A 55232-nucleotide genomic window follows, 5' to 3' on the forward strand; every position below is an offset into this window, starting at 1 on the left:
CGGAGACGCCGGGGACGGTATCCGCCGCGCCCATCAGAAATCCCTTCAGGTAGACCGAGAGTGCCTCACGCATCGCTCTGTGGTAACCGTGGCGTCCGGAAAACGATTCCCCTTCGATGATAGGGTGTGGAGCGGTTCGAGGTGCCGGCGTATCCGCGAAGAGCGGAGAGTGTCGTTCCGTCGACTACCCCGCTCGTGCGTACAGTTCCGTCATCGATGCGCTCTCACTCGTCGTGGTCGCGGTCGTCGTCGAGTCCGACGTGCTCGATGTGGTCGTCGTGGCCGTCGTGTTCGAGGAATCCGAGGAGTTCGTCGTGTCAGAGCCGTCGGACGTGTTGGAGCCGTCCGGTGACTCGGTCGAGTTCTGCGAGTCGTCTCCGGCGGTGAACTCCACGGTGATGGGCTCACCGTCTTCGGTCATGATCGCGGACTCGGAAACAGCCGCCGTCGCGGTCTGGTTCGATCCTTCGACGGTAATGGTGTACTCACCAGTGGCCGTGACGGCCGAGTTGGTCCCACCCTGCTCGACAGAGACGGAGTCGTCGGTCGCGTACGGGACGGTTATCTCGAAGTTACCGGACGCGTCGGTCTGGACCGTCTGCGTGTAGTTGAACGAGCGTCCGAGCGTCGACGAGTTGAGCGGGACGGTCGCCGTCACGTTCGTCGGCTCCGAGACGTCGACTTGGCCCGTGATGGTCGCGCCGGGCACGCGCTCGTACGTCTTGACCGTCGACTCGACGGACAGGTCGTAGACGTGCGTCTGGTTACTGATCTGGTACTGGAAGTACTGCTGGACGCTCATCGGCCGGTTGACGAAGTTCGTCGCCTGAATCTGCCCTTGCCGCTGGACTGCGACGGAGGCGATGGCGACCTGCTGGGGTGCCTCGTGAACGAGCCGGTAGTGCTCGAGGCCCTCCGCGTCACCGTAGTAGAGCTTCGACAGCATCGTCTGGTCGTACTTGTCGGTGGTCGACGGTAGCACGACCGACTGATTGTTGATCTGCTTTTGCTCCTGACCGAAGTAGGCCTGCGGTCCGGGACCGGTCCAGGTGGCGATGGCACCGAACTTCGAACTCGCCATCTGGTAGTCGATCATCACGTACCGGGTGTCCTCGCCGGCCTGTTGCTCGTTCTGCTGGTCGACGAACTGCTGGAGTTCGTCGTTCGAAAGCTGGTCGATGGGCTTCTCGCGCTGATCGATAGTCGGGAGCGCTTCGAGCAGCAGTTCGCCGCGCGTCTCGTTCTCCGCGAGGAGATACTGCGATGCGAACTTCGCGTTGTGCTGGAACGGGTTTGCGACCGGCACGCGCTCACCCTTTACCGTAATCCAGTGGCCGTAGTCCCACCACGAGATGACGCCGTACGCGCCCTCGGGGTAGGCGAAGTCCTCCTGGTTGTCGTATCGGCCGTAATACGGGAGCTCGTTGTTCGCGCCCCCGTACTTGCCCGGCTCGGGTGTGTTCTCCTGCAGCCACTCGGTACTGGAGTTCCAGTTGAGAACCCCACCGGGGCTCATCCCTTCCGCCTGCCTGTCCACCGTCGTCGAAGTCATCGCGAGCACCGGGGTGAGCGGCATCACGATGAGCATCAGGACTGCGATGACCGACATGACCTGATAGGGCTCGACGTCGATGTCGTCGGTCGAGATGTTGGCGAGTCCGATGAACCGGACGATACGACCGACGAACCAGCCGTTGAGGACCGCGACGGTCACGGCGAGGTAGTAGTTGAACCGGATCTGCGTCAGTGCCATCAGCAGGATGAACACCGACCAGACGACGACGAACAGGTATTCGACGCGGTAGTCGTTCTTGAAGTAGAGATACCCGACCATCCAGACGAGTGCGGCGGCAGCGACCACGTAGGTCATCCCGTACTGCGCACCGAAGAACTGCGTCGCCGTCGAGAAGAACGGTTCACCGGCGCCGACGACCGCCTGCGCCTCTCCGATGGTGAGCGTCGTGTCGCTCTGGGAGAGTGCGATGGTCCGTTCGATGTTCCGGACGATAACGCCGAACGCCCTCGGCGAGACGAGCTTGAGGAGGAGTAGCCCGGCCGTGAGCAGAGACGTCACCGCGAGCGCGTAGGACGCGCCCCTGTCTCGGAGGCCCTCTCGGGCGTAGACCAACGCCGCGACGAGTCCGCCGAAGACGAGGATGAGTGCGAACGGGAGGTCGAGGAACGGGTAGCCGACGACGGGCGCGAAGAGGATGCCGACGAGGAGAACCGCGAACAGTGCGCCGGAGCCTTTGAGCAGGTCAGCTGCATCGTACTCGTTCCACTTACGGGCGAGCCCAGCGAGGAACGCACAGCCCGCAGCGAGACCGAACGCGAGTCCGACCTGTAGCGGTGAGATCGAGGTGACGCCGAGACTGAGCTGGTCTATCTGGACCAGCGTGACCAGCCCGGCGACGGCGCCGATCACGACACCACTGTATGCGACGTGCTCCGGGCTCCGGCCGGCGACGTACTCGAAGATGAGGGCTATCGTGTAGAAGACGCCGAGCAGACCGACGATGACGACCGCCGGCGGCCAGACCCACATGTAGAGGCCGACGGCCAGACCGGCGAGTGCGGCCCACTTCGTCGGTTCGCGCAGGCCGTCGAAGTCGCGGTCGACGACGAGTTCGTAGATGGGCTTCTCACGTTCAGCGGAACGGAGCGCCACCATGACGCCGAGCACTGCGAGTGCCTGGAACAGGACTTCTGCGACGTGGTGGTCGGAGAAGCCCGCCGTACTACGACGGAGGAAGACTCCCGGAAGGAGAGCGAGGACGAGGGCTGCGGTGAGGCCGCCGGCCCGTCCCGCGAGTCGCTTCCCGATGAAGTACGTGGGGATGGCGACGAGCATTCCGAACACGGCCGGGGCGACCAGCAGGGTCATCCCGATGGTCTGTTGGTCTGGGCTGCCGAGGCCGACGACGAGCGCCGCCGTCGCGACCAGCTGATCGAACAGCGTCCCGAACTGATCGGCCCTCACTCCGGTCGGGAACTCCGAGTAGACGTCGTACGGCATCGTCCACGGCCAGTTCCGGACCGTCCACGACACCTGTCTGTAGTGGTACCAGGCGTCGTTACCGGCGAAGAAGATCTCACCACCCCGCGTGAACTTATCGAGGGGCTTCAGCCGAATCCACAGCATGAACGCCAGTATCAGACTCAGAACTGGGACGTGATACCAGCGTTTGAACAGCGCCAGCACGGAGTCCGAACTCACCGATTCGGACTCCGACTGCTCGCTAGTCGACGTACTCATTGTACGGGAAAAGCCCGAACCCACGAATAAGCCTTGTGTAATCGGTCCACACGCGGACAGCTTCTCTCTCCTCGCTTTCAAAACCCTTATTCGACGTACCACGGTTGTAGCGAGCAATGAAAGTCTCCGTCGTCATCTGTACGTACCCGACGGACCGGTACGAATACTTCTCCGAAGCGGTCGAAAGTGTTCTGAACCAGACATACGGCGACCTCGAGGTCGTCCTCGTCATCGACGGCAACGAGAAGGTCCACGAGTGGGCCGTCGAAGAGTTCGGCGACGTCGAGAACATCAGGATCCACTGCAACGAGGAGAATCGCGGTATCTCGTATTCGCGTACGAAGGGCGCAGAGCTGGCGGAGGGCGACATCGTCGCGATGATCGACGACGACGCCGTCGCCGAGGAGGACTGGATCGAGACGCTGGTCGAGACGTACGAGAACACCGACGCGTTAGCTGTTGGGGGTGACGTCCGCCCGGATTGGCAGGTGGAGAAACCGGATTTCTTCCCCGACGAGTTCTACTGGCTCGTCGGCTGCGTCGAGCCAGGGTTTGCGGAAGACGGGGAAGAGGTCCGGAACACCTACGGGTCGAACATCTCCTACCGTCGTGACGTCTTCTTAAACGTCGGCGGGTACGACCCGAACACGGGTCGGAAGGGCGAGAAACACCTTCAGGCGCACGAAGCCCCCGCCGGAATACGGATGTTAGAGGAGTACGGGAGAGGGATGGTGTTCGTGGAGGACGCCGTCGTCCACCACAAACTCTTCGACTACAGGGGTGACTACCGGTGGCTGGTCAGCCGGTCGTTCTGGCAAGGATACTCGAAGCGAGTCATGGATCTGCTGTACCCGAACGCACCCGACGACAAGAGCGCGTACCTGAACCGGCTTCTGACGCACTTCGTGCCAAAGCGTTTGGTCGAACTCGTTCGGTCCCCGTCGATGCCGAAGGTGAAACAGCTTGTCACGATCTTCGTCTTCACTGCTGTCGTCGGACTCGGCTACCTGTACGCAATGCTGACGCCGAACGTCGTCGAGAAGGCGAATGCGTGACGGCGAGGAGTACGCTCGATACGCGAATATGACGCTGAACCTGTTGGAGAATTCCGCGTCGTCTTGTCGTCTTAGTTCTGCGCCTGCGCCCCTACTTCCTCCTCAAGCCGTCGTTCGGCTTCGTCTCTATCTTCGGGGTACCCGACGTCGACGCGCCAGCCATCGAGGGCAATCGCGTCGATGGTCCGACCGCTCTCGATGAGCAGGTCGATGGCCTCGGAAATCTCGTACTCCCCCCTGTTCGACGGTTGGACCAGTTTACACGCGTGGAAGATGGCGGGTGAGAAGGTGTAGAACCCTGTCATCACCAGATTCGACGGTGGCTCCTCTGGTTTCTCCACGACATCGATTATCTCTCCGTAGTCGTTCGTCACACAGACACCGTAGCGGCTCGCTTCCTCGTACGGAACCTCCTCGACGAGGAAAGCTGCGTCAGCACGGTCTTCGCGCTGTCGACGAACGACGTCGGCTAGGTTCGCACGGAACACGTTGTCTCCCAGCATCAACATGAAGTCGTCGTCGACGTGTTCCTCGGTAGAGAGCAGAGCATGCGCGAGGCCGTTCTGTTCTCGCTGGTGGCAGTACGTGATTGGCACTCCCTGGAACTCGTCTCCGTAGTGGCTGATGATGTCCTGTTTTCGGTAGCCGACGACAACGACGAGCTTCTCGGCCCCCAGCTCGACGAGCTGTTCGAAACAGTGCGTGAGAATCGGCTTTCCGGCGACCTCGACCATCCCCTTCGGTTTGTTCTCGGTGAGGGGCCTGAGTCGGGTTCCCTCGCCCGCTGCGAGAACTACTGCATCCATGACCCACCGTTACTCCCACGGTGGTAAATATCTTCAGACAGACTCGCTCGACGAGTCGAGTCGCTACGAGAGATAGAACTCGACTGTCCGCTCGAGGCCAGTTTCGAAGTCGTACCGCGGTTCCCAGCCGAGCGCCTCCACTTTCGCCGTGTCGAGTGCGTAACGTTGATCGTGTCCTGGTCGGTCGTCGACGAACTCGATGAGGTCGGCATCGGCACCGATGGCGTCGAGGATGTTCTCGGTCACCTCGAGATTGGAGAGCTCGATACCGCTCCCGACGTTGTACACCTCCCCGATGTCTCCATCTTCGAGGACACGAAGCAGTGCGCGACAGTTGTCCTCGACGTAAATCCACTCTCTGACATTGGACCCGTCGCCGTACACGGGGAGCGTTTCGCCGGCCGCCGCCCGTGTGAGGAACTTCGGAATGAGTTTCTCCTCGTGCTGACGGGGACCGAAGTTGTTGGACGATCGGGTTATAAGAACTGGAAGATCGTGAGTCGTGTAGTAACTTTGTGCGAGAAGGTCGGCACCGGCTTTCGTTGCGGAGTATGGGTTGCGTGGGTTCACCGGATCGTCCTCCGAGAACGTCCCATCGAGTATCTGGCCGTACACCTCGTCAGTCGATATCTGGAGGAAGCGGTCCACCTCCTCTGAGAGCGCGGCATCGAGTAGGGCGCGTGTACCCTGGACGTTCGTGGACACGAACGGCTCGGAGCCGGCCACGGACCGATCGACGTGGGATTCTGCGGCGAAGTTCACCACTGCGTCGACGCCCGACACGAGTTCCCCGACGAGTTCATCGTTGCAGATGTCGCCTTCGACGAACTCGTGTCGTGGGTCGTCGAGAACGCCCTCGAGGTTCGACTTCGACCCTGCGTACGTCAGCGCGTCCAGCGTTGTCACCTCGTGGTCGGTCTCGTCGAGGACCAGATGAACGAAGTTCGAACCGATGAACCCGGCGCCGCCTGTGACCAGCAATCGCATATGGGCAGAATCGACCCCGGACGGTCAATTAGCTTTCGCCCTACGACCGGTACTGCTCGGCGTTTTCGAGGAAGAACTCGCGTTCTTCTTCATCGAGATCTTGGAACCGGAGGACAGTCTCGCACGTGACACCGGGACATTTCATCACCCGGTGACGCTCGAGCTCGTTTGCTGCCACGACGGTCCCACAGTTCGAACAGATGTGCGTGATGATTCTCATTATCAGAGCTTCAGGTTGGAGTTCTCACCGACGACCAGGCGCCGTCCTTCTGGGAGAAGATCGTCCGCGCTACCGACCGTGACACCCCTTCCGAGCAGACTGTCCACTATCTTACCCGACGTCGAGATGGTCGAGTCACCGATGACGACGCTGTTCTCGATGTGCGTCCCGGACACCGTGGTGTTCGGCCCGATAGACGTATACGGACCGACGTAGGTTCCGTCTTCGACGACGGAACCCGATGCAATAGAGACCGGTCCGCGGACGACTGCGCCGTCTTCGATGGTGGCGGACTCGTGGAGGTCGACGTGCCCACGAACCTCTGCGCCGGACTCGACGGTGCCCGCCAGCGAACCAGGACCGCTCTCGAGGACAAGTCGGTTCGCGTCGAGGATGTCGTCCGGCTTCCCGGTGTCCTTCCACCAGCCTTCGACCACGTGCGAATCTATCGGCCGTCCACGGTCGAGTAGGCCCTGGATGGCGTCCGTGATCTCCAGTTCACCCCGCCACGATGGTTCGAGATCGTCGATCACCTCGAACACTTCGCTCGAGAAGACGTAGATGCCGACCAGTGCGAGGTCGCTGGGTGGGTCGTCCGGCTTCTCTACCAGTTCCTGAACGTTGCCCTCATCGTCGACGACTGCGACACCGAACGCGCGCGGGTCGCCGACGCGCTGGAGCGCGATTCCGGCACCGTACTCACCAGATTCGAAGCTCTCGAGCAGGTCCGAGACCCCGTGCTTCAACATGTTGTCTCCCAGATACATGGCGAAGTCGTCGTCGCCGACGAAGTCCTTCGCACAGCCTGCCGCATGTGCGAGACCTAGCGGGTTCCCCTGGACGATGTAGGTGATCTCTACCCCGAATTCCGAGCCATCTCCCAGGAACTCCTGTATCTCTTCACGGCCTACGTTTCCGAGAACGACACCGATCTCGGTCACACCAGCCTCTCTGAGATCTTCGATGGCGTACTGTAATACCGGCTTGTTCGCGACCGGTATCAACTGCTTCGGTCCGGTGTGCGTGATCGGTCGAAGGCGAGTTCCTTTCCCGCCTGAGAGAATTATTCCTTTCATCTCGCACCCCGACAATTCCTGTCGTCGTTGGTCTGCCACGGCACCGGCGACGCCGGACCGTGCGAGCGACACAGCATATCCGCAGGTGTGGTGGGACTGGTAATCGGTCTTTCGGTCACTAGAGTAGTGTGTCGTACGTCGATTCGAGCTGTGGCGCGAGCACGGAGATGTCGTGGCGTCGTTCCATGTTCGTCCGGCCACGTTCGCCGAACTCCGCGAGTACGCCTGGGTCCGACCTGAACTCGTTCAGTTTTCGGACCAGCCCATCCACGTCTCGCTCCGGTGCCAGCTTGCCGGAGACGCCATCTTCGACCACGTACGGGATGTCTGCATGCGTGGTCGCGACGACCGGTTTCCCCGCAGCCTGGGCCTCTAGCAGGACGGTCGGAGCCCCACCTTCGGAGTCACCGGATTTCCCAGTGCGACTCGGTGCGAGCAGCAGGTCGCACGAATGGATCTCTTTCACGTACTCATCGTAATCGAGGTAGCCCGTGAACGTGACCTTCTCACGCACACCTTCGGCCCCTGCAATCGCTTCCAGGTCCTCCTGCTTCACCTCCCGTGCGTCTCCACCAACGATTCTGAGTTCCGCATCCGGTTCGTCTCCGAACGCCCTGGCGAACGCGCGGATACCGTCCGGCATCCCCTTCTTGTCCACGAACCGTCCGACCATCAGAACTCGCCAATCGGGATCGCTGTCCGGGTATGAAGGCTTGATCCGATCTACGTCTATCGCTATCCGCTGTATGCCTATCTTCCGGGGGGGACAGCCGAGGTTGACCAATTTCTCCTTCATCGCTGGCCCCTCGACGAGGAAGCGGTCGCCTTCCGCGAACAATGTCCGGTACTTCTTCCGGTAGTCCCCAGTGTAGAGCCGCTTCGCCCGCTCTTTCAGGGTCGTATCCGGGCTCACCAGCTCGGATGTATCGTACCCGTAGAACGTGGTGACGAGCGGCCGGTCCTCGACGACGTGCTGCAGGTGCCAGCCCATCGGTCCGAAGTGTGCATGGACGACGTCCGGGTCTTCCCGGTCGAGCACCCGTTCGAAGTACGGATAGCCGAGTTTTGCCACGTGTCCGAACGCGTCGACCGCCAGTGAGGGGTTCGTCCGTATCTCCTCCTGTAACACGTGTCGTGACTCGAAGGGGAACTTCTCGAGGTTCTGTTCGAGGAACGCACAGACGAACGGGTCGTATCGCTCGTGATTGGTCAGATACTGATAGATGAACGTCTCTGTGAGGGGAAGGTAGTACGTACGAAAGTGACCGACTCGGCCATCCATACCGGCGCCTTCAGGGTCGGAGTGCTTCAATGATTTCGTTCTGGGTGTCTGCAGCCATGTCGGGGAACATCGGTATCGAGAGGATGCGCTCGAAGAGAGCTTCAGCGTTCGATACGTCGCCAGCGACGCCTTCGTAGTAGCCGAGGCGCGAGATCGGTGGATAGTGAACGCCGGAGAGGATGTTCTGGTTGGCGAGATGGTCGTAGAGTTCGTTTCTGGTCAGATGGTACTCGTCCTGAATCTGGACCACGAACAGGTGGAACACGTGCTCCTTGCGGTCGTCCCCGCCTCGCCACGTGAGTCCATCGATGTCCTCGATCGCCTCGATGTACTCCTCGGCGACTTCCCTCCGGCTCTCGTTCATCGCCGGGAGTTTCTGAAGCTGGTTGACCCCCATCGCTGCCGAGATCTCACTCATCCGGAAGTTGAACCCGAGCCCGTCCACGTCGTAGCCCCAGTTCTCTTCCTTCTCCTCGGGGGTCTTCGTCTGGTGGTGGTTCCGGAGCTTGAAGATCTTCGCTGCGAGCTCGTCGTCGCTCGTGATGGCCATGCCACCTTCTCCGGTAGTCATGTTCTTGGTTGCGTAGAAACTGAAACAACCGACATCACCGAACGAGCCGACGGGCTGGCCGTCGAGGGTCGCCCCCGGTGCGTGAGCACAGTCTTCGACGACGTCGACGTCGTGTTCGTCGGCGATCGAGAGTATCTCGTACATATCGCACGGGAGACCGTACAGGTGAACCGGAATCACAGTTGTGACGTCGTCACGTTCGTCGAGCACGGACTTGAGTGCCACAGGGTCCATGTTCCCGTTGTCTTTTACGTCGCACAGGACGACGTCACCACCGAGCAAGCGGACGACGTTCGCAGTCGCAGAGAAGGTCATCGCTGGTACGACGACCCTGTCACCGTCCCCGACACCGAGTGCACGGAGTGCGGCGTAGAGTGCCGACGTACAGGAGTTAACTGCGATACCGTGTTCTGCGCCGTGTGCCGAGGCGAACTTCGACTCGAACGTCTCCGTCTGTTGGCCGAGCGTGAGCCAGCCCGAGTCGATGACGCTCCTTATGTCGTCGACGACTTCGTCCCCTGTTATCACTTTGTTCACGTCGTAGAGGGGAATCTGGTCGGTCATGCACGCAGGTGCGGAACTGGCGAAGTTAGTTCTTTCTTTGCCGAATCCGTGCCGACCCCACCAACCAACATACTCATTTGGGATGGGGGGTAATCCGCCCGTAGATGCAGATACTCAGAGACGTCGACGAGGACGTGTGGTGGGACGTCGCCCGCGAGTGTCCCCATGCAACGTTCTTCCACACACCGCTCTGGGCCGACATCGCCACGGCTAGCACACATGCGGAGACCGACCGGACGGTCGGAGCTGAACTCTCGAACGGTACGACCGTCGTGCTGCCGCTCGTCCAACCCTCACCGAGTGGCGATCGAGCCCTCCGAAGACTTCACTCGACGTTCGTGGGCTGTTACGGTGGACTGATTGCCGATGGACCGGTCACCGACGAGGTCGCCGACCTGTTCAGGGAACTTGTGACGTGGCAAACCGGTGAACTCTCACTCGTCGAGAATCCACTCGCCGACGACCCCGTCGGTCTCGACGTCCTCCACTCAGACGAGGTCCTTCTCGAACGTGACTTCACGCAGATACTCGAACTCGACGCCCCCTACGAGGTGCTCTACGATAATTTCTCCAAGGACCGTCGGTACGGCTGCCGGAAGGCCGACGACGCTGGCGTCGTCGTTCGAGAGGCGACGAAGAAACAGGAGTTCTGGGCGTACTACGGCGCGTACCGCGAATCCATCCAGCGGTGGGACGACGTCTCCATCGAGTACGACTGGTCACTGTTCGAGCGAATATACGACCTCACACAGGAGTATCCAGAGAACGTCAAGCTCTGGGTAACTGACATCGACGGCGACATCGGTTCCGGCGCTCTCATGTTCTACTGGAATGACCACGTCGTCAACTGGCACGCAGCCTCGTACGCGGACTACTTCGAGTACTACATCAACGACGTGATTCACTCGACCATCATCGAGGACGCCGTCGACCGCGGATTCCAGTACTACGACTTCAATCCGAGTGGCGGCAACGAGGGCGTCGTGAAGTTCAAGAGCGAGTTCGGCCCCGAGAAGTGGCCGCTACGTCGCTGGAGTTACGAGAGCCGACCGTTCCGTGCGGCGAAAGGAGTATTCGAATCGTTCCAATCGCACCGGGACGACCTATTCTAAGTACCCGAGGTCCTGCAGGCGATCCTGCATCTCGTCGCTGGTAGTATGGTCCGTTGCCTGCTCGCCGAAGTCGACACTCTGCTGAGTCTCGATGGGACGAGTCGCTGCATCCGACCCAGGTGCGAACAGCGACTCGACGACGGACCCGTCCATATCGTCGGGCACCGGCTGACCGAGCAGGTGCATGACGGTCGGAGCGATGTCCACTAAGTTCGGCAGGTCGAGTGCATCGTCGTCGGTCATGTTCGGACCGTATCCGAGGAGAATACCCTCGCGGTGGTTGTCGGCGCGGAACTTCTGGCGAGATCCGAACACGCGGGATTCATCGTCGCCACTGATGTCCTTGACCTCGAATCCGTCGGCGTACCGGATATACAGGTCGGGAGCATCTTCTGGAATCGGCTCCTCGAAGACATCTTCGGCGGCGACGACATCGTCAGCCAGCGTTCGTCCGGTTTCCGGATCGGTGATACCCTCGAGGTTCGCCTGGAGTTCATCACGGACCGATTGGTCGTCGTCGAGAACGTAGACGACACCGTGGGGGAGACCGACTGCACTCGACGCAGAGAAGTCGATTCGTGTCTCGAAGCTCGTTGAGTCGAGGATTCGGTCGCTCCGGACCGACTGTAGTCGTTCGGAGACCGACCCCGGTAGCAAGTTCACGATCGCGTCTTTCACACCGAGACTGTCCGCGATGTCGTATCCAGTATCGACGAGCCGTTTGGCAGTACTCGTCCCCTCGTCGTCATCGGCGACGGTCAGATAGCCGTTCCGCTGCAACCACGCATTGACGTAGAACACCCGTTGTATCTCGTGAAGACCGTGGTCGGAGTGAATGACGAGGTCGAGTTCGTTCGTTTCGAGTATCCGACCGAGCCGTTCGTCGATGACCTCCCAGAGGTGTTTAACACCGTCGGAGCGCCACGCCATGTGCTGGAGGTGGTTGATGTAGAACAGCGAGAGGTTGAGCAGCTCGGGATCCTCGGTCTCAAGGAACCACTCGACCGCGTCGAACCGCTGGTGGATCATCCGCTCGAGGTCGTCGACGATGGCCTGGTTCTCGGGGTCGTCGGTCGATGCCGGGTCCGTTCGTGGGTGGAGTTGGTAGTCGAACTTCGCCTCGAGTCGATCGGAGAGATCCGTAGGATAGGTGTAGTTCTCTGGGTCTGCGTACGGCCCACCGGAGACGAGGAAGCCGTTCAGTTCACGCGGCGGGACGTTGAGCGGGACGCCGATGACGACAGCAGAGTCGTCGTCGAGGTACTCCCAGTAGCACCGGCTCTTGAGCGGAACACGGTCGACGCCGACGAACTCCTGTTCGTCTCGGTCGAGCTGGCGCCACCAGTACGCACCGATGCTCGATGGGTTCTTTCCCGTCGCGTAGCATCGCCAGGCTGGACTCGTCACCGGCGGAGTGACGCTCTCCATCCGCCCACCGGTCCCCTCATCGAGGATTCGAGAGAAGGTCGGGAGATCGTCCAGCCAGTCATCGAAGAGGTCGAACGTCGCACCGTCTATGCCGAGAACAAAGGTCGTGATGGTACCACCAGTACTAGGGAAAGGAGCGGGATGTGGACTAAAAGAGTTGCCATCACCGGCAAGAAGGACCAGGCCGATGGAAATCAGGCATAACCAAGATCTTCCAACCGACGCATCACGTCGCTGTCGACCTCGGAAGTGACAGTCTCTCTCACTCCAGCGTCGGTGATCTCTTCGAATCGCTCCCCAATCCTTGTTTCGTCAGCCAGTGAAACCGCAGTGGTCTCGATAGTCTGGGCGTCAGTGCAGATGTACTTGCGTATCTCGGAACCCCACTGAAGCACCTTAACTATCTTTTCACCGTCGTCACGATAAAGAACACGCGTGGGAGTTTTGAACGACTCGAACGAATCGAGATACTCGCTTGCCCGTTCCTCTGCGAGTGTACGCATCGGTGTGACCGTCGACAACACTTCCTTATCGGTGAACGCCTCGGCAGACTGATCGCCGTCGAGTGCCGCGTCGACCGCCCTTGGGAAATGACGTGTAGTCGCCAATCTAGACACTCGACCACCCTTGGTCTGGCCGGGGTACTTTGCGATTAATGGCACGTGAAGAATCCCCTCCTCCGGACCACCGGAAGGCCCATGCGCACTCGACCGCACGTCCCGAATCTCACTTCTTTCGCCGAACCCTTCCCCATGGTCGGCCATGATAACCAACATGGTATTATCGAACTCATCGCGACGTTCCAGTGCGCTTACGAGCTGTTCGATTGCCGCATCGACCTGTCTTATACAGCCATCGTAAAGGTCCTCGAGGGCCTCCTTCTGCCCCCAGTCCCGGTCTCCACTGTAGAATGACCAGACACCTTGCCCAATCTCCTCCATCAACTCTCGAGTCTCTTCGTCACCCCACTTGTCGAAATCGGCGTCAGGTTCGTACGGTAGATGTGCGTCCATGAAATTGATACACGCAGCCCAGGGACCGTCCTGACTCTGTTCCCAGTTCAAGAATTGCTGGAGATAGAGAGCGGCGGACCGAGGACGTGGACGAATCGGTGCCGGGAGCCATACCCCCTCAGTATCAAGTTTGACACTCAGCCCGTTCAGCAAAGACCGAATCGGACGACGATTCATAACTGCATCTGCGAGGAACGAAGACAGATCGGCACCTCCGAACGAATCGGCATAGTCGAATGGGTTGAGTGCATCCCGGAATGGTATCAGTTCCCGTTCTCCGGTGACGACCGTTCCGAACGTATCTTTCAAACCGACATCAGCCTCCGTAAGGAAGGCATTGCTCGAAAAGACAGCAGTCTCGTACCCAGCTTCACCGAGGGATTCCCAGATGGAGTGACCTGGGCTAAGCTTATCCGAAACGTCGTCGATGTTGTGCTCTTCGACGTGGAGTCCGGTGAAGATGCTCGCGTGTGAATTGTGGCTTTCACTCCCCGGGGATCGCGCTTGCTCGTATACGTAGGCTCTATCCGAGAACTGAGAGAGAAATGGTGTCGTCTCACGGCTATGCCCATAGATGGACATATTCTTTGCCCGAACACTATCTAGTATCACGAGAAGAACGTTCGGTTTCATCCGTTGACCGCATAGTATCCGTGCTCACATTATATTCTCTCGGGTTCCACTCCTGGAACGCAATCTCGTTTCACAACAAACTTACTCCGTCCAATAAAACGAACTGTAGATGAGCCAGCGCAACGGGTCGTCATTGCGAGACCTGTTCAAAGGAAGCGCCCTCGTCTTTCTGGGACGGGTTCTCGAGCTCGGTATCTCGTTTCTAGTTGCGCTCCTCCTTGCTCGTGAGCTAGGGACAGCGGGATTCGGCAGTATTTCTCTCGGGGCAACCGTCCTCTCTTTCGTCTCGACGCTCGTCGTCCTCGGTACGCACGCCGGTATCGGACGCTATCTCCCACGATACGACGACCCTGCAAAGCGTCGGGGGGTTCTCGTCTCTGCGTTCCAACTGACGGTCCCGCTGGCGATCCTGGCAGGTGCCGCGGTCGTGGTCTTTGCAGATTTCATCGCGACCGACATCTGGGGCGACCCCTCACTGACTCCTGTTCTCCAGATATTCGGTGCTGCGATTCCCTTCGGCGCACTCGTCCGACTGGTCGAGGGGAGCATGCAGGGTGTCAAACAGTCACGCCCGAAGGTCCTCATCCAGGGATTCACCATTCCGGGAACGCGGTTCGTACTCGCCGTCTCGGCTGTGTTGCTCGGCTACGGTGTGCTGGTCGTCGCCGGGGCGTATGCAATCGCCTACGTAGTGGCAGGGTTCCTCGGAATCTACTATCTTTACAAGCTGACACCGCTGTTCTCGCGAGAGCCCTACGAACGGATGCACGGTGAGTTGCTACGGTTCTCGGTGCCACTCATCATCACCATCCTCATGGCGAAGATACTGGGAGACCTCGACACGTTCATCCTCGCGAGCGAGGCGACCACGGACGTCGTCGGCATCTACAACGTCGTCTATCCGATATCGAACCTCATCCTGGTCGTCCTCACCTCCGTCGCGTTCCTCACCGTCCCCATCATCTCTGAGCTACACGCGGAGGAGGCGTACGAGGACATGCAACGGATGTATCAGGTCGTCACGAAGTGGGTGTTCAGCGCTACGCTTCCGGCCTTCTTCGTCTTCGGTCTGTTCCCGCAGACGGCCATCCGCTACACGTTCGGCCCAGAGTACGTGGGCGGCGACGTCGCACTCGCCATCCTCGCAGCCGGCTTCTTCTTCCACGCCATCATGGGACCGAACCGCGACACGCTCACGGCGATCGGCGATACGCGGACTATCATGTACGACAACATCTTCGTCGCCGGTCTCAACGTCGTCCTCAACCTGCTACTCATCCCACCGTACGGGATGGTCGGTGCGGCCGTTGCGACCGCCATCGCCTACGTGGTCCTCAACGTCCTCTACTCGGTGCAACTGTACCGTTCGGTCGGTATCCAGCCGTTCTCCAGTGCGATGGTCAAACCAGCCGCCGTGACGACCCTCGTCGTCGGAACCTCGTACTGGGCTGTCGTCTCGTACGTCACCGTGACGCTTCCAGTGGTCGTCGTCACCACGATCACGTTCGTCGTCGTTCACGCGGTGGCCGTCATCACGTTCGGGGGTATCGAGCGCGAGGAGATCGAGCTGGTCCTCGATTTCGAACATAAATACGACGTCGACCTCGGCCCGCTGAAATCTGTCGTGAAGCGGTTGATGTGAGGCCGAAAGCTAACGCTTTTGCCCAACGGCTTTCGATTGCAGTGCAATGGCGGACAACGTGTGCGTACTCGTCCCGACATACAACGAGGCGGCGACCATCGGCGAGGTGGTCGGTGGCCTCAGAGCCGAAGGATTCGAGAACGTGCTCGTCATCGACGGCCACTCTTCGGACGACACCCAGCGGATCGCCGAGGAACACGGCGCTCGGGTCGTTACGCAATCCGGTACCGGCCGCGGCGGTGGAAAAGGTGAGGCAGTTCGGGAAGCGGTGCTCCACTACATCGACGCCGAGTACGTCCTGATGCTCGACGGCGACGGGACCTACCGCGAAGAGGACGCGCACGCGATGCTGGAGCCGCTCTTCGACGGCCGGGCAGAACACGTCGTCGGCGACCGCTTCGCCGACATGGAGTCAGGGGCGATGACGACGCTGAATCGGTACGGCAACCGGATGATCAACGCCGGCTTCCAGGTCATCCACAAGAAGAACTTCGGCGACATCCTGAGCGGGTACCGGGCGTTCACCCGGGAGTCGTTCGAACGGATGACGCTCAACGCGGAAGGGTTCGGTATCGAGACCGAGCTGGCCGTCGAGTGCGCACGGCACGACATCCCTACGGAGGTCGTCGACATCACGTATCTGGCGCGACCGGACGGCTCGGAGACGAACCTCCGGCCGTTCCGTGACGGTGGACTCATCCTCCTGACCCTCTATCTGCGTGCGAAGACGCACAACCCGCTGTTCTATTTCGGGAGCGTCGGCGGCGTGCTCGGTGTGACGAGCGTCATACTGGCGGCCTACGTCGCGTACGAGTTCGTCGAGAAGGGCATCAGCCACGAGGTGCTGGCGGTGCTGTCCGGCGTGCTGTTGCTTCTGGGTGTCCAGCTAATCATGTTCGGTGTACTCGCGGATACGGTCGTCGCACTCCACCGGGAGCAACGAACCCGCCTCGAACGCATCGCGGCACGGACGGGGAACGAAGACGTCCTCGATGGGCCAGCCGACGGCCAGGCCGAAGGGGTCGATGGAATCCAGACGGAACTGCCGGACCAGAATTAGACGGTCCTGCGGGAGGCGGATCCCGTTTCAGAAGGGCAGGAGTGACCGGACCCGACCGACGACACCACCCTCTCTTCCAGAGCGCAACTCATCGAACACGGGATAGAGTGCGTTGAGCAGGTCCTGTTCGTCTTCGAACCGGTGCTTCTCGGTTCGCTCGATGGCCTCACCGAGGCTGATCGTCCGTCCCCGGGTATCGTACGCGATCTCCAGCTGGCCGAACCGGCTCCGTAACTCTTCGGCCGAGATCGGATAGTCCACCTCGTCGGCGTCGAGCCGTGCATCAACCGCCGCGATGCCGAACTCGATGACCGACGCATCGCTCGTGTCGTTCGACGGCGGTCGCATCGCCATATTCACCGGAGCATTACTGCTCCGGTCACAAAACGCTTCGGTCGAAACGTCCATTTGCGCCGAGCGTCGAGAGACGACCATGACCGATTACACGACCGTCTCCATCCCGAAGGACCTCGCCGACCGTGTCGAAGAGACCATCGAGGGGACCAGCTTCTCGTCGACCTCCGACCTCGTCCGCTTCCTGCTTCGAAGTATCGTCATCCAGCACCAGCGCTCTGGTGGACTCTCGGAGAAGGAGTTCGAGGAGATAACCGAACAGTTGCGGGATCTGGGCTACCTGGAGTAGGTCCTGCGGTCACCATCGGCTCGTCTCACGACCACTGTTCCTGCGGCGGCTCGGCGTCGACGACGACCAGCTCCTGCATCGTCCCTGCCCGGTCGAACACCCTGACGCTGTCGGCCTCCCAGGGGGGGACGGCCACGAATACGACAGCGTGGAGGTCGTCCTCTCGGGTGACCTCTCGTTTGCCCATCGGGTGCGAGACGAACCGGCCGTGGGTCTGTCCCGGGGGCGTTCCCAGGTCGACACCGAAGACCGCGTTGACGGACCCACCCGCATCTGGCAAGTAGAAGTCCGTGAATACGGGCGTCTCGGGCGGTAAGTCGTCCGCGCCGTCGAGGTCACCTGCGGCGGTCGCTGCGAGCGAAAGTGTGACGCGTTCGGGGTCTGCGGAACCGGCGATGTCGACGAGCACTTCCAGCAATCCACGAGTGACGTAGACCACGGAACCAGTAGGACGGCTGACTGCTAAAGGGCCACGGTCGTCCGGGGAGGTGTCACCGGTCGAGCCGCCGCAGAGGTGGCTGGAGCACGGACCTACCTACTCCCAGAGCTCCGGGGCTCGTTTGGAGCCACGGTTCATCAGGTCCTCGAGGAACGCAGGGTCGCGATCCAGCTTGGAATGGACGTCGAGGTCCCGCTGTAGGAACACTTCCTTCACGTCGATGTGTTTGTACTCCGGATCCTCCCCTTGCAGTTTGTTGACCGTCCGTATCGTGTCCTTCTCCTGTTCCAGCGAGAGGTTCCCCGAGAGCTCGTTCCGTCGGTCCATGATCTCGGCCATCGACCGTGGTGGGACCGTCCGTCGTTTTCTGTCCATTCGCTTCGGGTTGATACGGACGATCCAGATCTCGTCGGGTTTCTCCTCGACGTCGGCACTCGCCATGAAGTGCCGGATCGGCGGGTTCTGCGAGAACAGTCCGTCCCAGTAGTACCGGTCACCGATGGAGACCGCTTCGAACAGGGTCGGGACGGCAGCGGACGCGAGTGCGGCCGTCGCGGCTTCGTCGGGCGTCCCGACCGTCCTGAACGTTTCCGGGTCCTCTGCCGCCCGGGATTCGTCGTTCGTGAACACGCCGAACTCGCCCGACTCCACGTCGACGGCTCCGATGAACAGCGCAGGTGGATCGGGGTTCTCGTAGGCCCCGTCGACGGCACAGTGGTCGAGGATGGTCCGTCGGAACTGGCGCTGGGAGGGTCTTGCGACCGGATTCCGGTACGGGCTGACACCGAAGGAGCCGAATTCGCTCCACAACCGGGTGTTGGTGAGCGTGAAGTCGTTCAACCACGACTCGACCGGCCAGTCGGCCGCGACGTCCATCCAGAACTGCTCGAGGTTGTCCCTGGCCGCCTCGGGCTCGCCAGCTGCGAGGCCAGCCCAGGCGACGAGTGCGCAGATTCCGCCACCGGACGTGCCGCTCAGGGCACCGATCTCGTACTCGTCCGGGCTGTCTGCGATGATGCGTCGTAATGCGCCGGCGGTGAACGCGGTGTGGCTCCCGCCCCCTTGGCAGGCGATGGCGATGTTGGTCGACATGGTGTTTCGAGCTTCCAACGGCAATTGCCAAAAGACGGTGGCATTGTATCGATGTAAGATGAGTCGTGACGGCCGCACCAGTCACGGGGGATGCGTCTGTCACTCCCTGGTAGACTCCCCTGTCGTCGGTGGCCCGACAGGTCCGACGAACCATCACCGTCAAGAACGCCGGTCGAGTATCCCGCCCCAATGGACGTCAGCATCATCGGCAGTGGGTACGTGGGGACGACGGCTGCAGCCTGTTTCGCCGACTACGGCCACGACGTGGTGAACGTCGACATCGACGAGGACATCGTCGCCTCGATAAACGCGGGGGAGTCGCCGGTTCACGAACCAGGGCTCGACGAGCTCATCGCCGAGCACGCTGGAGACCGGCTTCGGGCGACCACCGACTACGCAGCAGTACGGGAAACCGACGTGACGTTCCTCGCGGTCGGGACACCGTCGCGTGAGGACGGAAGCATCGACACCTCCATCGTCGAGGCGGCGACCGAATCACTGGGGGCGGCACTCGACTCGAAGGAAGGGAAGCACCTCGTCGTCGTCAAGAGCACGGTCGTCCCGGGGACGACGGACGAACTCGTCGCGCCCACACTGGCGGAGGCGGGCGACCTGACCATCGGTGAAGACGTCCACGTCGCAGTGAATCCCGAGTTCCTCCAGATGGGGACGGCCGTCGAGAACTTCCGGAACCCGCACAAGGTCGTCTTCGGCACCCAGAACGGCGACGAATGGGCGCTCGACACGCTCAGAGAGCTGTTCGAACCTATCGTCGACAGCGCGGACCCAGCCGTCGTCGAAACCGGCCTGCGCGAGGGCGAGATGATCAAGTACGCGAACAACGCGTACCTCGCGAGCAAGGTCAGTCTCATCAACGACATCGGGAACGTCTGCAAGGAGTTCGACGTGGACGCCTACGAGGTCGCCGACGCCATCGGCCTCGACCCCCGAATCGGCTCGCGGTTCCTCCGTTCCGGCCTCGGCTGGGGTGGTTCTTGCTTCCCGAAGGACGTCGCCGCCATCATCGCCGCCGCGAAGTCACAGGGGTACGAGCCGCCCCTGCTCGAGGCCGCCGTCGAGGTGAACGACCTCCAGCCTCGTCGCCTGCTCGAGCTGCTCGCGGCACGGGTCGACCTCGAGGGTGTGAGAATCGCCGTGCTCGGCCTGTCGTTCAAACCCGGAACGGACGACGTCCGGGGGACCCGCTCGCTCCCCGTCGTCGAAGGCCTCCTCGCGCGTGGCGCACACGTGGTGGCCTACGACCCCGTCGCGACCGAGAAGTTTCGCGAGACACATCCTTCCCTCGACGTCGAGTACGTCGACTCCGCGGCGGCGGCCCTCGAGGACGCGGACGGCTGCGCGGTCGTCACCGACTGGGACGAGTTCGCCGCGCTCGACGCCGAATTCGATGCGATGGCACGACCAGTCGTCGTCGACGGACGACACGTCGTCGAGCGTCGTGAGGGACTCGAGTACGAAGGCCTGACCTGGTGAGAAGAGAGACGTCGTTGGGCGAGACGTGAGAACCCCGGTCAGTTCGGTAGAAAGGCCCGAAGGTTCTTCGCGTAGAGGCCGAGCATCTTCTTTCTCGAGTTCGCGAGCGCCGTCCGGAGCGCGTCGGTCGCGTCCGCCTCGACGCCTGCGCCGTGGCCGACCGCGAGGACCTCGGGGTCGAGACCATCGAGCGCCCGTCGCGGCGGAAACGCCCGGAGCATCGGGTGGACGCCGAGCCGTTCGCCGCTGCCGCAGTAGTAGCTGATCGTCCCGACCGACTCGGGTACCCAGAGCACCTTCGTCTCCGGGTTCCACAGGCCGACCTCCTGCCAGAACCGGTTGTCCCGCAGGCGGAGCACGCGGAACCCGGTTTCGGCCAGCCGGTTCCCGAACCGCTCAACCGGCGCGTTCAGGTCCTCGGCGACGCCGTCGAACCAGTTCGGGACGTAGACCGGGACGTCGTGTCGGTTCGCAACGGCCGCCGAGTCGCGCTTGTGGCGGTCGAGGGTGACGACCACGCCAACGACCTCGCCTCGCTCGTCGAGCAGCTCGTCGAGGTCGGGCACGTCGACCGGGTCGACGACCCAGACGTCACCGTCGTCGACGAGGGCGTGGCTCGCACGCTGCATCGTCTCGTCCGGGTAGGCGATCCAGCCGAAGCCGCCATCGTGTTCGGTGACGACGCGGAAGTCGGTCGCCGCTCCGGAGCCTTTCATTCCCATACCGTCCCTGAGGCGCGCTGACACAATAAGAGACAGCCTTACCGCAGCGTGTTGACCGACCTGCAGCGAGTCGTCGACGGTGGGGTCGGCAGACTAACCGAGTGTCGGCGACGGTGTGGCCGGCCGACCGACGGAGCCCCGGCCTACCCTTAACCCCCCTGCGCGCCAAGAGGAATCTATGCTCACCGCGCTTCGCTGGCTGGCGCTCGAAGTGAAGTACCTCGACCCGGCGGTCCGGTTCTATGGGGAGACGCTGGGGATGACCGAGCGGCGAAGAACAGCGGACGAGGTGGTGTTCGCGGCGGGGGAGACCGACCTCGTCCTGCGGCGCCCGAACGCGGTCCCACGGGGTGGTATCCACACCCACTACGCGTTCTCCATCCCGGCCGAGGAGTACGACGAGTGGTGGGACCGCCTCTCTGCGTCGTTCGACCTCGAGGAACACGTCTTCGGCTCCTCTAAGTCGCTGTACCTCTACGACCCGGACGGGAACTGCGTGGAACTGGGTCAGACCGACGTCGAGGGTCCCGGTATCGACGGCGTGTTCGAGGTCGTCCTCGAGGTGGCAGATCTCGACCGGGCGGCGGCGTTCTACACCGACCTGGGCTTCGAGGTGGTCGACCGGGGCCACAACCGGAATCGGATACGGCTTCAGGGGCCGATGGCGCTGGAACTGTGGGAGCCGCACCTCGGGCTGGCAGACGCCCGCGGTGGGCTGCACGTCGACCTCGGTTTCGAAGGCTCCCCGGAAGCGGTTCGCGACGCGGTCGCTGAAACGGCACGGTCCATCGAGGAACTCGACGGCGGTGTACGGATACTCGACCCCGACGGCCACTACCTGACCGTCGAATCGGCGTAACGGTTCGTCCGTCGCCGCAGAACAGGTTGCGGGGTCTGGCACCGGGTCGCCTCAGAGGCGACTCGTGTCGATATCGATGCCCGGCGGAGAGACGATGAGGAACCCGCGGAAGTGGACGAGTTCGCCGCCTTCTTTCTTCACTCGCCGTGCGAAGCCTGCTGCCAGTTCGTTCACGTCACCCTCGATGTGGAGCACGAGGATACGGCCGTTCATCACCACGTCTACCCACTCCTCGGGTGGAGTGGACCCGTCGAGGATGCCCAGTTCGATACCACCGACGAGGTCCCCATCCTCGTCGTCGTCGAGGTGGTCCTCGACCGCGCGAAGGTCCAGGTCGAATCTGCCCATGGACGACTACTCGTGATGGGCCGAGAAAAATCCTTGCGTGTTCCGAGACGGTACGTGCCGGCGGGGACGGACCAGGTTCAGTCGTTCCGGTACTCCTTGCGGTAGCCGCGGAACTCGGCGCGGTGGGCCTCCTCGTCCGCGAGGATGGTCACCGCGAGGTCCTCGGTGACCGGGTCGTCGGCCGCCTCCGCGGCGTCGATGAGCGAACGGTAGGTCTCGATGGCGTCCTCCTCGGCGTCGATGACGCCCTCGATGACCGAGAGCACGTCCGTCGTGTCCTCGGGCGGCTGGAGGGTCTCCTGTCGCGCCTCGAAACCCATCGAGCCCGGCGGTGACTCGTCGAGCTGCTTGAGCCGTTCACCGAGCTGGCGGGCGTGGGTGAGCTCCTCCTGAATGTCCTGGTCGAGGCTGTCCTTGATCTCCTCGGCGCGGACTCCGTCGAGGACGATGGAGTTGGTCAGGTAGTTCATGACCGTCTCTATCTCGTCGCTGTACGCCTTCTGCAGGAGTCGGATTACCTCGTCGTCAGCCATACCTTCGTGTTCTCACCCGACAGACATAACGGTGGGGCACGCGGCAATGCGGGTGAATCTGTCTCACCGCAGGAGTTCGAGCCCTCACATCATCGCCACCCAGGCCTCGACGGAGGCACTCCTCCGCGCGCCAACCCTTCCGGCCGAACTTCCGGGCCGGGAGCGGCAAGTTATGACACTGTCTGCCTTCGCCAGTGAAGGGATCCGCACCAATCGATTCGAGAATATAAGGTATATCTATCCAATAGTAGTCGCCGCCCTCTTGCGGTTCTCCCGAACAGAATTATCGTTCGTTCGGAATATCTTCGTTCGGCCGACCTGTCACACCACCAGTCTTATATACAAGGTCGGCGCTGGGACAGAGTACGATGTCTTCCAACGACACGCCTCGCTCTGACACCCGTCAGGGCGGTCGAGTTCTTCAAGGGCACACTGAACGCCACCACTGAATTCGATACAGCACGAGTTTTCGACACCACTCTGCGGGACGGCGAGCAGTCCCCGCGCACTTCGTTCTCGTACGACGACAAACGCGAGATAGCCACCGCGCTGGACGAGATGGGCACCCACGTCATCGAGGCGGGGTTCCCCGTCAACTCCGAAGCCGAGTTCGAGGCCGTCTCGGACATCGCCAGCTACACCGACGCCACGACGTGTGGGCTGGCTCGCGTCGTCGACAAGGACGTCGAGGCCGCCATCGACGCGGGCGTGGACATGGTCCACGTCTTCGTCAGCACCTCCGACGTCCAGATAGAGGATTCGATGCACGCCACCCGCGAGCAGGTCAAAGAACGCGCCATAGAATCGATTCGCCGCGTCAAAGACGCCGGCGTCGACTGCATGTTCTCGCCCATGGACGCGACTCGGACGGACGAGTCGTTCCTGATCGAGATGGTCGAAGCCGTCACCGACGCCGGAACCGACTGGATAAACGTCCCTGACACCTGCGGGGTCGCGACGCCACGCCGGTTCTACGACCTCATCGAGACGGTCGGCGAGCACACCACCGCCCGCATCGACGTGCACACGCACGACGACTTCGGGCTGGCCACCGCGAACGCCCTCGCCGGTATCGAGGCGGGCGCGGACCAGGCACAGGTTTCGGTCAACAGTATCGGCGAGCGCGCCGGGAACGCGGCCTACGAGGAGTTCGTCATGGCCGTCGAGTCGGTCTACCAGGCCGATACGGGTATCGACACTACCCGCATCACCGAGCTGAGCCGACTGGTCGAGGAGAAGTCCGACATGCCCGTCCCCGCGAACAAACCGGTCGTCGGACAGAACGCCTTCAGCCACGAGTCCGGCATCCACGCCGCCGGCGTCATCGAGAACTCCGATACGTTCGAGCCGGGGGTCATGACCCCGGAGATGGTCGGCGCGAAGCGCGAACTGGTACTGGGCAAGCACACGGGCGTCCACGCCGTCCGCGAGCACCTGACCGAGGCCGGGTTCGACCCGACCGACGAGCAGGTCCGCGAGGTGACCCGCCGCGTGAAGGACACGGGCGCGGAGAAAGAGCGCGTGACGGCCCGGACCGTCCGCGAGTTCGCCCGCGAAGTCGGCATCCCCATCACGGAGGAGGACGAGGAGACGGAGCACGAGGAGGTGTCGGCCTGATGCCAGGTACCCGCAACGCCTGCCCCACCACGAAGGTTTATATCCGGGGAGGGGCCTACCACACTGGTAATGAGACAGCCACCCACTGCGACGCGAGCCCGGCTCGCCAGCAGCGGAGCTGTCGTACGTATTCTGTCGATTGTAGGGGCTGCCTAGCCCCTACTCACCTCCCTCCATCGACCCCTGTTGCACCGACCACACAGCCACAGCCGCGAGCACGTACGACAGCGATGTCACAGCACACCAACCCAGGACGCCGGGACGAGAGTACACCGGCACACGACACAGCAGCGAGCGAGTATCGACGATGAGCGAACGCGCGAAACCGATTCCCCAGGACACGGCGACGGGTGAATCGACGGAGACGGAGGCCGACGAGTCCCAGTCAACGGACGGGGCCGGGCAGGACTCCGAGACGGAACAGCAGGCAGAGAACGGCGATACCGCCCAGGCGCCCCCGCGGACCGGCGCGACCGCGGTGGTCGACGCACTGGAGACCGCGGGCGTCGAGTACGCCTTCGGCGTGCAGGGCGGGGCCATCATGCCCGTCTACGACGCGCTGTACCACTCGGACATCACCCACATCACGATGGCGCACGAGCAGGGCGCGTCCCACGCAGCGGACGCCTTCGGTATCGTCTCGGGCACGCCGGGCGTCTGTCTGGCGACCTCTGGCCCGGGCGCGACCAACCTCGTTACCGGCATCGCCGACGCGTCGATGGACTCCGACCCGATGATCGCGCTGACGGGGCAGGTCCCGACCGCGTTCGTCGGCAACGACGCCTTCCAGGAGACGGACACGACCGGCGTCACCGCCCCCATCACGAAGACGAACACGTTCTCGAGCCACGCCGACACGGTCGGACGAGACGTCTCCGAGGCGTTCGCCCTCGCCAACGAGGGCCGTCCGGGGCCGACGCTGGTCGACCTGCCGAAGGATGTGACGCAGGCAGAGACCGACGTCGAGGCCATCGAGCCGACGACGCCTGACACCTACGAGGTGACCGAGCGCGCCGAGGACGACGCGGTTCGGGCTGCCGCAGACGCCATCGAATCGGCGTCTCGCCCGGTCATGCTGTACGGTGGCGGCGTCATCAAGGGTGACGCGACCGAGCAGGCGCGCGAGTTCGCGACCGAGTACGAGATCCCGGTTGTGACGACCATGCCCGCAGTCGGCGCGTTCCCCGAGGACCACGAGCTGGCGATGGAGATGGCCGGTATGCACGGCACCGGCTACGCCAACATGGCCATCACGCACACGGACTGTCTCATCGCGGTCGGCTGTCGGTTCGACGACCGACTGACGGGCGGCATCGAGACGTTCGCGCCCGACGCGGAGGTCGTCCACGTCGACATCGACCCCGCCGAGATAAGCAAGAACGTCCACGCGGACTACCCGCTCGTCGGCGACGCCGCGACGGTCGTGGAGCAGCTCCACGAGGCGATCCGTGCGCCGCCGCAGACGAAGAAGTGGCGCGCGACCTGCCAGCAGTGGAAGTCCGAGTACCCGATGGACTACCGGGCGCCGAAGGACGAACCGCTGAAACCGCAGTTCGTCGTCGAGGCGTTCGACGAAGCCACCGAGGACGACGCAATCGTCACGACCGGTGTCGGCCAGCACCAGATGTGGGCGGTCCAGTACTGGACGTTCACGGAGCCGCGCACCTGGGTCTCCAGCCACGGGCTGGGGACGATGGGCTACGGCCTGCCCGCGGCAATCGGTGCGAAACTGGCCGCGCCCGACCAGCAGGTCGTCTCCTTCGAGGGCGACGGCTCGTTCCTGATGACGATGCAGGAGCTCTCGGTCGCGGTCCGCGAGAACCTGGACATCACCGTCGCGGTGCTCAACAACGAGCACATCGGGATGGTTCGCCAGTGGCAGGACGCGTTCTTCGAACGGCGCCGCATGGCATCTGAGTACCACTGGTGTCCCGACTTCGCCAAGCTCGCCGAGGCGTTCGGCGCGAAGGGCATCACCGTCGACGACTACGACCAGGTGGCCGACGCCGTCACCGAGGCACTCGCGTACGACGGCCCCGCCGTCCTCGACTTCCACGTCGACCCCGAGGCGAACGTCTACCCGATGGTTCCGAGCGGCGGCGACAACGGGCAGTTCGCACTGGAGGACGATCACCTATGAGCAGCCACAGCAACGGACTCGAGGGACCGGCACCGGAGGAGCGGCCACGGCCAGAGGGACGACGGAACTCACAGGGTATCCGAATCGACCCCGAGGTCGAGGCGGAACGGAAGCCACGGCGCGCGGTCATCTCCGTGCTCGTCGAACACGAGCCGGGCGTCCTGTCCGACGTCTCTGGCCTGTTCAGCCGTCGGCAGTTCAACATCGAGAGCCTGACCGTCGGGCCGACCGAGGACGACTCGAAGGCACGCATCACGGTCGTCTGCGAGGAGCCCGACCCGGGCATCGACCAGCTGGAGAAACAGCTCAGAAAGCAGATTCCCGTCATCTCGGTGCAGGAGCTGCCTGCCGACGCCATCAACCGTGAACTGGCGCTCATCAAGGTCGACGGAGAACAGCCGGACCAGGTCGCCGCGGTCGCCGATATGTACGACGCGAAGACGGTCGACGCCTGTCCGGAGACCGTGACCGTCGAGGTCACCGGCGCTCGCCAGAAGGTCGAATCGGCCATCGAGACGTTCGAGCGCTTCGGCGTCCGCGAGATAACGCGAACAGGAACCGCCGCACTGGCGCGAGGCACGACGGACACCGCCCGCGGTGTCGAACACTGATACACGACCAATGACAGACGACGAGTTCACCACGACAGTATACTACGACGACGACGCAGACGCAACGTACATCCAGGACAAGACGGTCGCCGTCCTCGGCTACGGCAGCCAGGGCCACGCCCACGCACAGAACCTCGACGAGAGCGGGGTCGACGTGGTCGTCGGCCTGCGCGAGGACTCCTCCTCGCGAGCCGCGGCAGAGGCCGACGGCCTCGACGTCGCCACGCCGTACGACGCGGCAGAACAGGCAGACGTCGTGGTCGTGCTGGTTCCCGACACCGTCCAGCCGGCCGTCTTCGAGGAGATCGAGCCTGCGCTCTCGCCGGGCGACACGGTCCAGTTCGCACACGGATTCAACATCCACTACAACCAGATCCAGGTTCAGGAGGACGTCGACGTGACGATGGTGGCGCCGAAGAGTCCGGGCCACATCGTCCGTCGGAACTACGAACAGGGCGAGGGCGTCCCCGGCCTCATCGCGGTCTACCAGAACGCGACCGGCGAGGCGAAGTCCGAGGCGCTGGCGTACGCCCAGGCCATCGGCTGCACCCGCGCGGGCGTCATCGAGACGACGTTCCAGGAGGAGACCGAGACCGACCTGTTCGGCGAGCAGGCCGTCCTCTGCGGCGGCGTCACCTCGCTGGTGAAGCAGGGCTACGAGACGCTGGTCGACGCGGGCTACAGCCCGGAGATGGCGTACTTCGAGTGCCTGAACGAGCTGAAGCTCATCGTCGACCTGTTCTACGAGGACGGACTCGGCGGGATGTGGCACTCGGTGAGCGACACGGCGGAGTACGGCGGGTTGACCCGCGGTGACCGCATCGTCGACGAGCACGCCCGCGAGAAGATGGAGGAGGTCCTCGAGGAGGTCCAGGATGGGACCTTCGCCCGCGAGTGGATCACGGAGAACCAGGCGGGCCGCCCGAGCTACACCCAGCTCAAGCAGGCCGAGGAGAATCACGACATCGAAGCCGTCGGCGAGGACCTCCGCGCGCTGTTCGCGTGGCAGGACGACGGCGAAGAACAGGATGCAGAGCCAGCGGCAGCGGACGACTGAGGACGAAACACGACCCGACCATGACCACGAACTCCACCCGAAACCGAGACTCGATGCGCGACGTCAGCCACACCAACCCGTACACGAACGAGAGCATGGGCACCGTGTTCGAACACGGTGTCACCATCGTGGCTGACGGCGGCCGGGACCCCGAGCGAGAGGGCGAACCGGTCGACGATGGCCGAACGATGAAGGACGTCGAACACACGCCCCCGCACGACGAGGGAGAAGCCACCGACCGGGTATTCGCCCGGGGTGGCGAGGACGTCGAAGAGACAGAGGAGTAGGATGTCCGAAGGCACACTGTACGACAAGGTCTGGGACCGCCACAAGGTGACGACGCTGCCGACCGGGCAGGACCAGCTGTTCGTCGGTCTCCACCTCATCCACGAGGTGACGAGCCCGCAGGCGTTCGGGATGCTCCGCGAACGCGACATGGAGGTCGCCTACCCCGACCTGACCCACGCGACGGTCGACCACATCGTCCCGACGGCGGACCAGTCCCGCCCCTACGAGGAGGACGCCGCGGAACGGATGATGAGCGAGCTGGAAGAGAACGTCCGCGAGGCGGGCATCGAGTTCTCCAGCCCGGACACCGGCGACCAGGGCATCGTCCACGTCATCGGGCCGGAGCAGGGACTCACCCAGCCCGGCACGACCATCGTCTGTGGCGACAGCCACACCTCGACGCACGGAGCGTTCGGCGCGCTCGCATTCGGTATCGGGACGAGCCAGATCCGCGACGTGCTCGCGACGGGGACCGTGGCGATGGAGAAGCAGCAGGTCCGCAAGATAGAGGTCACCGGCGACCTCGCAGACGGCGTCGAGGCGAAAGACGTCATCCTCGAGATCATCCGTCGCCTCGGCACCGACGGCGGCGTCGGCTACGTCTACGAGTACGCCGGCGAGGCCATCGAGGACCTCGACATGGAGGGGCGGATGAGCCTCTGCAACATGTCCATCGAAGGCGGCGCCCGCGCGGGATACGTCAACCCCGACGAGACCACATACGAGTGGCTCGAGGGCCGCGACCGCGTGCCCGAGGGCGAGAAGTTCGAGGAGCGAAAGGAGTACTGGGAGTCCATCCGCTCCGACGAGGATGCCGAGTACGACGACATCGTCACCATCGACGGCTCCGAGCTGGAGCCGGTCGTCACCTGGGGCACCACTCCGGGACAGGGCGTCGGCGTCACCGAGCCCATTCCGGCACCCGAGGACCTGCCCGCGGACAAGCAGGATACGGCTCGCCGGGCCCAGGAGCACATGCGCGTCGAGCCCGGCGAGACGATGGAGGGCTACCCCATCGACGTGGCCTTCCTCGGCTCCTGTACGAACGCTCGCCTGCCGGACCTGCGCCGCGCCGCGAGCATCGTGAAGGGCCGCGAGGTCGACGACGACGTCCGCGCGCTGGTCGTCCCCGGTAGCCAGCGCGTCCAGGAGGCGGCCGAGGCGGAGGGACTCAAGGAGATATTCGAAGAGGCCGGCTTCGACTGGCGCAACGCCGGCTGTTCGATGTGCCTCGCGATGAACGACGATGCACTGGAGGGCGACGAGGCCTGTGCCTCCTCGTCCAACCGGAACTTCGTCGGTCGCCAGGGGTCGAAGGACGGCCGGACCGTCCTGATGAACCCGCGCATGGTCGCCGCCGCGGCCATCAACGGCGAAGTGACCGACGTTCGCACCGTCGCGGAGACGGAGGTGGTCTCGAATGACTGACGCCGACACCGGCGCAGACGGCGAGACGGGAGCCGACGGCGGCCCCGCGGAGACCGTCGAACACGTCTCGGGAACGGGTGTCCCCGTCCGAGGGAACGACATCGACACCGACCAGATCATCCCCGCGCGGTTCATGAAGGTCGTCACCTTCGACGGACTCGGCCAGTTCTCGTTCTTCGACCAGCGATTCGACGAGAACGACGACGAGAAAGACCATCCGTTCAACGAGGAGCAGTTCCAGGGCGCCAACGTCATGGTCGTCAACGCGAACTTCGGCTGTGGCTCCTCGCGCGAGCACGCCCCACAGGCGCTCATGCGCTGGGGCATCGACGCCCTCATCGGGGAGTCGTTCGCCGAGATCTTCGCGGGGAACTGCCTCGCGCTCGGCATCCCGACCGTCACGGCCGACACCGAGACGGTCGAAGCCATCCAGGACTGGGTGGACGCGAACCCCGACGGCGACATCGACGTCGACGTCGCGAACGAGGAGGTCACCTTCGGCGGGAAGACCGTCTCCGTGACCGTCGACGACGCCCAGCGGAAGGCGCTCGTCGAGGGCGTCTGGGACACGACGGCGCTGATGAAGGCGAACGCCGGCGAGGTCGAGAAGACCGCCGAGAGCCTGCCGTACGTCGAAGACGGCAAGCGGGTCTGAGGACTCGGTTTCGGACGTTCCTGTTCTACTTGGGTATCCAGACCGACGGCACGTGCCGCCACGCCCAGCGCTGCTCGGGTTTCTCCGTGACCTCCCAGAAGCTCCGCGGCCAGGTGCCGACGGCGTCGTGTATCTGGCGGTACGAGAGCGTGCTCTCCTCGCGCATGACGAGGCCGAAGCGCTCGCGGTGGGCGTCGGGGTCGAACTCGTGGTCCAGCTCGTCAGGGTCGGCCGCCTGCAGCCGGCGGTGGTGTGCCGCGGCGAGGCTGTTCATGTAGCCCAGCACGAGGTGCCCGCCGGGCGCGACGGCGTCGTAGAGCGCCTGGAGCGCCCGTGCTGACTCGGGCACGTAACACAGCGTCCCGTAGCAGACCACGAGGTCGAACTCGGTGTCGGGGGCGAACTCGGGAAGGACGGCCTGCTCGAAGCGCACGTTCTCGATGCCCTCCTCGCGGGCACGAGTCCGGTTCTCGGTCAGGATGGGCTCGGCCGCATCGTAGCCGACGACGGTCGTCTCGGGGAACCGGTCGGCGAGGTCGAAGGTGACGACGCCGGGGCCACAGCCCACGTCGGCGACCGTGTCGGGGACGCTCTTCGCGGCGACGAAGTCCGCCAGGAGTTCGCGCATGTGGTGGGCGCTCGGGGTCGCGCTCTCGCGGGCCTCGTCGTCGGCGTCGGTCCAGTAGCGGTTCCAGTCGATGGTGTCGGGGTGTGTCCGGTCTGTCGCGGTCATGTCGATGGGTGGGGCAGTCTGCGGCCGGGTCGCGCCAGGTGGCGTCGATGCTGCTCACTCAAGGAACAGTCGGGCGTCGGCCTCGACCATCCCCGACTCGTCGCCGGGCACGTCCTGGAACCAGTCGACCGTGAAGTCGTCGGGGGCGACGTCGTCGTTCTCGATGGCGTCGGGATTCAACCGGGGGGCTGGGCGGGCTTCGGGCCTCGCTGCGGGGACGGCCCGGAACACGACGTGCGTCGTGGACTCGAAGACCTCCTCGGAGCCCTCGACGCGGTGGTCGACGCGTCGGATTCGCTCGGTTCCAGCGAACTCGACCGCGACGCCGGTGAGGTGTTCGATTTCGTCGAGTGCGGGCGGTAGCCAGTCCTCGCGCGGCTCGACCTTGACGTTCGGCATGAGCGGGGCCCCGGAGGGCTCGTGGACCATCAGGAGTATCCTGCCGTCCTCGTCGACGATTCCGGCGATGGCGCGGCCCGCATAGTCGGCCTCGCAGTGGTCCGCTCCCTCGTGGTCGTTGGGCGTCTCCTGGTAGTCGGCGTCGACCTCGTCGGCGAGCGATTGCAGGTCGGTGAACTGGTCGAACGTGGACGGTACGTCGGTCTCGGTGGGTGTGGCGTTCTCGGACATGTGTCGGATGTGTCGCTGGTTCGCGGGCGGTTCGCCTGTCATCGGTCGAGGAACGAGCGGATGTCAGCGACGACGTTCTGGTTCCCCCGCTCCGGGTCGGTCGGGAACGTCTCGTACCAGCCGACCGTCCAGTCATCGCCGTCGTCGATGGCCGGGTCGTTCGGGGGGTCGGAAGAGTCACGGGGTGTCGCCTCGAAAACCACGTCGTAACCGGTGGTCTCGTAGTCGTCGTCGGTCTCCGCGCGGAACGATTTACGTCTGATTCGTCGGATGGTTTCGACTTCGACCGCGATGCCGACCCGCTCGCGAACTGCTCGCTCTCCGGCGGCGACGAAGTCCTCGCCGGGGTCGACGGGGGCGTGGGGTAGCAGCGTGTGGCCCGCATCCTCGTTGACGAGCAGCAGGACGCGTGCGGCGTCGTCGGTGACCCCGACCACGGCCATGCCGGCGATGGGTTCGTACACGTCGTAGTGGCCCTGGTGGACCTCGGTCGGTTGCTCGACCGACTCGACGGCGGGGTGGTCGAAGTGCGAGGCGGGGGTGGTCAGCGGGCGTGCGTCAGCAGGGGACCTGGAATCGGCGGAGATGTCTCTCATGTGTCCTGTCTGTTTTCGGATTGGCAGTCGCTCGGTGGGCAGTGTCGCTGTCGCGGTCGCGGTCGTGTTCGGTCCTGTACTTGCCGAACATCGGAGGTTCGTTCCCCGGAGAAGTAGCTACTGGAGACTGATACAAATAGCTGCCGATTTAATTACGCGCTGCTCGTGCATTTAATAATTCGATGCCTGGCGATAAAAGTCTTGGGGTGGCGTTCGCGTGACAGGTCGGTCGAAACCGCACAGCTGCCGACCCGGAGAACATCTGCCGATACCGAATACCTTTCCCCCCGTCCTACCGTCATCGCGAGCAATGAGCGAACACATCGCCGTCATCCCCGGCGACGGTATCGGACAGGAGGTCGTCCCGGCCGCCATCGAAGTGCTGGACGCGGTCGGCAACTTCGAATTCGAGTACGGTGAAGCGGGCGACGCGACGAAAGAAGAGACCGGCGACGCACTCCCCCCGGAGACCCGAGACCTCGCGGCGCAGGCCGATGCGACGCTGTTCGGTGCAGCCGGCGAGACGGCCGCCGACGTCATCCTCCCGCTTCGCGACATCGTCGGCTCGTTCGTCAACGTCCGGCCCGCGCGGGCCTACCCCGGCGTCGACGCGCTCCGCCCGGAGACGGACCTCGTCTTCCTCCGAGAGAACACCGAGGGCGTCTACTCCGGTCACGAGGACCGGCTCTCGGACGACCTGTCGACGCTGACCCGCGTCGTCACCTCGTCTGCCTCGGCACAGCTCGCCGAGTACGCATGCGAGTACGTCGACGAGCGTGGACTGGACGGTTTCCACGTCGCCCACAAGGCGAACGTGATGCGCGAGACGGACGGCCGGTTCCGAGATACCGTCGTCGACGTCGCCGAGTCGAACGGCATCGAGACCGAGGAGGTCCTGATGGACGCCTTTGCGACCCACGTCTGTCTCGACCCGGAACAGTTCGACGTCGTCGTCTGTCCGAACCTGGCAGGTGACGTGCTCTCGGACCTCGCGGCCGGCCTCGTCGGCGGCCTCGGGCTGCTCCCGAGCGCCAACATCGGCGAGGAGAACGCACTGTTCGAACCCGTCCACGGAACAGCGCCCGACATCGCGGGCGAGGGCGTCGCCAACCCGTCGGCGACCGTCCTCTCGGCGGCGATGCTGCTGGAGTACCTCGGCCACGACGAGGAGGGACAGGCCGTCCGGACTGCCGTGCAGGACGTCCTCGACGAGGGTCCCCGGACGCCGGACCTCGGCGGCGACGCAGGGACGGAAGACGTGACCAGCGCGGTCGTCGAACACCTGTCCTGAGCGCCGGCTCTCCCGTCTCGACTTCGCCCACGTGACGGAAGAACACGATATCTTGGGGCTGTCGTTATGCCGCCGGACTACCTACATCCTCACGTATGCCCACCATCGATGTCAGCGAGGAGACAATGGAGCGACTCGACCGCCTCCGCGAGGAGGACGAGACAGACGAAGAGCTCATCATCGAGCTGATGAACATCTACGAGGCCAGCGAGCGGACACTGTTCCACGCCGGCGACTGACCCGTTCGCGTACCGCTTCCCTTACGACTGGCCCGCTGCGTAGACCCGGCAGACTTCTTCCCAGCGTCCGTTCGACTCCAGGTGGGTCTGTAACCGTTTCGCGTACGCGCCCGCGAGCTCGCTGGCGGCTTCCTCTCGTTCTGCGTGGCGGTCCTCATTGTTCACGCCGCCCATCCCGAGTGCGTTCTTCACGGAGTCGAACAGTCCGCCACCGCCGCCGCTGCTCTTGCCTGCACCGGCTCCGGCTGCGCCGCCCATCGCTCCCATCTGTTGCTGGATGTTCTCGAGTTCGGGGATTATCGACCCGAGCTTCGAGTCGTCGACGACGATCCGAGCGTCGTCCGGGTTCTCTGCGTTCTCTATCTCGAATTCGATGGCGCTCATGATGAGGCCCCACTCCTGGTTCGAGAACTCCGAGTCGAGTACCTCCTGGGTGAACTCCTGGTCAACCGTCATCCGTGCGCCCACGATGTGGTCGGTCCAGCGGTTGGTCATGGGCTCTCTTGGAGAAGATGGGGTATCAGAATTGTGTCTCGGCGGGAACGGCGACCACCCCAGGACGGGGCGGCTGGTGCGCCGGGACGAGCCGACTCGCCTCACGACGCGAGTTGTCGGCTCCTCAGAAGGCGTCGTCTTCGATCTCGACCGTCGCGTGGAGGTCCGACTTCAGCGCGTCGTGGACCTTGCAGAGCTGTTCGGCTCGCTCGACGACGGCGTCGGCCTTGTCGCCGAGGTCGTTCTCGACCTGCACGTCGAACGTGATGGCGGCGAGCTTGTCGTCGTCGTTCAGGTCGCCCGTCGTCGTAATCTCGACGCGGCCGAGGTCGCCGGCCTTTCGCTGCTCGGCGCCGACGCGGAGCGCCGGGACGTAACACGCGGCGTAGGTCGCGAGCAGTGCCTCGAGCGTGTCCGGCGCCTCCTCACCGGTCGCGTCGATGGTGGTCTCGAAGTCACGAATCTCGTTCTTTGAGCTGAACCCCTCCTCGGAGATGGTACGAACTTCCTTGGACATTGCACCTGTAACCTCTCACGCGCGAGACGTAAGCGTTGGGCTCTCGGTCGTTTTCGTCGAGGTCGCTGGCGTCGATTCGGGACGTGGCCCGACGCGACACCACGCGTCGAATCGCGCGCGACGGTCCACCGTTTCGGCGGGCGATTTCGGCACAATCTGGGTCTGACTTCGGGGTCAAATTGGGTCTAACCTGTGGTCGAGTTTCGTGTTATCTCGGCGAACGCTCTTTTAGGCCAATGCGTTCTCTCACGTCGAGGTTCGACAATGAACGTACCGAAACTGACCGCTGTCGGACTCGCCGTCCTCCTGCTCACGTCCAGCGTGGCAGGCGTGGTGATGGCGACGCCCGACCAGACGACCGGCACCGATTCGACGACCGCTCCGGACCAGCCGACCGACGGCGACCGAGTCGCAGAGCTCACCTGGTACCTCGATATGTTCGACCTGAGCGGCGCACAGGTCGACGCCATCGTCGCCGAAGCGAAACGGATGCACGAAGCCGGCGCGACGGGCGCAGAGATACGCCGGATGGTCGTTGATTCGCTCCGCGACTACGGCGTGAGCGACCGGGAGATACACGAGAAGAACCGGCTCCGTCACCTGTACGGGCTCAAGACCCACTACGACCTGACCGACGCCCAGCTCGACGAGCTGACGACGATGGTCCAGACGATGTACGACGACGGTGAGGCCGTCGCCGAGATCAAGCACGCCATCGTCTGGCAGCTCCAGGACTACGGGGTCGACACGACCGACCTCGAGGACCGCATCTGGCAGGCTCGCTACGACCGCCTGCTCCGCCAGTACGACCTGACCGAGTCGGAGGCCCAGCTCATCGTCGACGACGCCCGTGCGCTGTTCGAGGAGGGCGCGACCTGGGACGAGATACAGGATTCCGTCCGCTCGGACCTCCGCGAGTTCGACGCGAAGCGCGCCGACCGTGCTCACTGGCACGACAAGCTCCAGTTCGTCAAGAAGGTCCACGACCTCGCCCACACCTACGGCCTCTCCGGTGAGGAGGTCCGCGACGTCGCCACGACCGCTCGCGACATGAAGGCCGACGGTGCCTCCGACGCAGAGATTCGCGACGCGGTCCGCGAGATGGTCCACGACTATGCGACCGACGACGGACACGACCGTCTCGAGCGCTTCGCGAAGCACCTGAAGACGAATTACCCGCTGACGAACGAGGAGGTTCGCGACATCGTCCAGACGGTGAAGCGCATGCACGCCGACGGGGCGAACAGAGAGGAGATCAAGCGCGTGGTCCACGCGAAGGTGAAACACTACACCGCAGACGACCGCCGTGAGCACGCCGTGAAGAACCTCGCGACGCACCTGAAGCAGCACTTCCCGCTCTCGGACGCCGAGGTCCGCGACATCGTCTCGATGGCGGTCGAGCTGCGCCAGAACGGCGCCACGAACGAGGAGGTCGAACAGGCCGTCCGCGAGAAGGTTAAGCACTACACGGCGGACGACCGGAGGAAGGCCGTCACCAAGCGCATCGCACACCACCTCCACGCCGAGTACGACCTGACCCGCGAGGAGGTCCGCATGGTCCTCTCCGAAGCACGTGAGCTCCACGAGGACGGTGCCTCGTGGGCAGAGCTCCGCGAGTACATCGACGAGCGCGCCGAAGAGCTGTCCGGCTCGCACGGCGGGTCGGACACCCCGCCGACCGACAGGCCGGCCGATTCGGCCCGTACCGTCGCCCTCGTTTGAGGGTCTGGCCTGGCCTCGCCACGAACCGGTCCTGTCACGAATCGGTCTCCCAGCTGAACGGCCCCGCCACTTATTACCGTAATCGCGGTACAGGAGACAGACATCGATGCGAAAGGTGCTATGGTGGCTCATCGGCGGCGCTCGCGGGGGTCGAAACCGCCTGCGCATCGTCTACACGCTCTCCGAGAAACCGATGAACACCAACCAGCTGTCGAAGGCGCTCGACCTCGACTACAAGACGGTTCAGCACCACCTCGAGCTGCTGGTGGAGAACAACGTACTGATGACCATGGGTGACGACTACGGCAAGACCTACTTTCTGACCGACCAGATGGAATCGAACATGGACGTCCTCGACGAGATCGCCGAGCAGGCGGAACTGGGTGATGTCGATGGCTGAGGTCCGTGCGGGTCTGAAGACCATCGGCGTCGCCGCCGTCGCGTTCCTCGTCGCCATCGCCGTCACGTTCCTCTCGATGCGACTGCTCGGCAGGGTGCCGATGAACGACCACCCGGAGATCGCGCTCCAGCTCGTCGTGAAGACGTTCGTTGCCACGTTCACCGTGGTCCTGCTGCTCGCGCTGACGATGAACTACCTCACCGTCTACCGCGACATGCCCAACCGGTTCACGCTGAGTCTCATCATTTTCTGTCTCTCCCTGCTGCTGTACGCCATCACGTCGGTTCCGCTGGTCGCGATGATCTTCGTCGGCTTCCGGCAGGGTATCAGCGCCAGCATCGGCCCGTTCGCGTTCATCCCCGACATGTTCGCGAGCATCGCTGTGCTAATACTGCTCCACCAGAGCTACGAGTGAGGAGTCTGCCCGCACACTTCTCGCTCAGTCCACACATCTCTCGTCACTGCCAGAATTGTTTTACAGACAGACTGTACAGTCTTCAGCAATGAATCGGCGGGGATTTCTGGGGACAGTCGCGCCACTATCGCTCGCGGGGTGTCTGCGACTCACCGAAGAGGAAACAGGTGAACAGGGTGGCGGGGCAGCCAAGAACGTGGCGGGGGCGGTGGACGACGGAGACGAGACCAAGACCGATACGGCGTCCGCCGAACAGACGACACAGGACCTCCCACCCGCACAGTTACAGGGGAGCTTTCGCCAGTTCGGCTACGACGCCCAGAATACGGGCTACGTGCCCGAGGTGTCGGGGCCGACCGGACGCGTCGAAATCGTCTGGCGTGGCCCGCGGACAGACGGGCCACCCGTCGTCGACGAGGGGGACGTGTACGTCGGCGGCCGAGATGGGACGTTGTATGCTCTCAGGGATGGGACGGTCCGCTGGAAGGCAGACATCGGCGGTGATACGAACGCGGAATCCAGTCCGGTCGTCACGGACGACCTCGTCGTGATGCCCGGTATCGACGGCTACGTCCGTGGATTCTCGAAGGACGGCGAACAGGAGTGGAAGAGTCCACGTCTATTCCCCGAGGGAGCCGAACACGAGCCACTCATCTTCTCCCACCCGACCGTCACCGAGAACGTCTTCCTCACCGGCGGCGCGAACGGAAAAATCACTGCAATCAACCCGAACACCGGCAGTGTCCTCTGGTCGCAGCGAGCCTTCGGGTACGCGAACATGCCCGCCGTGGGCAACGGGCTCGTGTTCACCGCGGGAGGCCATCCGGACCACGCCTCGGAGGAGGTGCCCGGAATCAACGCGCTCTCACTCACCGACGGCGGCGTCGAGTGGACCTTCGGGACTGGGACGATGTTCAACGCGAACTCGCCGACCGTCGTCGGCGATAGACTGCTCGTCACGTCGCTCGAGGGAACTGTCTACGCGCTCGACGTCGCGGACGGGTCCGAGGTCTGGCGGTACGAGTTCGGGGTCGAGATGGAGGGCGTCTCGCCCGCGGTCCACGACGGAACCGCTTTCGTCGGGACGAAGGGGGAGGAGTTCTACGCGCTCGACGCAGAGACCGGCGAGAGACGATGGAGTCACTCGATGACGGAGCAGGTGAAGACGTCCGCGGTGGTTACCGACGAACGCGTCTACATCTCCGACCGCTCGGGAGAGGTCAGAGCACTCGACCCATCGAACGGGGTGCCGAGATGGTCACTGAACGTCGGGCACAGCACGCACACGGGGTTCGCCGTCGTGGAAGACGGTCTCGTCATCGGCAGCGAAGAACTGGGCGTCGCGGTCGTGCGGCAGAAACAGTAGGACCGTTGCGACCGGGAGTCAGTCCAGCAGGTTCTCGCTCAGGTTCCACGACTCGTCGCCGTCGAGGACGACGACCTCCGCGTCGCTGCCGGTCGCTTTGACCTCCTTCGCGAAGTCCTGTGGGTCCTGCTCGATGGGCGGGAACGTGTCGTAGTGCATGGGGAACGCGTAGTCGACGTCGAGCCAGTCGACGGCGAGGGCGGCCTGCCAGGGGCCCATCGTGAAGTGGTCGCCGATGGGGAGCGCCGCGGCGTCGGGCTGGAGGTGCGGGCCGATGACGTCGCGCATCTCGGTCATCAGCGCGGTGTCGCCCGCGTGGTAGAAGGTCTCCGATTCCTTGTCGTCGACTTGCGTCGGCTTCGTGTCCGAGATGATGAAGCCCGCCGGCATCCCGCCGGAGGTACCGTAGCTCGTGTCCATCCCGTTGGTGTGGTCGGCGCGGTGCATCGTGACGAAGGCGTCGCCGCACTCGACCGTGCCGCCGAGGTTCATGCCCATGCCGCCGACGGCCTCGTACTCACCGAACTCGTCGCGACAGTACTCGACGATCTCCGGCGTCGCGACGAGTTTCGTCCCCTCGTAGCGGTCCACGTCACCGATGTGGTCGGCGTGGCCGTGCGTGAGCAGGAGGTAGTCGGGGTCGAGCTCCTCGGGATCGGTTTCCGTCTTCGGGTTGTCGAAGAACGGGTCGATGAGCAGGTCTGTGTCTCCGACCGTCACGTGCCACGTCGAGTGGCCGTACCAGGTGAGTTCCATGACACCTCGTGCTACTCCTGTCTGACACATAAAGGTGAGCGCGCCGGCAGTCGAACGACGACGAGACCGGGGGCTGGTTATTTGACCGGGTCTCTCGTAGCGGAGGACATGTTAGCGCTCGAACTCAGTGACTTCATGCTGGAGCTCAAAGACGGCTCCATCAAGAACGTCGGTCCCGCGAACAAATCCGGCTCAGCCAAGCTGTTCGACGTGGCGGAGGCCGAAGCTCGAGAGTTCGGAGACAAGCGTGTCAAGCTCGTCTTCGAAGACGGCGAGGGCAACGAAGTTCAGGTAGCCCTCTTCCCGGAGGATGTAGAGAAGATCGTAGCGGACGTCGAACGGCTATCCGACGATTCGCCCGTCTTCGAGTGACCGGCGTCACCCGGACGTGTGGAGGGAGTCGCACCCGTGAACCACTTCCAGTACCGTTCCCGCACCGGTTCGGTCATCACATCGTTCTGTCGTTCCGTCGCCCCACCGCGACGGAACCCGCCACGCGAGAGTACCCAGCTCCCGGCGTGAATCTATCGTCGACCGTTCAGGCGTTGTTCATCCGCTGGCTGGACCGCGTGCCGCAAGCCTGGCACTCCTTCACGCGGTACGGCTCGCGCGAGAACTGTGCGTTCTCAGCCTTCGTGCTCTCCGTGATGAGCTGCACCGAAACTTTGTGCAGCGTATCCCCACCGCAGCAATCACAGTGTTCGGTCATCCCGTTGAATGAGTCGTCAGTCGTCGCCATGGTAGCAGATTAGCCCCTACTATTATAATGGTGCATTAGCATTTTCACGACGAGAAATAACCCGGTTGTACAACTTGGTGGTGGCAAGATGGTCGTGAAAATTCCCGAACGGTCAGACGTAGTACAAAAACCTTATAGTTCGCAACCGGTGACGTACCGTCGTGGACGACGAGCGGCCAATCGAGGAGATACTGGACACCATGGGCGACGAGCACGCCCGGGAGGTGCTCGCTGCAGTCAGTGAGGAACCCCTCTCGGCGAAAGAAGTCGCCGAATTCTGTGACCTCTCCCTCCCGACGGTGTACCGACGTATCGAGATGCTCAAAGAACACGACCTCATCACCTCGGAGACCCTCGTCGCGAAGGACGGGAACCACTACGACGCGTTCCGGTCCAACTTCGACGCGACCGTCATCAGGTTGAAAGAGGACGAGTACGACATCCGAATTTACCGGAAGGAGAACCTTCCCGACCGGTTCTCGAGTCTGTGGGACGAGCTCGGACGATGACGCGCGCGGGCGGTGCAGTTATGTATACTGCCACGGTAGGGTGGGCCGAACCGTGGTAGCGTTGATAGAGGTCGCCGGGATGGTGTTGATGGGGATGCGGCTCATCCTCTTCGCGCTCGCTCTGGGACTCACGTTCATCAGTTTTCAGGCGTACAACCAGAAGGGTGGCAAACGGCTGGAGTCGGCGTTCATCGGCTTCGCGTTCATCAGCATGGGCGTCGCCCTGACGAACATCAGCATGCAGATATCGGAAGGCGTCGTCTACTTCAACATCGCGGAGACGGTGCCGTTCATCGTGGGCTTCAGTATGCTGTATCTCTCGTTGTACCGCTGAGCGTGTATCGACAACAGTTTTAGGCCGGGTCCATTCTACTCGGTCAAATGGGTAACTGTATCATATGCGGTGTCCAGGTAGATGGGCACATCTGTCAGAGTCACGAGGAGGACGTCGTCTTCACCTTCGAAGGCAACCACCCCAACCAGCTCACCCCCGGTCGGTACTACCGCGGGACCGTCGACGGCTTCGCCGAGTTCGGCGTCTTCGTCGACATCGGTGACTCCGTCACCGGCCTGCTCCACCGGAGCGAACTCGACGTGCGACTGGACTCCCTCGACTGGGACCCGGGCGACACCGTCTTCGTGCAGGTCACGGACGTGCGCGACAACGGGAACATCGACCTCGGCTGGTCCATCCGACAGGCCGAGTCCGAGTTCCGAGGTAAGCTCATCGACAACCCCGAAGGGGACCGACTGCCCGAGGAGGAAGAAGAGGACAAAGAGGAGGTCGTCGCAACGGCGGAGAGCAGTCGCCAGGGAAACGCGAACGTGCGGACTCCGAGCGGTGACGACGCGCAGCCGACCACCACGAAGTCCGCAGAACCCGAGGAGTCGCCGACCGAGCGCGACGTAGACGCCGACGACACCGAGTCCGAACCCGATGTCGACGAGGACGTCGACGCGGAAACGGAGACCGACGACACTGAAGCGACGACGGACGAGTCCGGCGACTCGCTCGAACGGACGACCGTCGACTCGCTCTCCGAGAAGGTCGGACAGGTCGTCCGCGTCGAGGGGGAGATCATCAGCATCCGACAGACCTCCGGGCCGACCGTCTTCGAACTCCGCGACGAGTCCGGCACCATCGAGTGCGCCGCGTTCGAGGAGGCAGGCGTCCGCGCCTACCCCGAAGTCGAAGTCGACGACGTCGTCCGACTCGACGGCGAGGTCGAGCGCCGCCACGACAGCATCCAGATCGAGACCGAGGCGCTGACCGTCCTCGAGGGTGACGACGCGAACTCGGTCTCCGACCGGATGCAGGCCGCACTCGACTCCGAGGCAGACCCCGGCTCGGTCGACCTGCTCGCCGACCACGACGCCGTCGAAGCCGTCGCGGACGAGGTCCGCGAGGTCGCGACGCACATCCGCCGCGCGATCATCCAGGGCCGTCCGGTCGTCGTCCGCCACAGCGCGACCGCCGAGGGCTACGTCGCCGGTGCCGCAATCGAACGCGCCGTGCTCCCCCTCGTGCGCGAAGAACACGCCCGCGACGACGCAGTCTACCACTTCGTCGAGCGCCGTCCGCTCGACGAGCCGGTCTACGACATGGACGCCGCGACGAACGACGTGACGAACATGCTCGACGCGCGCGAACGCCACGGAGAACAGCTCCCGCTCGTCGTCCTCTGTGACCTCGGTAGCACCCTCGAATCCCGGGAGAGCTACGAACTGCTCGACGTCTACGGTGCAGAGCGCGTCGTCGTCGACGCTGGCCACCCGGACGAAGAGATAGTCGACGCAGTCAGCGCGATGGCGAACCCGCACCTCGCGGACGCCAGCGAAGACGTGTCGACCGCGGCCGTCGCCGCGAACGTCGCCGCGCACGTCAACGAGAGCGTTCGTGACGACCTGCTCCACCTGCCCGCCGTGAGCTACTGGGCCGACGCACCGAGCGTCTATACCGAGCTCGCGAGCGAGGCCGGCTACGACGCCGACGAGACCCGCGAACTCCGCGAGGCCGTCGCGCTCGAGGCCTACTACCAGTCCTACAAGGACAAGCGAGAGCTCGTCACCGACCTCCTGTTCGAGGAGGCTGACGGCCTCGCCGGCCACGTCAGCGAGCAGTTCCGCGTCAAACTCGAGAAGGAACTGGAGACCGCCCGCCGCAACCTCTCCTCGCGGACCGCGCAGGGCGTCGAGTTCGCCGTGCTGGACGCCGACGCGTTCACCCACCGGTTCGACTTCCCGCCGACGGAACTCCTGCTCGACGCGCTCCACCGCGAACTGGCTGGCGAGACGGACGACGCGCTCGTCACCATCGGTCTGGGCGACGACGACCTCCACCTCCGCAGCACGAGCCACATCGACGTCCGCGAGGTCGCGGACCAGGTCGACGCTCAGGAACCGGAGGCCGGCCTCTCCGTCGTCGGTGGCCGTGACGGCCATCTCGAGTACCTCTGCGGCGAGCGCGACGACGTGCTGAACGCGACGATCAGCGTCATCGCGAACGACTTCAAGCCCCAGTAACGCCGACGCCCGACCGCCGCCTCGCATCTCTCTCCTCGCGTCCGACGACGCCGATAACCCAGACGCCGTCTTCGTCGAGGCACCATTCGACGGCGACCGAATCGTCGAACACGTCGAACACGCGGCCGACGACGTTGGAGAGCCGCGAGACGTCGTCGTCGTCGAGGACCCGCATGTCTCGACGTTCCGGGTCGACCGCGGTCGTCTCGGTACCGCCACCGGCTGCCGGGTAGACCGCCTGCTGTTTCTCGCCGACTTCGTAGGAACGGACCTCCCCGGTCGCGGCGTCGACCCGGAGGACGTCCATCGCGACCGCGTCGGGGTCGTCCCAGGTGTCGAGCCCGTAGAATGCGGTCGTCTCGATACGCCTCCCACCGCCGACCTTCCTCGCGACACCCGAGACGTCGGGGTAGCGCATCCGCTGGACGAGGACGGCACAGGCGACCGCGTCGTGCGGAATGCGCCGTTCGAGCCGGTGGACGATGGCCTTCGTGCTGAACACGCTCGCCATGCATTCCTTGACCGTCTCGCTGACCGCGTTCGGCCCGACCACGTTGAGGATGGTGTCGAGCTGCCCCTCGAACGAGACCGACGGGTACGAGATCGAGACCGGCGACGCACGGACGGCATACGCCTCCTCGATGCCCGAGATGGCTAGTTCGCCGGTGATGGTGTGTTTGACCGACTCGGCGAGTGGCGTCTCGAGGATGGTCTCCCGGACGCGCTTTCCGGCCGTCTCGATGGCTTCGGTGTCGTCCGGGTCCAGCCCGTCGAGGGCCCGGATTGCTTCTCTGACGGCGGGCTCGTCGACGATGGTCCGGTATACCTCCGTCGTGACGCAGAACCCCGGTGGAACCGGCATCTCGGATGCGACTCTGGCGAGGTTTGCGGCCTTCTCGCCGGTGAGTGTCGGGTCTCCCGCGAGCGATTCGACGACTGGAACGACGGTTGGAACTCCCACGCTATGTACCCCCAGGTACCCCAGATAGGTGTCGTGTACGTATCACCTTTGCCGTGGGGGAGACGCGACCGAAGGGAGCGTCTCCGGATGCCGAACGGGGAGCGAGTGGGAGACACGACCAACGGGAGCATCTCCGGAAACCGTGAAGGTGAACGACCCGCGAAGCGGGCTACAGGGCGGTGACGAACGCGCCGGTCGTAGACGACACTCTTTTGCCCGTTACACGGCGATGGAACACCAATGAGTACCGAGACGGACCCGACCGAGACCGACGCGTTCGAGGCGGTCTGTGAGGACCTCGTCGACCGCATCCTCGCCGGCGAACTCGAACGCGACGACGTCGAGTCCGCGAAGCTGCAGGCGTGCTCGGACCACTCCGCACCGAAGGTCCCGAAGAACTCCGAGATACTGGACCACGCACCCCAGGAGCGGCGCGAGGAGCTCGAAGCCGTCCTCATGCGCAAGCCGGTCCGGACCGCCTCCGGCGTCTCGCCCGTCGCCATCATGACGTCGCCGCACATGTGCCCGCACGGGAAGTGCCTCTACTGCCCCGGCGGGCCGGCATCGGAGTTCTCCAGCTCGCAGAGCTACACCGGCCACGAGCCCGCAGCAGCCCGCGGCCAGCAGAACGACTACGACCCATACGGCCAGGTCACCCTACGACTCGAACAGCTGCGCGAGATCGGCCACCCCGTCGACAAGGTAGAGCTCATCCTGATGGGCGGGACGATGACCGCCCGGAGCCACGACTACCAGGAGTGGTTCGTAAAGCGCGCGCTGGAGGCGATGAACGACTACGACGTCGACAAGCAGCCGGAGCCCGCGGAAGGAGAGAGCTTCGCGCAGGACCCCGACGACTACGAGTTCAGGTACCTGGAGGACGTCATCGCCGAGAACGAGACGGGACGTATCCGCAACATCGGCACGACGTTCGAGACGAAGCCCGACTGGTGCGACCCGGAGCAGATAGACCGGATGCTGGACCTGGGCGGAACGAAGGTCGAAGTCGGCGTCCAGACGACCTACGAGCGCATCAATCGCGAGATGCACCGCGGCCACGGCGCACAGGCAAGCATCGACGCGAACCAGCGCCTGCGCGACTCCGCGTTCAAGGTCGGCTTCCACATGATGCCCGGCCAGCCGGGGATGTCCCAGGAGATGTGCATCGAGGACTTCCGCCGGCTCTTCGAGGACGAGAAGTGGCGGCCGGACTACCTCAAGATATACCCGACGCTGGTCGTCCGCGGCACCCGCGTGTACGACTCGTGGTACAACGGGGAGTTCGAGCCGCTCGACAACGAGACGGCCGCCGAACTCGTCGCCGAGATAAAGTCGATGATACCGAAGTACACCCGGCTCCAGCGCGTCCAGCGCGACATCCCGGCTGACTTCATCGACGCCGGCGTCTGGAAGTCGAACCTCCGTCAGCTCGCCCGCAAGAAGATGGAGGAGCACGGCTGGACCTGTGACTGCATCCGCTGTCGAGAGGTCGGCATGAACGACGAGGTCCCCGAAAACGTCGAACTCGACGTCATGACCTACGACTGTGCGGGCGGCACGGAGCACTTCATCAGCTACGAGGACCCCGAGAAGGACCTCCTCGTCGGCTTCTGCCGGCTCCGCTTCCCGGGCGACCCGGTCCGCCGAGAGCTCCAGAACGCCGCGCTCGTCCGCGAGCTCCACGTCTACGGCCCGATGGTCGAGGTCGGCGAGCAGAGCTACGACTGGCAACACAAGGGCTACGGGAAGAAGCTCCTCCGAAAGGCCGAGGAGCTGGCGGCCGACGCCGGCTACGACAAGGTCAGCGTCATCTCCGGCATCGGCGCGCGAGAGTACTACCGGAACAAGCTGGGGTACCATCAGGATGGTCCGTACGTGAGCAAGCAGCTGTAGTCGCGGGCGCGGACCGAAGGGAGCACCCGCGCTTTTGTCCCAGCTTTTGCCGAGCGAACGAAGTGAGCGCAGCGCAAAAGGTGGCAGCCGATGGTCCGTACGTGAGCAAGCAGCTGTAGTCGCGGGCGCGGACCGAAGGGAGCACCCGCGCTTTTGTCCCAGCTTTTGCCGAGCCAACCGGTGGTCACGTCCACACAAGATACTTTCTACCGTATTCCGAACAGGTACGTATGCCTGACATCGCTGGCATGTTCTTCGGAACCCTCGCCACCGGCGGCGGTCTCCTCGGCTACCACTACGCTCGCCCGCTCTCGCGGTTCAGTGAACAGCTCGACGCCATCGGCAGTACCACCGACCCGGCGACCGTCGAACCGGCGGAGTGGAAGGTCGCCCTGAACAAACTCGTCTCGGTCGTCGTGGCGCTCGTCGGCGTGTTCATGTTCCTCGCCTCGGCAGCGGGTCTCTGACCGGGTACCGTCCGCGAGGGTTTTTACGCGATACCGGGGCCAGAGTGGCCATGCCCTGACGACCAGCCGCGCGAGGTCCAGCGGGTGTACGATACAGCCTCGCGCGACGGCTTCCACGTATCGTCTGTTCGCCCATAGGGTTCCAGACCGTCCGGTCACTGGCGCCGAGTCCATCGGGCCAGCTCAGTCACTACGGTGTCGTCTCTCGTCGTCGCCGGGGCCGGCTCGCGGTATCTCCACGACGACGCGAGTCCCGCGTGGCTCCCGCTCCTCGAAGCGAAGTGAGCCGTTGCTCCGCCGCACCAGCCAGTTCACCACCCAGAGCCCGAGCCCGCTGCCGTGGTGAAGCGGCGTGATGGTCGTCGGGTCCGTCAGGACCGCTACCTCCTCGGGTGGAATCCCGGGTCCGTCGTCCTGCACGACGAGCCGGACCACGTCGCCGTCGCATTCGACGCGAACGTCGACCGACAGCTGCCCGGAATCGTCGGCGTGCGCCACCGCGTTCTCGACGAGTTCTTCCACCACCTGCCCGATGGCGTGGCTACAGCGAGCGGTCGCCGTCTCTGGTGCCTCGAACCCCATCGTCGTCCCCGCGTGTCGTCGTCTGGCCGCGTCGACCTCGACCGCGGCGACCGACGAGACGTCGACGACCTCGTCACCGTCGAACGAGAGCGCCTGTTCCAGCAGGCGTGCCTTTTCGGAGATGGAGAGGAGCCGTTGGACCGCGTTCTCCGCGAGGTCGGCCAGCGGTGCGTCTCCGTCGGCCCGGTCTCGAAGATCCTTGACGACACCGAGGAACACGTTCAGCTCGTTCCGCAGATTGTGGCGGAGCACGCGGTTCAGGACGGTGAGACGTTCCTCGCGCTCCTTCCTGTCCGTGATGTCCTTCACCGTCCCGACGTGGTAGGCGTCGTCACCGACTTCGATGCGGGTCGTGACCGTCTCGACGGGGAATGACGGTCCCTCGGTCGGCTCGACGACGGACTCGGAACGGGTCGTCTCACCGGCGTCGACCGACGACCAGAAACGGTCGAACTCGGCGGCCGTGACGCCGGGGATCCACCGCCAGACCGGCGTCCCCTCGACCGTCGGAACGGACGCGTCGAACAGCCTCGCGAAGGACTCGTTCGCGAGCCGAAGCGTTCCGTCGTCCTCGTAGGCGAACACGCCGACCCCGACCTGCGAGACGAGCTGTTCGACGAACTCCAGTTCTCGGGTGTGTTCGACCAGCTCGGTCCGGTCCTGGAGCACGAGGAGCACCTGCTCCAGGTCACCGGCGTCGTCGAACAACGGCGCCCCGAACACGGAGTAGTGTAGCTTCCGTCCGTTCGGCCATTCGACGACGTTCTCCGGCTCGCTCGCGACGGTCTCCTCCCTCCGCACCCGATGGAAGACGAACTCCTCTCGGGGAATCTCTGTGCCGTCGGGATAGCAGACCTCGAAGTCTCCGGTCCGGTAGACGTCCTCGTTCGAGTCGTACGTGAGCGCGAAGTGGTCGATGGCGTACTCGTTCGCGAACCGGATGGTCTCGTCGGGGTCGACCAGCATGATTCCCACCGGCGCGAGTTCGACGACGCGGTCCGTGAGGTCACGAGGCCGGTGACGCTCGGACGCCAGTCGGTCCCGCTGGTCCACCGTCCGGTCGTCGACCACCCGCCTGATTCGGAGTGCCAGCCGAGCGAAGTCCGCGTCTGTCTCCGGTACCTCGTCGAAGGCGGCGACACCGCGTTCGGCGGCGGCCGCCAGCCGCGAGGACGACGACGAGCAGAACACCACCGGGAGCGTCGGCCTGACCCGGTCCAGGTGTGCTATCCCATCGAGCCTGGCGCTATCGACGACCAGCAGGCAATCGACGTCACGTCCGATGGGTCCATCCGTTACGCCCGTCTCTCGTGACGTCTCGAGACCGGTCGCTGCGAGCTGCGCACAGAGCGACGCGCAGTCTCGACGCTCGTCGACGACAGTGACTACGGTGCCCGACCCCCTCATCGTAGGGACGCACGAACCGGGAGGACTCGAACCTTGTGGCAGTCGAGTTGAGACGGCGGACCTAACGAACGCCTTTTGCCGTCGCCGTGAAAAGCGACGGCCATGGAACCGAAGCGCGAGTTGACGAGCGTCGACCTCGCCGCCCTCGTCTCGGAGTTGAACGCCTACCGGGGGGCGAAAGTCGACAAGGCGTACCTCTATGACGAGGATCTCCTGCGCCTGAAGATGCGCGACTTCGACCGCGGTCGCGTGGAGCTGCTCTGCGAGGTGGGCGACGTGAAACGCGCCCACGTCGCCGCACAGGGACACGTCCCGGACGCGCCGGGACGGCCACCGAACTTCGCGATGATGCTCCGAAACCGACTCTCGGGTGCGGACTTCGAGGGGGTCGAACAGTACGAGTTCGACCGTATCCTCGAGTTCTCGTTCTCCCGTGAGGACCGGGACACGAAGATCATCGTCGAGCTGTTCGGCCACGGGAACGTCGTCGTCTGCGACGAGAACTACGAGATCGTCGACTGTTTCGACACCGTCCGACTGAAGTCGCGAACCGTCGCGCCGGGCTCGCTATACGAGTTCCCCGAGTCGCGGATCAACCCGCTCACCGTGAGCTACGAGGGCTTCGCCCAGAAGATGGACCAGTCCGACACGGACGTCGTCCGGACGCTCGCCACCCAGCTCAACTGGGGCGGCCTCTGGGGCGAGGAGCTGTGCCAGCGTGCCGGCGTCGAGAAGACGCTCGACATCGAGGACGCGGGCGAGGAGGAGTACGAACGCATCTACGACGCGGTCCAACGGCTCGCCGAGTCGCTCAAATCGGCCGACGTGGACCCGCGCGTCTACTACGAGGGTGGCGAAGACGAGCCGGCCGGAGATGGGGAGGAGGACGACAGTGACTCCGACAAGGGCCGCGTCGTCGACGTGACCCCGTTCCCGCTCGAGGAGCGCGAATCCCTCGCCAGCGACGTCTACGACACGTTCAACGGCGCGGTCGACGACTACTTCTTCGAGCTCGAACGCGACGACGAGGAGGAGACGGGCCAGAAGAAACGCTCGACGAAGCCCGACTTCCAGGAGCAGATAGAGAAACACGAGCGCATCATCGAACAGCAGGAGGGCGCCATCCAGGGCTTCGAACAGCAGGCGCAGGCCGAGCGAGAGAAGGCAGAGCTGCTGTACAGCCACTATGGGCTTGTCGACGAGGTCTGCTCGACCATCCGGTCCGCCCGCGAGGACGAGGTTCCCTGGGATGACATCGAAGCGACGTTCGAGGAAGGTGCAGAGCAGGGTATCGACGCTGCCGCCGCGGTCGTCTCGATCGACGGGGCGAACGCGACCGTCACGCTCGAACTCGACGAGACCGAGGTCACTGTCGACGTGTTCGAGGGCGTCGAGAAGAACGCCGACGTGCTCTATCAGGAGGCCAAGCGCGTCGAGGGCAAGAAAGAGGGCGCACTGGCCGCCATCGAAGATACGCGCGAAGAGCTCGAGGAGATCAAGGAACGACGCGATTCGTGGGAGGAGCCCGACGAGTCCGCGGACGAGGACGACGGCGAGGAGCACGACGTCGACTGGACCGCCCTGCAGTCGGTCCCCATCCGCACCGACGAGAAGTGGTTCGAGCGATTCCGCTGGTTCCACACGAGCGACGGCTTCCTCGTCATCGGGGGCCGGAACGCCGACCAGAACGAGGAACTCGTCAAGAAGTACCTCGACAAGGGTGACCGGGTGTTTCACACCCAGGCACACGGTGCGCCGGTCACCATCCTCAAGGCGACCGACCCGAGCGAGCCGTCGAAGGAGGTCGATTTCCCGGAGACGAGTCTCGAGCAAGCGGCGCAGTTCGCCGTCACGTACTCGTCGGTCTGGAAGGACGGCGTCTACGCTGCCGACGTCTACGAGGTCGGCGCAGACCAGGTGACGAAGACGCCCGAGAGCGGCGAGTATCTGGAGAAGGGGGCGTTCGCCATTCGCGGCGACAGAACCTACCATAACGACACTCCCGTCGGCTGTGCGGTCGGCATCCAGTGTGAACCCCAGACGCGGGTCGTCGGCGGGCCGCCGGCCGCCATCGAACCGGTCACCGTCACGAGCGCCAGGGTCGAACCAGGCCGCTACGCGCAGGGAGACGTCGGAAAACGCATCTACCGGCAGTTCCGTGAGGTCTTCACCGACACCTCCTTCGTGCGGAAGGTTGCGAGCCCGGACAAGATACAGCACTTCCTCCCGCCGGGCGGCAGCCGGATCGTCGAGGAGTGACGGACCGTGTCGGCACGGGGGAGAGTCGAGGGACGTGTCCTCGAGAAGGAGTCGCCGAGCGGTTTTTCAGCGGTCAGTGAACAAGCGAATCCGCGATACCTGCAGCGATGGGTATCCGGGGCGTCTCGCCGGAGTACGACTTGAACAGGAGGTACGCCCAGAGAACGAACCCCGCGAACAGCGTCGCGAACCAGACGAGCGTGAACAGCAGGGAGAGGAGCCCCCCGAGGAGGCCGCCGATCACGAGGCCGAGGAAGAGGTTCAAGAACCCCACTCCGACCGAAAGCACGAACAGCCCGCCGAACACGGCGATGCTCTGAGCGGCGTGGAACCGTACGAACTCGTCCTCCTTCTCCACGAGGAACACCACGATGCCCGAGAGTACGCCGAAGAGGTACGCGAGGGCGGCCGTGACGTTCTGGTCCAGTCCGAGACTCGTCTTCTCCGCCTCAACTGTCTGGTGTTCAACCTGTACCGATGTCGTGACGTCGTCTATTGCCATGGGAAATATAACACATATCGAATACCTAAGTATGCAGTCGTTACACCGGGGTGAGGGAACGCTAACGTCCCGTTCGGTCGCCCCGACGGAACCAGCAGGCACTTGCGCGCCCGCCGCCCAGCGCGAGGTATGACCGTCACGTTCCGCGCGGGAGGTGAGGGCTGAGTGCTCGCCGAGGCGTTTACCGTCCCGTTCCGCGGCGCACACGCGAAACATAGCTGGGCGGTACTCACGGGGAGTGTTCTGGCGACCGCTATTCTCTTCCAAGGCACGGTCGCGCTTGCGCCCAATCCGGTCTCGCTCCTGGCCGCCGTTCTCCTCGTGGGCCCGGTGCTCGTCTGGGCGGGCTATTGCCGTCGGGTGGTCGGCCAGCACCCCGACGGTACCGACGGGCTCCCTGAACCGGGGTCGGTTCGCGAACTCGCCGGCGCAGGCGTCGCGACGGGGGTCCTGACCGCCGCGTACCTCGTGGTGCCGACAGTGATACTGCTCGTGACAGTCGCCGGTGTGCAATCGGTCGCCCCTGCGTCCGTTCGAGGCGGTGGGGGGCTCGTCTTCCTCACCGGGTCGACCGTCTCGGTCGTCGTCGCACTGGCCGTCTCCTACCTCTACCCCGGCGCACTCGGGCGTCTCGCCAGCGGGTCGTCGTTCTCGAACGCGCTCGACCCGCGGCAGCGCGGGACGGTCTACCGGGACCCGACGTACCTCGTGACCTGGGCGTCGGCGACGACGGTCGGGGTCCTGGGCGCGGCGGTGTTCGGCGTCGCCCTGACGAACCGGGGGCCACTCGGGCTGCTCGCCGCGCTCGTCTCCGTCTACGCGAGTCTCGTGGCGTCGCGGCTCGTCGGACTCGGGTGGCATCGCGTGTCGGATTCGTCTTCCCGGCGGCCGTGACTCGGGCGAAGGGAAAGGGTTGTACGCCCGGCACTCCGAGTCGCGAACATGCAGATAAAGGGTCGCCAACAGCTCGACGGCCGCCTGGAACGCATCACCCTCGTTCCGGAGAGCCTCGACGACCTGTGGCACCTCCAGTACGTCCTCGAACCCGGTGACGTGGTCGCGGGCGACACGACGCGGCGCATCCAGCGCGACGACGAGCAGCTCCGCGACACGGGTGGCGAACGCGAACCGATGTGGGTCGGAATCGGCGTCGAGGACGTCGAGTTCCACAAGTTCGCGAACCGCCTCCGTGTCTCCGGAACCATCGACCGCTGTTCCCGGGAGGACCAGCTCGGCCACCATCACACCCTCAACGTCGAGGAGCACGACGAGATCGAGGTCGAGAAGGTGTGGAAGCCCGACCAGCTCGAGCGGCTGGAAGAGGCCGAAGATTCCGCCGAGAACCCCGACGTGGCCATCGCCACCATCGAGGAGGGTGAGGCGCACATCCACACGGTCGCCCAGTACGGGACCGAAGAGCGCGGGTCGTTCACCGGGACGACCGGAAAGGGAGAGTACGCCCGGGGTCGCTCGGAACTGTTCGCAGAGCTCGCGGAGGCGCTTGCGCGCATGGACGTCGACGCCATCATCCTCGCCGGTCCGGGCTTCACCAAGCAGGACGCCTATAAGTACATCGAAGACAAGCATCCCCAGGTCGCGGAGCTGGTGACGGTCGTCGACACCGCCTCGGTCGGTGACCGGGGCGTCCACGAGGTTCTGAAACGCGGCGCCGTCGAAGACGTCCAGCGCGAGACGCGCATCGCCGAGGAGGCCGAGTACATCGACGAACTGACCACGCGCATCGCACAGGGACACGAGGCGGCATACGGTCCCGACGAGGTCCAGAAGGCCGCGGACTACGGCGCCATCGAGACGCTCCTCGTCCTCGACGAGAAGCTTCGCGAAGAGCGCGGCCCGGACGGCGAGTGGTCGTTCGACGTGAACGACCTCATCACGGACGTCGAGCGAAAGGGCGGCGAGATAACCGTCTTCTCGAGCGAGTTCCCGCCGGGGAAGCAGCTGCGTAACCTCGGTGGTATCGCGGCTCTACTCCGCTATCGACTCGAGTAACCCTCCGGTTTCCCGGAACCAACACAGTTTGGCTATAGTTCCAGTATATCCCGCCGCATAGCTTTAGATGCGGTTGGAGGCCCCGGCGCCCACACGTCGAGGCTGCTCAGCCTGTACCGCACCGCAGTTCCACCATCCCACCCCACCAGATCCCACCCCACCCGCTGTCCGTCAGCGCCCCACCCACCGCTACGACAGCACCCCACCGCCGTTCGGGAGCGCCCCACCCGCTCTCGAATCACGTCCCATCCCACCCGGTCCGGCGGCGCTCCACCCGCCGCTTCCGGACCAGACCCCACCGGTTCGGCCGCGCCCCACCCGGCCGAACCATCCCACCCCATCCGGTCCGGCTGCGCCCCACCCAGCCGACGACCGGACCAGACCCCATCCGGTCCGGCTGCGCCCCACCCAGCCGACGACCGGAAACTGTCCGCTCCCACCGGTACCCGCCACTCCCATCCCTCCGTTCGGCCCTACTCAGCCCCTTTCCTGCGAAAACAGTGTTCTCGGACCAGCCGCTATCGCGTCCGTCCGGACGGCGAGTTCACCACTCGGGCTGTACGACCGACGACTGGAACAGCTGGACGAGCACCCGCGCGAAGTTGGAGTGTGCGCTCCAGAACGCCGTCTCGCGCTCGATTCCCGGCAGCTCCTCACCTTCGCCGAGGACGCTCAACAGCAGGATGTCGTCGTCGGCGAAGACGCCGCGAGCGAACCGGTCGGAATCCGGGTGTGGGGGCTTGTGCGGCTCGACCGTGGCGACCGGGTCGTCTTCGAACAGCGCCAGCACGTCCGGATTCTCGCTCATCACCAGCACGTCGAGCCCCTCTGCTCCACGCTCGGCGAGAGCCGTCACGAGGGTGTCGGGGACCAGCTCCGGGTGTCGTGCCGGGAAGATGATCCGTTCCTCCGCTCGTTGAATCAGGTCGAGCGCCCGGTCCGTGACGGTTTCGCGTCCGCGAACCGTCCATATCGACTCCTGTTCGTCCTCCTCGGCACGGAACTGCTCGCGGACGTGCTCGACGTAGTCGAACGCCCGGTCGGACTCGCGTTCGAACCGCTGACGGAGCGTCGTGCGCGCCTTCTCGATGCTGACCGGACGGTACTGCATCGGGCTCGACTGCTGGACGTCGATGAGTCCCCGGTCTTCGAGGCTCTCTGTCACGCTGTAGACCTGCGACCGGGGGACGTCGGCGACGCGAGAGACGTCCCGGGCGGTGCCCGTTCCGAGCTTCTGGAGCGCGATGAACACCTTCGCCTCGTAGCTGGTGAGCCCGAGCCGTTCGAGCGAGTCGACCGCGTCGTCCTCGCCCAGGCTCATTCGTCTGCACCTCCGTCGGTTCGCTGAGACGCACTGGGTTCCGGCACTTCGTCGCCGAGCCAGCACTCGTAGAGATACTCGAGTTCGTCGCGCGCGAGCGTTCCGTCCCTGGCCTTCTCGCTCGCACGGTCGAGCGTTGCCTGCGTGACCGGGCCGGACAGGGCGTCCCGGAGGAACGGGGTCGTCACGGTCATCGACGCGGGTCCATCGACTGTTCCCTCGCCGGCCCGGGTCTGGAGTGACGAGTCGAACGAGAGCGTCTCGCCAG

The 55232-nt window shown here is 64.1% G+C and carries 57 protein-coding genes (2 of these 57 running past the window's edge); 29 read left to right on the forward strand and 28 right to left on the reverse strand.

Annotated elements, in window-relative coordinates; all coding sequences use genetic code 11:
* Positions 1 to 73, reverse strand: partial view of a DUF368 domain-containing protein gene (locus tag ACSC1Y_RS02665; RefSeq protein WP_435333073.1) — the beginning only. It extends 842 nt beyond the left edge of the window; only the first 73 of its 915 coding nucleotides appear in the window; the start codon lies at positions 71 to 73; its stop codon lies beyond the left edge, outside the window.
* Between the two features lie 111 nt (positions 74 to 184).
* Positions 185 to 3256, reverse strand: a complete 3072-nt coding sequence (locus tag ACSC1Y_RS02670; RefSeq protein ID WP_435333074.1) for an STT3 domain-containing protein — start codon at positions 3254 to 3256, stop codon at positions 185 to 187.
* Between the two features lie 116 nt (positions 3257 to 3372).
* Here ACSC1Y_RS02670 and aglG point away from each other — a divergent pair, with 116 nt between their 5' ends.
* Positions 3373 to 4311 carry a glucosyl-dolichyl phosphate glucuronosyltransferase gene (gene aglG, locus ACSC1Y_RS02675; RefSeq protein WP_435333075.1) on the forward strand — a complete coding sequence of 313 codons (939 nt, stop codon included), beginning with the start codon at positions 3373 to 3375 and terminating at the stop codon, positions 4309 to 4311.
* A gap of 71 nt (positions 4312 to 4382) precedes the next feature.
* Here aglG and aglF read toward each other — a convergent pair whose 3' ends face one another.
* From aglF to ACSC1Y_RS02705, 6 genes are all read right to left on the reverse strand, one after another.
* The gene (gene aglF / locus ACSC1Y_RS02680; RefSeq protein WP_435333076.1) at positions 4383 to 5117 is read right to left on the reverse strand and encodes a UTP--glucose-1-phosphate uridylyltransferase AglF; all 735 of its coding nucleotides are present in this window, start codon (positions 5115 to 5117) and stop codon (positions 4383 to 4385) included.
* Between the two features lie 63 nt (positions 5118 to 5180).
* Entirely contained in the window at positions 5181 to 6104 is a 924-nt protein-coding gene (gene rfbB, locus ACSC1Y_RS02685) for a dTDP-glucose 4,6-dehydratase (RefSeq protein WP_435333077.1), read from the reverse strand.
* Positions 6105 to 6144: 40 nt separating this feature from the next.
* Entirely contained in the window at positions 6145 to 6324 is a 180-nt protein-coding gene (locus ACSC1Y_RS02690) for a hypothetical protein (protein ID WP_435333079.1), read from the reverse strand.
* A gap of 2 nt (positions 6325 to 6326) precedes the next feature.
* Complete coding sequence (locus tag ACSC1Y_RS02695; RefSeq protein ID WP_435333080.1) at positions 6327 to 7400, reverse strand: glucose-1-phosphate thymidylyltransferase; 1074 nt, start codon at positions 7398 to 7400, stop codon at positions 6327 to 6329.
* 118 nt (positions 7401 to 7518) lie between these two features.
* Positions 7519 to 8682 carry a glycosyltransferase gene (locus ACSC1Y_RS02700; protein WP_435333081.1) on the reverse strand — a complete coding sequence of 388 codons (1164 nt, stop codon included), beginning with the start codon at positions 8680 to 8682 and terminating at the stop codon, positions 7519 to 7521.
* Between the two features lie 10 nt (positions 8683 to 8692).
* A complete protein-coding gene (locus tag ACSC1Y_RS02705; RefSeq protein WP_435333082.1) occupies positions 8693 to 9817 on the reverse strand; it encodes a DegT/DnrJ/EryC1/StrS family aminotransferase in 1125 nt (374 codons plus the stop codon).
* Between the two features lie 104 nt (positions 9818 to 9921).
* Here ACSC1Y_RS02705 and ACSC1Y_RS02710 point away from each other — a divergent pair, with 104 nt between their 5' ends.
* Entirely contained in the window at positions 9922 to 10929 is a 1008-nt protein-coding gene (locus ACSC1Y_RS02710; protein ID WP_435333083.1) for a GNAT family N-acetyltransferase, read from the forward strand.
* On the opposite strand, the gene ACSC1Y_RS02715 is transcribed toward ACSC1Y_RS02710, so the two are convergent.
* The gene (locus ACSC1Y_RS02715) at positions 10921 to 12648 is read right to left on the reverse strand and encodes an alkaline phosphatase family protein (RefSeq protein WP_435333175.1); all 1728 of its coding nucleotides are present in this window, start codon (positions 12646 to 12648) and stop codon (positions 10921 to 10923) included. The two genes, ACSC1Y_RS02710 and ACSC1Y_RS02715, sit on opposite strands and share 9 nt — an antisense overlap.
* Positions 12552 to 14003, reverse strand: coding sequence for a sulfatase-like hydrolase/transferase (locus ACSC1Y_RS02720; RefSeq protein WP_435333084.1), 1452 nt, complete (start codon positions 14001 to 14003; stop codon positions 12552 to 12554). Before ACSC1Y_RS02720 ends, ACSC1Y_RS02715 begins: the two co-directional genes overlap by 97 nt.
* Positions 14004 to 14112: 109 nt before the next feature.
* Between ACSC1Y_RS02720 and ACSC1Y_RS02725 the strand changes: the two genes are divergently transcribed.
* Both ACSC1Y_RS02725 and aglJ read left to right on the forward strand, forming a co-directional pair.
* The gene (locus tag ACSC1Y_RS02725; protein ID WP_435333086.1) at positions 14113 to 15645 is read left to right on the forward strand and encodes a flippase; all 1533 of its coding nucleotides are present in this window, start codon (positions 14113 to 14115) and stop codon (positions 15643 to 15645) included.
* 46 nt (positions 15646 to 15691) lie between these two features.
* Complete coding sequence (gene aglJ, locus ACSC1Y_RS02730; RefSeq protein WP_435333088.1) at positions 15692 to 16705, forward strand: S-layer glycoprotein N-glycosyltransferase AglJ; 1014 nt, start codon at positions 15692 to 15694, stop codon at positions 16703 to 16705.
* Positions 16706 to 16732: 27 nt separating this feature from the next.
* On the opposite strand, the gene ACSC1Y_RS02735 is transcribed toward aglJ, so the two are convergent.
* A complete protein-coding gene (locus ACSC1Y_RS02735; RefSeq protein WP_435333090.1) occupies positions 16733 to 17059 on the reverse strand; it encodes a DUF5789 family protein in 327 nt (108 codons plus the stop codon).
* 79 nt (positions 17060 to 17138) lie between these two features.
* Between ACSC1Y_RS02735 and ACSC1Y_RS02740 the strand changes: the two genes are divergently transcribed.
* On the forward strand, positions 17139 to 17348 hold the full coding sequence (locus ACSC1Y_RS02740) for a ribbon-helix-helix domain-containing protein (RefSeq protein WP_435333092.1): 210 nt from the start codon (positions 17139 to 17141) through the stop codon (positions 17346 to 17348).
* A 25-nt stretch (positions 17349 to 17373) separates the two neighbouring features.
* Here the strand turns inward: ACSC1Y_RS02740 and ACSC1Y_RS02745 are convergent, their stop codons facing one another.
* Entirely contained in the window at positions 17374 to 17787 is a 414-nt protein-coding gene (locus tag ACSC1Y_RS02745; RefSeq protein WP_435333094.1) for a JAB/MPN domain protein-containing protein, read from the reverse strand.
* A 96-nt stretch (positions 17788 to 17883) separates the two neighbouring features.
* The gene (locus ACSC1Y_RS02750; protein ID WP_435333095.1) at positions 17884 to 18879 is read right to left on the reverse strand and encodes a patatin-like phospholipase family protein; all 996 of its coding nucleotides are present in this window, start codon (positions 18877 to 18879) and stop codon (positions 17884 to 17886) included.
* 189 nt (positions 18880 to 19068) lie between these two features.
* On the opposite strand from ACSC1Y_RS02750, the gene aglM reads away from it, so the two are divergent.
* The gene (gene aglM, locus ACSC1Y_RS02755; protein ID WP_435333096.1) at positions 19069 to 20373 is read left to right on the forward strand and encodes a UDP-glucose 6-dehydrogenase AglM; all 1305 of its coding nucleotides are present in this window, start codon (positions 19069 to 19071) and stop codon (positions 20371 to 20373) included.
* 38 nt (positions 20374 to 20411) lie between these two features.
* Here aglM and ACSC1Y_RS02760 read toward each other — a convergent pair whose 3' ends face one another.
* A complete protein-coding gene (locus ACSC1Y_RS02760; protein WP_435333097.1) occupies positions 20412 to 21095 on the reverse strand; it encodes a hypothetical protein in 684 nt (227 codons plus the stop codon).
* Positions 21096 to 21273: 178 nt separating this feature from the next.
* On the opposite strand from ACSC1Y_RS02760, the gene ACSC1Y_RS02765 reads away from it, so the two are divergent.
* Positions 21274 to 21954: a VOC family protein gene (locus ACSC1Y_RS02765; protein ID WP_435333098.1), complete on the forward strand. Its 681-nt coding sequence runs from the start codon at positions 21274 to 21276 to the stop codon at positions 21952 to 21954.
* Between the two features lie 51 nt (positions 21955 to 22005).
* On the opposite strand, the gene ACSC1Y_RS02770 is transcribed toward ACSC1Y_RS02765, so the two are convergent.
* Positions 22006 to 22302 (reverse strand): DUF5779 family protein, encoded by a 297-nt coding sequence (locus ACSC1Y_RS02770; RefSeq protein ID WP_435333099.1) that lies wholly within the window; start codon positions 22300 to 22302, stop codon positions 22006 to 22008.
* A gap of 77 nt (positions 22303 to 22379) precedes the next feature.
* On the reverse strand, positions 22380 to 22835 hold the full coding sequence (locus ACSC1Y_RS02775) for a ferritin-like domain-containing protein (protein WP_435333100.1): 456 nt from the start codon (positions 22833 to 22835) through the stop codon (positions 22380 to 22382).
* Between the two features lie 339 nt (positions 22836 to 23174).
* On the opposite strand from ACSC1Y_RS02775, the gene ACSC1Y_RS02780 reads away from it, so the two are divergent.
* The 7 genes from ACSC1Y_RS02780 (at position 23175) to leuD (ending at position 30631) form a co-directional block, all read left to right on the forward strand.
* On the forward strand, positions 23175 to 24452 hold the full coding sequence (locus ACSC1Y_RS02780) for a LeuA family protein (protein WP_435333176.1): 1278 nt from the start codon (positions 23175 to 23177) through the stop codon (positions 24450 to 24452).
* Positions 24453 to 24759: 307 nt separating this feature from the next.
* Entirely contained in the window at positions 24760 to 26592 is a 1833-nt protein-coding gene (ilvB, locus tag ACSC1Y_RS02785; protein ID WP_435333101.1) for a biosynthetic-type acetolactate synthase large subunit, read from the forward strand.
* Positions 26589 to 27203: an acetolactate synthase small subunit gene (gene ilvN, locus ACSC1Y_RS02790; protein ID WP_435333102.1), complete on the forward strand. Its 615-nt coding sequence runs from the start codon at positions 26589 to 26591 to the stop codon at positions 27201 to 27203. Before ilvB ends, ilvN begins: the two co-directional genes overlap by 4 nt.
* Before the next feature lie 10 nt (positions 27204 to 27213).
* Positions 27214 to 28260: a ketol-acid reductoisomerase gene (gene ilvC / locus ACSC1Y_RS02795; RefSeq protein WP_435333103.1), complete on the forward strand. Its 1047-nt coding sequence runs from the start codon at positions 27214 to 27216 to the stop codon at positions 28258 to 28260.
* A 20-nt stretch (positions 28261 to 28280) separates the two neighbouring features.
* The gene (locus ACSC1Y_RS02800) at positions 28281 to 28547 is read left to right on the forward strand and encodes a DUF7989 family protein (protein ID WP_435333104.1); all 267 of its coding nucleotides are present in this window, start codon (positions 28281 to 28283) and stop codon (positions 28545 to 28547) included.
* Between the two features lies 1 nt (position 28548).
* Complete coding sequence (gene leuC, locus ACSC1Y_RS02805) at positions 28549 to 29976, forward strand: 3-isopropylmalate dehydratase large subunit (protein ID WP_435333105.1); 1428 nt, start codon at positions 28549 to 28551, stop codon at positions 29974 to 29976.
* Complete coding sequence (gene leuD / locus ACSC1Y_RS02810) at positions 29969 to 30631, forward strand: 3-isopropylmalate dehydratase small subunit (RefSeq protein ID WP_435333106.1); 663 nt, start codon at positions 29969 to 29971, stop codon at positions 30629 to 30631. Before leuC ends, leuD begins: the two co-directional genes overlap by 8 nt.
* Before the next feature lie 25 nt (positions 30632 to 30656).
* Here leuD and ACSC1Y_RS02815 read toward each other — a convergent pair whose 3' ends face one another.
* The 3 genes from ACSC1Y_RS02815 to ACSC1Y_RS02825 are packed head-to-tail and all read right to left on the reverse strand — an operon-like array spanning position 30657 to position 32590.
* Positions 30657 to 31364: a class I SAM-dependent methyltransferase gene (locus ACSC1Y_RS02815; protein WP_435333107.1), complete on the reverse strand. Its 708-nt coding sequence runs from the start codon at positions 31362 to 31364 to the stop codon at positions 30657 to 30659.
* A 54-nt stretch (positions 31365 to 31418) separates the two neighbouring features.
* Positions 31419 to 32036, reverse strand: coding sequence for a hypothetical protein (locus ACSC1Y_RS02820; RefSeq protein WP_435333108.1), 618 nt, complete (start codon positions 32034 to 32036; stop codon positions 31419 to 31421).
* A complete protein-coding gene (locus tag ACSC1Y_RS02825) occupies positions 32033 to 32590 on the reverse strand; it encodes an NUDIX hydrolase (RefSeq protein WP_435333109.1) in 558 nt (185 codons plus the stop codon). The genes ACSC1Y_RS02820 and ACSC1Y_RS02825 overlap by 4 nt, the downstream gene beginning before the upstream one ends.
* A 310-nt stretch (positions 32591 to 32900) precedes the next feature.
* Between ACSC1Y_RS02825 and ACSC1Y_RS02830 the strand changes: the two genes are divergently transcribed.
* Together ACSC1Y_RS02830 and ACSC1Y_RS02835 are read left to right on the forward strand one after the other, a co-directional pair.
* Complete coding sequence (locus ACSC1Y_RS02830) at positions 32901 to 33881, forward strand: isocitrate/isopropylmalate dehydrogenase family protein (RefSeq protein ID WP_435333110.1); 981 nt, start codon at positions 32901 to 32903, stop codon at positions 33879 to 33881.
* A 95-nt stretch (positions 33882 to 33976) separates the two neighbouring features.
* Positions 33977 to 34120 carry a DUF7557 family protein gene (locus ACSC1Y_RS02835; RefSeq protein ID WP_435333111.1) on the forward strand — a complete coding sequence of 48 codons (144 nt, stop codon included), beginning with the start codon at positions 33977 to 33979 and terminating at the stop codon, positions 34118 to 34120.
* Positions 34121 to 34141: 21 nt separating this feature from the next.
* Here ACSC1Y_RS02835 and ACSC1Y_RS02840 read toward each other — a convergent pair whose 3' ends face one another.
* Together ACSC1Y_RS02840 and ACSC1Y_RS02845 are read right to left on the reverse strand one after the other, a co-directional pair.
* A complete protein-coding gene (locus tag ACSC1Y_RS02840) occupies positions 34142 to 34615 on the reverse strand; it encodes a DUF5799 family protein (RefSeq protein WP_435333113.1) in 474 nt (157 codons plus the stop codon).
* Between the two features lie 124 nt (positions 34616 to 34739).
* Positions 34740 to 35132, reverse strand: coding sequence for an OsmC family protein (locus ACSC1Y_RS02845; RefSeq protein WP_435333115.1), 393 nt, complete (start codon positions 35130 to 35132; stop codon positions 34740 to 34742).
* A 264-nt stretch (positions 35133 to 35396) separates the two neighbouring features.
* On the opposite strand from ACSC1Y_RS02845, the gene ACSC1Y_RS02850 reads away from it, so the two are divergent.
* The 4 genes from ACSC1Y_RS02850 to ACSC1Y_RS02865 all read left to right on the forward strand — a co-directional run bounded on the left by ACSC1Y_RS02850 (position 35397) and on the right by ACSC1Y_RS02865 (position 39035).
* Positions 35397 to 36854: a hypothetical protein gene (locus ACSC1Y_RS02850; RefSeq protein WP_435333117.1), complete on the forward strand. Its 1458-nt coding sequence runs from the start codon at positions 35397 to 35399 to the stop codon at positions 36852 to 36854.
* 115 nt (positions 36855 to 36969) lie between these two features.
* A complete protein-coding gene (locus tag ACSC1Y_RS02855; protein ID WP_435333177.1) occupies positions 36970 to 37254 on the forward strand; it encodes an ArsR/SmtB family transcription factor in 285 nt (94 codons plus the stop codon).
* Positions 37247 to 37669 carry a DUF8036 family membrane protein gene (locus ACSC1Y_RS02860; protein ID WP_435333118.1) on the forward strand — a complete coding sequence of 141 codons (423 nt, stop codon included), beginning with the start codon at positions 37247 to 37249 and terminating at the stop codon, positions 37667 to 37669. Before ACSC1Y_RS02855 ends, ACSC1Y_RS02860 begins: the two co-directional genes overlap by 8 nt.
* 88 nt (positions 37670 to 37757) lie before the next feature.
* Positions 37758 to 39035: an outer membrane protein assembly factor BamB family protein gene (locus tag ACSC1Y_RS02865; protein ID WP_435333119.1), complete on the forward strand. Its 1278-nt coding sequence runs from the start codon at positions 37758 to 37760 to the stop codon at positions 39033 to 39035.
* Between the two features lie 18 nt (positions 39036 to 39053).
* Here the strand turns inward: ACSC1Y_RS02865 and ACSC1Y_RS02870 are convergent, their stop codons facing one another.
* A complete protein-coding gene (locus ACSC1Y_RS02870; RefSeq protein ID WP_435333120.1) occupies positions 39054 to 39791 on the reverse strand; it encodes a metal-dependent hydrolase in 738 nt (245 codons plus the stop codon).
* Between the two features lie 108 nt (positions 39792 to 39899).
* On the opposite strand from ACSC1Y_RS02870, the gene ACSC1Y_RS02875 reads away from it, so the two are divergent.
* Entirely contained in the window at positions 39900 to 40163 is a 264-nt protein-coding gene (locus tag ACSC1Y_RS02875) for a hypothetical protein (protein ID WP_435333121.1), read from the forward strand.
* A gap of 166 nt (positions 40164 to 40329) precedes the next feature.
* Here the strand turns inward: ACSC1Y_RS02875 and ACSC1Y_RS02880 are convergent, their stop codons facing one another.
* The gene (locus ACSC1Y_RS02880) at positions 40330 to 40530 is read right to left on the reverse strand and encodes a DUF7835 family putative zinc beta-ribbon protein (RefSeq protein WP_435333122.1); all 201 of its coding nucleotides are present in this window, start codon (positions 40528 to 40530) and stop codon (positions 40330 to 40332) included.
* Positions 40531 to 40691: 161 nt separating this feature from the next.
* Between ACSC1Y_RS02880 and ACSC1Y_RS02885 the strand changes: the two genes are divergently transcribed.
* The 3 genes from ACSC1Y_RS02885 to ACSC1Y_RS02895 all read left to right on the forward strand — a co-directional run bounded on the left by ACSC1Y_RS02885 (position 40692) and on the right by ACSC1Y_RS02895 (position 43562).
* Positions 40692 to 41039, forward strand: a complete 348-nt coding sequence (locus ACSC1Y_RS02885) for a winged helix-turn-helix domain-containing protein (protein WP_435333123.1) — start codon at positions 40692 to 40694, stop codon at positions 41037 to 41039.
* 79 nt (positions 41040 to 41118) lie between these two features.
* Positions 41119 to 41373, forward strand: coding sequence for a DUF7521 family protein (locus ACSC1Y_RS02890; RefSeq protein WP_435333178.1), 255 nt, complete (start codon positions 41119 to 41121; stop codon positions 41371 to 41373).
* Positions 41374 to 41420: 47 nt separating this feature from the next.
* Positions 41421 to 43562 (forward strand): DHH family phosphoesterase, encoded by a 2142-nt coding sequence (locus ACSC1Y_RS02895; protein WP_435333124.1) that lies wholly within the window; start codon positions 41421 to 41423, stop codon positions 43560 to 43562.
* Here the strand turns inward: ACSC1Y_RS02895 and ACSC1Y_RS02900 are convergent.
* Positions 43549 to 44523 carry a PEP/pyruvate-binding domain-containing protein gene (locus ACSC1Y_RS02900; RefSeq protein ID WP_435333125.1) on the reverse strand — a complete coding sequence of 325 codons (975 nt, stop codon included), beginning with the start codon at positions 44521 to 44523 and terminating at the stop codon, positions 43549 to 43551. The genes ACSC1Y_RS02895 and ACSC1Y_RS02900 overlap by 14 nt on opposite strands.
* 240 nt (positions 44524 to 44763) lie before the next feature.
* Between ACSC1Y_RS02900 and ACSC1Y_RS02905 the strand changes: the two genes are divergently transcribed.
* Both ACSC1Y_RS02905 and ACSC1Y_RS02910 read left to right on the forward strand, forming a co-directional pair.
* Positions 44764 to 46416 (forward strand): tRNA uridine(34) 5-carboxymethylaminomethyl modification radical SAM/GNAT enzyme Elp3, encoded by a 1653-nt coding sequence (locus ACSC1Y_RS02905; RefSeq protein WP_435333126.1) that lies wholly within the window; start codon positions 44764 to 44766, stop codon positions 46414 to 46416.
* Between the two features lie 230 nt (positions 46417 to 46646).
* Positions 46647 to 46883: a DUF6199 family natural product biosynthesis protein gene (locus ACSC1Y_RS02910; RefSeq protein ID WP_435333127.1), complete on the forward strand. Its 237-nt coding sequence runs from the start codon at positions 46647 to 46649 to the stop codon at positions 46881 to 46883.
* A 183-nt stretch (positions 46884 to 47066) separates the two neighbouring features.
* On the opposite strand, the gene ACSC1Y_RS02915 is transcribed toward ACSC1Y_RS02910, so the two are convergent.
* Positions 47067 to 48872, reverse strand: a complete 1806-nt coding sequence (locus ACSC1Y_RS02915; RefSeq protein ID WP_435333128.1) for an ATP-binding protein — start codon at positions 48870 to 48872, stop codon at positions 47067 to 47069.
* Positions 48873 to 48974: 102 nt separating this feature from the next.
* Here ACSC1Y_RS02915 and rqcH point away from each other — a divergent pair, with 102 nt between their 5' ends.
* Positions 48975 to 51131 carry a ribosome rescue protein RqcH gene (gene rqcH / locus ACSC1Y_RS02920; protein ID WP_435333129.1) on the forward strand — a complete coding sequence of 719 codons (2157 nt, stop codon included), beginning with the start codon at positions 48975 to 48977 and terminating at the stop codon, positions 51129 to 51131.
* 73 nt (positions 51132 to 51204) lie between these two features.
* On the opposite strand, the gene ACSC1Y_RS02925 is transcribed toward rqcH, so the two are convergent.
* Positions 51205 to 51633: a DUF4870 domain-containing protein gene (locus ACSC1Y_RS02925; protein WP_435333130.1), complete on the reverse strand. Its 429-nt coding sequence runs from the start codon at positions 51631 to 51633 to the stop codon at positions 51205 to 51207.
* A 165-nt stretch (positions 51634 to 51798) separates the two neighbouring features.
* Here ACSC1Y_RS02925 and ACSC1Y_RS02930 point away from each other — a divergent pair, with 165 nt between their 5' ends.
* Both ACSC1Y_RS02930 and ACSC1Y_RS02935 read left to right on the forward strand, forming a co-directional pair.
* Entirely contained in the window at positions 51799 to 52527 is a 729-nt protein-coding gene (locus ACSC1Y_RS02930) for a DUF4013 domain-containing protein (RefSeq protein ID WP_435333131.1), read from the forward strand.
* 48 nt (positions 52528 to 52575) lie between these two features.
* Positions 52576 to 53643 (forward strand): mRNA surveillance protein pelota, encoded by a 1068-nt coding sequence (locus tag ACSC1Y_RS02935; RefSeq protein WP_435333132.1) that lies wholly within the window; start codon positions 52576 to 52578, stop codon positions 53641 to 53643.
* Positions 53644 to 54187: 544 nt separating this feature from the next.
* Here ACSC1Y_RS02935 and ACSC1Y_RS02940 read toward each other — a convergent pair.
* Positions 54188 to 54964 carry a TrmB family transcriptional regulator gene (locus ACSC1Y_RS02940; protein ID WP_435333133.1) on the reverse strand — a complete coding sequence of 259 codons (777 nt, stop codon included), beginning with the start codon at positions 54962 to 54964 and terminating at the stop codon, positions 54188 to 54190.
* A protein-coding gene (locus ACSC1Y_RS02945) for an MMPL family transporter (protein WP_435333134.1) crosses the window boundary here: on the reverse strand, positions 54961 to 55232 show its 3' end. Its footprint extends 3523 nt past the window's final position; the window shows 272 of its 3795 coding nt (coding positions 3524–3795); its start codon lies off the right edge, out of view; the stop codon is at positions 54961 to 54963. Before ACSC1Y_RS02945 ends, ACSC1Y_RS02940 begins: the two co-directional genes overlap by 4 nt.

The sequence above is a fragment of the Haloarchaeobius lipolyticus genome (assembly GCF_051208015.1).
Taxonomy (GTDB): domain Archaea; phylum Halobacteriota; class Halobacteria; order Halobacteriales; family Natrialbaceae; genus Haloarchaeobius.

Bases quoted from the DNA above. Each gene is read 5' to 3' on its own strand.
- aglJ (WP_435333088.1), top strand. From the start codon at position 15,692: ATGGCGGACAACGTGTGCGTACTCGTCCCGACATACAACGAGGCGGCG.
- ACSC1Y_RS02940 (WP_435333133.1), bottom strand. From the start codon at position 54,964: ATGAGCCTGGGCGAGGACGACGCGGTCGACTCGCTCGAACGGCTCGGG.
- ACSC1Y_RS02695 (WP_435333080.1), bottom strand. From the start codon at position 7,400: ATGAAAGGAATAATTCTCTCAGGCGGGAAAGGAACTCGCCTTCGACCG.
- ACSC1Y_RS02880 (WP_435333122.1), bottom strand. From the start codon at position 40,530: ATGGCGACGACTGACGACTCATTCAACGGGATGACCGAACACTGTGAT.
- ACSC1Y_RS02925 (WP_435333130.1), bottom strand. From the start codon at position 51,633: ATGGCAATAGACGACGTCACGACATCGGTACAGGTTGAACACCAGACA.
- ACSC1Y_RS02830 (WP_435333110.1), top strand. From the start codon at position 32,901: ATGAGCGAACACATCGCCGTCATCCCCGGCGACGGTATCGGACAGGAG.
- ACSC1Y_RS02910 (WP_435333127.1), top strand. From the start codon at position 46,647: ATGCCTGACATCGCTGGCATGTTCTTCGGAACCCTCGCCACCGGCGGC.
- ACSC1Y_RS02845 (WP_435333115.1), bottom strand. From the start codon at position 35,132: ATGTCCAAGGAAGTTCGTACCATCTCCGAGGAGGGGTTCAGCTCAAAG.
- ACSC1Y_RS02740 (WP_435333092.1), top strand. From the start codon at position 17,139: ATGACCGATTACACGACCGTCTCCATCCCGAAGGACCTCGCCGACCGT.
- ACSC1Y_RS02835 (WP_435333111.1), top strand. From the start codon at position 33,977: ATGCCCACCATCGATGTCAGCGAGGAGACAATGGAGCGACTCGACCGC.
- ACSC1Y_RS02725 (WP_435333086.1), top strand. From the start codon at position 14,113: ATGAGCCAGCGCAACGGGTCGTCATTGCGAGACCTGTTCAAAGGAAGC.
- ACSC1Y_RS02720 (WP_435333084.1), bottom strand. From the start codon at position 14,003: ATGAAACCGAACGTTCTTCTCGTGATACTAGATAGTGTTCGGGCAAAG.
- ACSC1Y_RS02865 (WP_435333119.1), top strand. From the start codon at position 37,758: ATGAATCGGCGGGGATTTCTGGGGACAGTCGCGCCACTATCGCTCGCG.
- leuC (WP_435333105.1), top strand. From the start codon at position 28,549: ATGTCCGAAGGCACACTGTACGACAAGGTCTGGGACCGCCACAAGGTG.
- ACSC1Y_RS02935 (WP_435333132.1), top strand. From the start codon at position 52,576: ATGCAGATAAAGGGTCGCCAACAGCTCGACGGCCGCCTGGAACGCATC.
- ACSC1Y_RS02850 (WP_435333117.1), top strand. From the start codon at position 35,397: ATGAACGTACCGAAACTGACCGCTGTCGGACTCGCCGTCCTCCTGCTC.
- ACSC1Y_RS02700 (WP_435333081.1), bottom strand. From the start codon at position 8,682: ATGGATGGCCGAGTCGGTCACTTTCGTACGTACTACCTTCCCCTCACA.
- ACSC1Y_RS02890 (WP_435333178.1), top strand. From the start codon at position 41,119: ATGGTGTTGATGGGGATGCGGCTCATCCTCTTCGCGCTCGCTCTGGGA.
- ACSC1Y_RS02815 (WP_435333107.1), bottom strand. From the start codon at position 31,364: ATGACCGCGACAGACCGGACACACCCCGACACCATCGACTGGAACCGC.
- leuD (WP_435333106.1), top strand. From the start codon at position 29,969: ATGACTGACGCCGACACCGGCGCAGACGGCGAGACGGGAGCCGACGGC.
- ACSC1Y_RS02895 (WP_435333124.1), top strand. From the start codon at position 41,421: ATGGGTAACTGTATCATATGCGGTGTCCAGGTAGATGGGCACATCTGT.
- ACSC1Y_RS02800 (WP_435333104.1), top strand. From the start codon at position 28,281: ATGACCACGAACTCCACCCGAAACCGAGACTCGATGCGCGACGTCAGC.
- ilvN (WP_435333102.1), top strand. From the start codon at position 26,589: ATGAGCAGCCACAGCAACGGACTCGAGGGACCGGCACCGGAGGAGCGG.
- ACSC1Y_RS02820 (WP_435333108.1), bottom strand. From the start codon at position 32,036: ATGACAGGCGAACCGCCCGCGAACCAGCGACACATCCGACACATGTCC.
- ilvB (WP_435333101.1), top strand. From the start codon at position 24,760: ATGAGCGAACGCGCGAAACCGATTCCCCAGGACACGGCGACGGGTGAA.
- ACSC1Y_RS02775 (WP_435333100.1), bottom strand. From the start codon at position 22,835: ATGGCTGACGACGAGGTAATCCGACTCCTGCAGAAGGCGTACAGCGAC.
- ACSC1Y_RS02765 (WP_435333098.1), top strand. From the start codon at position 21,274: ATGCTCACCGCGCTTCGCTGGCTGGCGCTCGAAGTGAAGTACCTCGAC.
- ACSC1Y_RS02690 (WP_435333079.1), bottom strand. From the start codon at position 6,324: ATGAGAATCATCACGCACATCTGTTCGAACTGTGGGACCGTCGTGGCA.
- aglF (WP_435333076.1), bottom strand. From the start codon at position 5,117: ATGGATGCAGTAGTTCTCGCAGCGGGCGAGGGAACCCGACTCAGGCCC.
- ACSC1Y_RS02670 (WP_435333074.1), bottom strand. From the start codon at position 3,256: ATGAGTACGTCGACTAGCGAGCAGTCGGAGTCCGAATCGGTGAGTTCG.
- ilvC (WP_435333103.1), top strand. From the start codon at position 27,214: ATGACAGACGACGAGTTCACCACGACAGTATACTACGACGACGACGCA.
- ACSC1Y_RS02875 (WP_435333121.1), top strand. From the start codon at position 39,900: ATGTTAGCGCTCGAACTCAGTGACTTCATGCTGGAGCTCAAAGACGGC.
- rfbB (WP_435333077.1), bottom strand. From the start codon at position 6,104: ATGCGATTGCTGGTCACAGGCGGCGCCGGGTTCATCGGTTCGAACTTC.
- ACSC1Y_RS02735 (WP_435333090.1), bottom strand. From the start codon at position 17,059: ATGGCGATGCGACCGCCGTCGAACGACACGAGCGATGCGTCGGTCATC.
- aglG (WP_435333075.1), top strand. From the start codon at position 3,373: ATGAAAGTCTCCGTCGTCATCTGTACGTACCCGACGGACCGGTACGAA.
- ACSC1Y_RS02705 (WP_435333082.1), bottom strand. From the start codon at position 9,817: ATGACCGACCAGATTCCCCTCTACGACGTGAACAAAGTGATAACAGGG.
- ACSC1Y_RS02750 (WP_435333095.1), bottom strand. From the start codon at position 18,879: ATGTCGACCAACATCGCCATCGCCTGCCAAGGGGGCGGGAGCCACACC.
- ACSC1Y_RS02760 (WP_435333097.1), bottom strand. From the start codon at position 21,095: ATGGGAATGAAAGGCTCCGGAGCGGCGACCGACTTCCGCGTCGTCACC.
- ACSC1Y_RS02915 (WP_435333128.1), bottom strand. From the start codon at position 48,872: ATGAGGGGGTCGGGCACCGTAGTCACTGTCGTCGACGAGCGTCGAGAC.
- ACSC1Y_RS02905 (WP_435333126.1), top strand. From the start codon at position 44,764: ATGAGTACCGAGACGGACCCGACCGAGACCGACGCGTTCGAGGCGGTC.
- ACSC1Y_RS02710 (WP_435333083.1), top strand. From the start codon at position 9,922: ATGCAGATACTCAGAGACGTCGACGAGGACGTGTGGTGGGACGTCGCC.
- ACSC1Y_RS02870 (WP_435333120.1), bottom strand. From the start codon at position 39,791: ATGGAACTCACCTGGTACGGCCACTCGACGTGGCACGTGACGGTCGGA.
- ACSC1Y_RS02840 (WP_435333113.1), bottom strand. From the start codon at position 34,615: ATGACCAACCGCTGGACCGACCACATCGTGGGCGCACGGATGACGGTT.
- aglM (WP_435333096.1), top strand. From the start codon at position 19,069: ATGGACGTCAGCATCATCGGCAGTGGGTACGTGGGGACGACGGCTGCA.
- rqcH (WP_435333129.1), top strand. From the start codon at position 48,975: ATGGAACCGAAGCGCGAGTTGACGAGCGTCGACCTCGCCGCCCTCGTC.
- ACSC1Y_RS02825 (WP_435333109.1), bottom strand. From the start codon at position 32,590: ATGAGAGACATCTCCGCCGATTCCAGGTCCCCTGCTGACGCACGCCCG.
- ACSC1Y_RS02770 (WP_435333099.1), bottom strand. From the start codon at position 22,302: ATGGGCAGATTCGACCTGGACCTTCGCGCGGTCGAGGACCACCTCGAC.
- ACSC1Y_RS02860 (WP_435333118.1), top strand. From the start codon at position 37,247: ATGGCTGAGGTCCGTGCGGGTCTGAAGACCATCGGCGTCGCCGCCGTC.